Genomic DNA, 56,052 nt, shown 5'->3' with positions numbered 1-56,052 from the left:
ATCGTCCGCGCGACGGTGCTCTTTCCGGACCCGGACTCGCCGATGAGCGCGAGGGTTTCGCCGCGCTCGATGTCGAACGAGACGCCGTCGACCGCCTTCACGTAGTCTGACGTGCGCTTGATGATGCCGCTTTTGACGGGGAAGTACTTCTCGAGGTCGTCGACTTCGAGCAGGGGTTCGGACACGTCAGTCACCCCCCGTCTGCTTGCCCGGTCGCCGGGTCATGTGGCTCCGGGTCTCTTCGACGGTCGGCCGCTCGGACGCCGGGACGGCCTCGTCGTAGAGAACGCACTCGACGCCGGTCTGCGGGCCGCGCTCGTACATCTCCGGGCGGGCCTGCTCGCACTCGGCGGTGGCGTAGGGACACCGCGGCGCGAACCGACAGCCCGGCGGCGGGTCGAGGTACTCGGGAATCGAGCCGTCGATACCGGTCGCCATCTCGTCGCCCGTCAGGCGCGGAATCGACGCGATGAGCCCCTGCGTGTAGGGGTGTTTCGGATTCTCGAACAGCTCGTCTGTCGGCGCGGTTTCGACGATGCGGCCGCCGTACATGACGTACACGCGGTCGCTCACCTGTCGAGCGACGCCGAGGTTGTGGGTGATCATCAGGACGCTCAGGTCGTGGTTCTCGATGAGGTCCTTCAGCAGGTCGAGAATCTGGTCGTGAATCGTCACGTCCAGCGCGGTACCGATTTCGTCGGCGATGAGCAGGTCCGGCTCGTTCAGCAGGGCCTGCGCGATGAGCGCGCGCTGACGCATCCCGCCGGACAGCTGCGACGGGTACGAGTCCATGATGTTCTCGGGGTCCGGCATCTGAACCTCGCGGAGCATCTCCAAGACGCGCTCGCGCGCCTCGTCGCGCTCGCCGCTGAAGCGGCGGCGGAAGAACTCCACGACGCCCGTGTCGCTGTCGCCGCCGAACTGCGCGGTGTCGGTGAGCTGTTCCCCGATGGTGAACGTCGGGTTCAGGCTCGACATCGGGTCCTGGAAGACGAGGCTCATCCGCTGGCCCTTGACGCGCTCGAACTCGCGGTCCGAAAGCGACAGCAGCTCCGTCCCGTCGAACGTGATTTCGCCGCTGACGCGGGCGGGCGGCTGGTTGAGCAGGCGGAGGATGGACTTCATCGTCACCGACTTGCCGCAGCCGGTCTCGCCGGCGATGGTGACGACCTCGCCCTTGCCGATAGAGAGGTTGACGCCGTCGATGACCTCCGCGAAGCCGTCGAACGACTCGAAGCCGACTTCGAGGTCCTCGACGGTCAAAAGCGGGTTCTCGGCGACCGGCTCGTCGAGTTTCATCGGTTCACCTCCACGTCGAAGAGGTCACGCAGCCCGTCGCCGAGCATGTTGAACCCCATCACGAGGACGAAGATGGCGAGCCCGGCGAAGACGCTTACCCACCACGAGTCGGGCAGGTAGGACGTTCCTTGGCTGACCATCGTCCCGAGGCCGGGCTGGGGCGGCTGGACGCCGACGCCGATGAACGACAGGCCCGCGCCGATGAGGATGACGAAGCCCGCGTCGAGGGTCACCTTGACCAGAATCGGTGACAGCGTGTTCGGGAGAATCTCCCGGAAGAGTATGTGCGGGGTGCTCGCGCCGGCGAGCTTCGCGGCCTGCACGTACTCCTCGCCGCGCTCGCTGGCGACGATACTCTGGACGAGGCGGGCGTGCCACGTCCACCACAGCGCCGCGATAGCTATCATCGCGTTCGTCAGCGTCGGCTCTAAGGCCGAGGTGATGGCCAACGCCATCACGAGCGGCGGTAAGGCGAGCGCCGTGTCGGTCGCCCGCATGATAATCGTCTCAGTCCAGCCGCCGTAGTAGCCGGCGACGAGGCCGAGCAGCACGCCCACGGGGACGCCGAAGCCGAGGACGACGCCTACGAGCATGAGCGACAGCCGGTAGCCGAAGAGGATTCGCGAGAGCACGTCGCGGCCGACGTGGTCGGTCCCCAGCGGGTGGTCGAGGCTCGGCGGCTGGAGCGTGTTCGAGAAGTCGGTGAACTTCCCGGCGTGTTCGGGGTACGGCGCGACGACGGGCGCGAAGACGGCGAGCAAGATGATGGCGATGATGATTCCGAGACCGATGACGCTCATCGGCCTGCTCGTAAAGCGCTTCCACGACCGCTGCCAGAGTTCGCGGCGCTCGGCCGAGACGAACCGGTCGAGGACGCCCGCGGACTCGGCGCTCATGTCGCCTCCTCCATCGCCAGTCTGATGCGCGGGTCAACGCGACCCAGCAGCACGTCGACGAGGAAGTTGATGCTCACGAACGCGACGCCGATGGTCATCGTGACGCCGACGACGGCGTTGAAGTCGTTGTTCAGCACCGCGGTGACGCCGTAGGACGCGAGACCGGGCCACGAGTAGACGAGTTCGATGAGGAACGCGTTCCCCAGAAGCGAGGCGTACAACAGCCCCAGAATCGTGAGCGTCGGAATGAACGCGTTCTTGAGCGTGTACTTGTACGTGACGAGCCACGAGGGGAGGCCGAAGCCGCGTTCGGCCTCGACGTAGTCCTGGTCTTTCACGTCTATCATGCTCGACCGAGTGATGCGCATCACCTGTCCGATACCGGCGAGCGAGAGCGCGAGCGCCGGGAGGATGATGTGCGCCCACGCGTCGACGTGGGCCGCGAGGTTCCCGGACAGCAGGGTGTCCACGAGCAGGAAGCCCGTGAACCGCGAGACGCCCGAGCCGAACTCCGAGCCGAGCCGCCCCGTGATGGGGAGCCATTCGAGCAGGTAGCCGAACAGCAACTGGAACATGATTGCGATGAAGAAGCCGGGTACGCTCACGCTGAAGAACGCGACGAGCCGCGTCGCGTTGTCGGTGAGCCCGTCTTTGTTCTGCGCGGCGATGACGCCGAGCGGAATCCCGATGACGACGGTGAGGAACATCGACACCGTGATGAGTTCGAGCGTCGCCGGCAGGTAGTAGACGATGTCGGTGCTGACCGCGCGCTTGGTCTCGAGGCTCGTCCCGAGGTCGCCGACGAGCAGCCCTCGCATGTAGTCGAGGTACTGCAGGGGAATCGGCTTGTTCAGTCCCATCTCGGCGGCGAGCGCCTGCACCTGTTCTTCGGATGCGAGCGCGCCGAGGGCCATCCGCGCGGGGTTCCCGGGGAGCACTCGTGACGTGGTGAAGATGATTATCGACAGGCCGATGAGACTCACGAGGATGCCCGCGAGCCGGCGCACGAGGTACTGCCAGTACTTCATTCTTGGTAGAAGTCGGGGAACCAGTAGTCGAAACTCATCGACGGCCGGAACGTGTAGCCCTTCACGTCGTCCGCGAAGGCGTGCTTCTTCGACTGGACGAAGATGAACAGGGCGGGGAACTGGTTCGCGATGCGCTCTTGCACCTCGGCGTACAGTTCGGCGCGGGCGTCGGCGTCGACCGTCGAGCGCGCTTCGTCGATGAGGGAGTCGACCGCCTCGTCTTCGAGGTGTTCCATGCTCATCCACGTCGAGGCGGCTTCAGAGTGGTACTGGTTGTAGAACACCGTGTCCGGCGAGGGGTACACCGGACCGTAGAACACCTGGTTGATGTGCGGCGTCCCCTCGACGCTCGTCGCGAGTTCGGTCATCGTTCCCCACGTCTGGGGGTTCAACTCGACGTTGATGCCGATTTCGTCCATGTTCTGCTGGAAGAGCAGGCCCATCTTCTCTTCGAGGCCGTAGTCCTTCACGTAGGTGTTCTGGACGGTGATGTCGCCCTCCTCGTAGCCGGCGTCGGCGAGAATCTGCCGCGCCTTCTCGGGGTCGTAGGTCGGCTGGACGATGTCGTCGTTGTGGACGCCGAACGACGTCGGGAGCGGCCCCTGCGCGGGGAGCGACCCCGGCGCGATTTCGTTACGCGCCGTCTCGTAGTCGAAGCCGTAGGCCATCGCCTCGCGGACGGCGGGGTCGTCGGTCGGTGCCTTCTGGGTGTTGATTTTGAAGTAGAACGTCGTCACCGTCGGGACCGACTCGACGCGGATGTCGTCTTCGGCCGCGAGGGCCTCGTAGGTCTCCTCGCTTTGGTACTGGCTCGACATGTCGAGTTCGCCCGTCTTCATCAGCGAGCGAACCGTCGGGTCGTTGGTGATGATCTGGACGACGACGTTGTCGTACGCGCCGTCTTTGAACGAGCCCCAGTAGTCCGCGTAGCGGCTGAACGAGATCTGGGCCTGCCGCTCGAAGCCCGCGAGCTCGTACGGGCCGGAGCCGGCGTCGTTGTCGTTGAGGAACGACTGGGCGTAGTCGCCGCGGTCGCCGAAGTCGCCGTCCTCGGCGTTGTCGAGGACCTGCTGTTTGTCGACGACGAACAGTAACACGAGCGTCGCGAGGAACGGCGAGTGGACGCGGTCGAGCGTGAACGACACGGTCCGCTCGTCCTCGACGGTCACGTTCTCCTTCGAGAGCACGTTACCGAGCAGCGACGAGTAGCCCTGGTTGATATCGAGGAACCGCTCGGCAGAGAACTGCACGTCCTCCGCCGTGACGGGGTTGCCGCTGTGGAATGTCGCGCCCTCGCGGAGCGTGAACGTGTAGGTCCGGTTGTCGTCCGAGACGGTCCAGTCCTCGGCGAGGTGTCCCTGTAGGTTCCCCTCCGTGTCGGGGAACACGAGCGGGTCGTAGAGGTTGACCAACGCGAGCACCTGCGTGTAGTCCGTCCCCTTCGCGGGGTCGACGGTCCCGAAGCGCTGGGTCGCGCTCATGCGGAGTGTCGAACTACTCGAGTCACCGCCGGATGTCGTCTCCGTCCCCGTCCCCTCGCCGTCGCCGCCCGAGGCCGTCGTCTGCTCTTCACCGTTGTAGCTCTCACCGCCCCCGGAACAGCCGGCGAGACCGGCGATGCCGGCCGTCCCGAGAACCTTGAGGAAGTTCCGACGACTCGCCGCGTCTCCGAACCGAGCGCGGATTGACTCCGATTTCGACCCCACCTGCGACCGCGTCTGTGTGATGTTCTTTCTCGACATACGTTACTCATTCTCACAGAGTTGCAATGGCACATAAAGATACCGTATAGTAACCTAAAACGATATTCTAAGCTCAAAACGGAATACGAAGTGAACAATATGGAACAATATGGCTGCCTGTAGTCTGCCACACGACCGGTCACGTCTCTGCAATCGACAGACGGCGCAACCATCCGCAGCACTTCGCCGACTGTCGTGGACGACTGGAAGAGTAGTTTCCCACCCGCTGGCGCTCGTTCGCCGCTCGCGCCCGATCTCCCCCCGCTACTGCGACGAGAGTCCGTTCCCGGCTATACGGTTGTCGGTCGTTCAACCGTGAACTACTATCAGAAAGCAATTTTATATTGGTATTTGATTGCTCTCAGTCAGTCGCTTTTGGGGCCTCATCTATATGTTTATAAAAATTTAATACTCTAGGTTAGATAATATTTTTAGACATATAGGGTGGGAAACCGAGTTTATATTAGTTTCCTCGTCTATTATCTGGCGGACTCCACTGTCGGGAAATCTATCTTTTCTTAAAAGTATAACCTTTCCTACTGGCCTATTCTTCCTCTCTGGACGCTGCTCCGAACCGTGTCTCCGGCTTGGTTGCGACTGACCGGTTCGCCCCATTCCACCTCCCAGAAGTGGTTTTGAAATCGGGGATCCAGTTGACAAATATCGCATCTTCGACCCCTACGACCACGCGCACAACGCCAGAACCGATGCACAGCGCTTACAATCAGCGCTCGATGACCGAGACCGTGAACTCGGCTGTCAAGCGCTCGGCTTCGCCGTGTGAGCGCGTTCGTGGTTCCGTGAGTTCCGAGAAATCGCTCTGATGTGTGTTGTCTATAACATCATGCGGCCTGTAATACTGTAAATTCCACCCCTGTATGGCGATTCAACACAGTCGTTTCCCGCTTCACCTTCCAAGTTCTACCGGTCAAAACGACGCTGTCTAGTGATTCACGAGTGCCGCACAGTCCTAACAAACTATTCGCAGCAGAGGGTTTCAACGGAGCTGACCGACGATAATTGTCGCCGCCGCGCCGCTCATTTGCTCACCCTACTCACTTTTCCGACCACTCGTACACGTCCGGACGCGCGTGCTGGAGCGTCTGCATATCGCGGCGAATCTCGTCCAGATGCGACAGGTCGATAGTCGCCGTGACGACTTCCTCGCGGTCCCGCGCCTTCGAAATCACGTTCCCCCACGGGTCGACGACGAGCGTGCGGCCGTAGGTCTCGACCCACGACGGCTTGTCGCCGATTTGGCCGGGCGCGATGACGTACGCCTGATTCTCGATTGCTCGGGCGCGAAGCAGCGGCTCCCAGTGGTCTTTTCCGGTGTGCATCGTGAACGCCGACGGGACGAGAAGGACGTTCGCACCGGACTGCGCCATCGTCCGGTAGAGTCCTGGGAACCGGAGGTCGTAGCAGATAGAGAGGCCGAACGTCGCGAGATCGGTGTCGACCGTCACCGCTCGGTCGCCGGGGGCGACGTGGTCGGACTCGCGGTGTTCGACGCTCCCGTCGAGTTCGATGTCGAACAGGTGGACCTTCCGGTAGGTGTCGAGCACCTCGCCGCTCGGGCCGATGAGCGCCGACGTGTTGTACACCCGGTCGCTGTCCGGAATCCGCTCGAAGAAACTGCCCGTGTGGACGAAGACGCCGTGTTCGCGGGCCTTCTCCGAGAAGCGCCGCACCGTGGGCCCGTCGAGCGACTCCGCGACCTCGGCGAACCGCTCCTCCGGGCCGATGAAGGTTGTCATCTCCGGGAACGCCACGAAGTCAGCGCCGTCGGCCGCAGCCTCGTCGAGGAGGCCGAGCGCCTGCTCCACGTTCGCCGCCTTGTCGTCTTGCGAGTCTAGCTGGCACGCGACCGCCACGAATCGGGTCATCTCGTCGGGAAGCTACGCGGACCGACGGTATGGTAGTCACGGTTACTCGCTCGGGTCGAACTCCAGATAGACGAGTCGCTCGTCTCCGACCGTCAGCCCCGGTCCTCGGGGGATAGTCGCGGCACAGCCGGCAGCAATCTCCGTCCACGTCCCGTCGTCCAGTTCGAAGTCGAGTGCCCTGGAGACGACGTAGATGTCGTGGGCGTTCTGATAGCCGTCTGGCCCCGGGCTCCCGCGGTCGTCGTCCGTTCCCATTCCGTTCCAGCGTCGCTCGCGTGACCGCCACGTCGCGTAGTTCGACCGACTCCGTGCGACCGGCTTCGAACGCCGTGGATTTCGCGTCACTAAGCTTCGTGACGACTAGCTCGTCGGCCCCGGTACTGTCTGACATAAAATACGTTCCTCCAACGTGTTCGCATCTCTTTCGCCGGCACCGAATCCAGTTACAAACATATATGAAAATTTTGTGGACACGGTTTGTCTAACACTTGAGATAGCTATTGACTGCTGTCGGTTCGCCGGCCCGCCGGCCTCACAGTCTGCGAAGCGAACCACGGGCGGCCAGATGCCGGGTACGGCTCGCATCCCCCCACCAAACACCACCAAGATTATGATCTCTTAGCCGTCTCACATACGCGAGTATGGTCTCGACTCCCCGATTCAGGGCCCTCCCTCCGGTATGGAACGCCGCGCTCGCCGGAGTGATAGCCTCGCTCCCCGTCAGTACCGTGGTAAACTGGCTCCCGAACTCGGAGGCAACCGCCGGTGCCGGTATGATGATATTCGGGGCGTTCATCGCGGGAGCCGTCGCCGCGGTACGCTCGACGGATTCGGACGCCGCCGGACTCCGCGCCGGACTCCTCGGTGGCGTTCTCGAACTGTTTGTATTCGTCGTGACGGCAGGCACGACGGCGGCGTGGCCGCTGTCCAGAGTCGCGTTCTTCGCGTTCGCCGGCGGAGTCGTCTTGTGTCTCGCCCCGCTCTTCGGCCTGGGGTGCGGTCGAATCGGCGGGTGGGTGGTTCGAACCGTTGCCTCAGGGCGGAATTCTCCCGCGAGTACGTCTTAGCTTTCTCGCGGTAGCTCACATCGAGTTACCAATCCTTAACGATATATCTGGAACTGATATATTGGTCGGCGTGATGCTCGATTCCGGGTTCGAACATCACCTCGATTCTCCCAGCGACGAGAGTGCGAACCCGTCCAGCAACAATGGTGGTGTTCGCTCCTCAGCGGGAACGGTCTTCGCGGCGACGCGCGTCGCTTCGCTCACTCGTCGACGGGTTCGAGCGGGTCGGTCTTTCCCCACCGCGCCGACGCGCCCTCGGTCGGGGCCGCCCACTCGACGGCGTTGTCGATGACCAGTTTGCCCTCGTCTTGGTGGAAGATGGGATACTATTCGTGTCCCGGCCGGAAGGCGAAGATTCGCCCGCGGCCGCGCCGGTAGCAGACGCCCGAGCGGAACACGTCGTCGTGACCAACTGTACGGTCGAACATGGCCACGGCGGCGTCGTCATCGGGAGCGAGACTGCCGGCGACGTGCGGCACGTCACCGTCACAAACTGCACCTTCACCGACACCAACTGCGGCATCCGCATCAAGTCCAAGCGCGGCTGCGGCGGGACAGTCGAGGACCTCCGGTTCGACACCATCGTTATGCGCCGCGCCGCCTGCCTGTTCGTCATCAACGGTTACTACCAGACGGACATCGACAGCGACCCCAAGCCCGTCATCGACGACGCCAGCGAACACTACCTCGTTCCCCTGTCGCTGTCTCCGGGGTGCTACACGACGTACCGGAGAAGCTGAGACGGCGATTTGGGCGACGGTCCGACGCCCCGACACGAACGCCGGAACGAACCACCAACATATCGGGGATATAGAGAAAATACTACATCCAATACCTGTCTTCACGGCTGGACAATGGACGCACGTGTCTCGGAGTGCGTCGATGGATACCCAATCAAGGCGAGACTGCGCTATCCGAGAGTAAACGACTCTCACTCGCTGTGCTCGGTGAAACGCCCGTACTGACGCGACCGACTTGAACACCACATGATGTTCCCTCATTCGTGCCGCCGCCGCGGGAGTCGCGGACGAACACGTATCCGATACCGCGGTTCTCACGGGCTAGCGCACAGATTCAGGGTTCTGCTCTGTCTGCTGTTCTCTTCGGGCCGGACGTATCGAACAGACCGTTCACTCCTGTTTCAAGTGGGGAGATATGCCACCGGAAGTCAGAAATTATCAATATTCTATTATACACTGAATTCATAGATAAATCGCTTCTTTCGACTGTCGGTTCACCGTCTACTGGGCGCCGGTTGCCGGATACTCTTCGGTGTCGGTTCCGCGTACGCGGCCACCACCTTTTCGTCCGAGGAGTCGCTACCCCCGACGCCATGGGCGTGATGAGCAAGCTTCGACAGTTGCTCGGACTCGTAGAGGGCCACGAAGACGAAGTCGCCAAACAGATCGGCAAGCGGACGAAGGTGAGCGAGGAGAAGGCCAAGAAAGGCATCGAAAAGGCGACCGACACGGTCAAAAACGGCTCTGACTCCGGTTCGGGCGACCGGAGTAGCTACTGACTGGTGGTGGTGTAACGAGTCGTGACGGGCGGTCGAGCGGGGGACAGTCAGGCACCCCTGACCGCTCGACGGACGAGTTTTCAAGTCGGTCGCAAACGCCGAGGGCGGCGACGTCGGCGGCGACACCTACTTCTGGTTCGACCAGTTCGACGACCTGATTCACGCGACGTACCGTGGCGGAACCGTCAGGCTGGGCCACCTCGTCGGTCTCCGCCTCGACGACACGCTCGACTTCCGGTACTCCCACGTCACCGAGGGCGGGACGACCGCGACCGGCCACTCGACCGACCGCATCGAGCGACTGGGCGACGGTCGCCTCCGCCTCCACGAGGACTGGTCGTGGGACTCGAAACCGGGCTCCGGGACGAGCGTTCTCGAAGAGCTCACCGACGAGGAGCGGGCGGGGCTGGACCTGTCGCCTGACCCCTTCGACGGACAGTAGTGACGGGGCCCGTGCCCACCTCGCCCTCGTCAATCTGCTAGGGCGCTCTCGGTCTCCTGCTCGGGTACAGACGAGTGGTACACGGCGTCGCCGCCCGAATCGAACAGGTGGAGTCGGTCCGTATCGACGGCGAGTTCGACGGTGTCCCCGGCCGCAATTCGGCTCCGCGGCTCGACCTTGACTCGAATCTCCTCGTCGCCGAGGCGACAGTGCAAAAGCAGTAGCTCTCCGAGCGGTTCGGTGACCGTCACCTCGGCGGTGAACGACTCTGACACCCCGGCGCGGTTCGAGACGAGGGACACGTCTTCGGGCCTGACGCCGAGCGTGAGTCCGTCGTCGTCGATACCGTCGAGTCCCGAGCCGGCGGGAAGTGTGAGCGAAAGCCCCGGTGCCGTTGCGACGTGTTCATCCCCTCGCTGTCGGACCGACGCGGGGATGAAGTTCATCGCGGGCTCGCCGACGAACCCCGCGACGAACTGGTTCGTCGGGTAGTCGTACAGCTCCTGGGGCGCAGCGACCTGCTGGAGCCTCCCGTCTTCGAGTACGGCGACCCTGTCGCCGAGCGTCATCGCCTCCGTCTGGTCGTGGGTGACGTAGACGGTCGTCGTTTCGAGGTCGCGGTGGAGCTTGAGTAACTCGGCGCGCATCTGGACCCGCAGTTTCGCGTCGAGGTTCGAAAGCGGCTCGTCCATCAGGAACACGTCCGGCTCGCGGACGAGCGCGCGGCCGATAGCGACCCGCTGTCGCTCCCCGCCCGAGAGTTCCTTCGGTTTTCGGTCGCGGAGATGCGCGATGTCGAGCGTCTCGGTGGCATCTTCGACGCGTCGCTCGATTTCGTCGCGGGAGAACTCGCTCGCCGATTTCATGCCGAACTTCATGTTCTCGGCCGCCGTCATATGGGGGTACAGCGCGTAGTTCTGAAACACCATCGCAATGCGTCGGTCCTTCGGCGGCACCTCGTTGACGACGCGGTCGCCGATGGCGATAGAACCGTCCGTCACCGATTCGAGGCCGGCGAGCATCCGGAGCGTCGTGGATTTCCCGCATCCCGAGGGGCCGACGACGACGAGGAACTCGCCGTCGTCGATTTCGAGGTCGATACCCTTCACGGCGCGCACGTCGTCGTACGTCTTCCGTAGGTTCTGAATCGTGATGTCTGACATGGTGAGTTCGCTATTTCTGTTGGATGGTGAGTGTCCGCAGGAGCGGTCGGTGCAGCACGACGAGCACCACGAGCGGCGGGAGCAATGCGAGGACCGCACCGGCCATGATGAGCCCCCACTGCGTCAGCCCCGCCTGCGCGGAACCCTGGAGGTACCGAATCCCGACCTGGACGACTTGACTGCTCTTGTCGGTCACGACGACCAGCGGCCAGAGGAACTGGTTCCACGTGTAGATGAACGTGATAACGCACACCCCGGCTATCATCCCCCTCGACATCGGGATGAGCACCCTGAACAGGAAGGTGAGCGGGCCGACGCCGTCGAGGCGCGCGACCTCGACGAGTGAGGCCGAGATTCCCATGAACTGCTGGCGAAAGAGGAAGACGGCCGTCGCGCTCGCGATGTACGGCCCGGTCAACGCCAGGAGTGAGTTCGTCCAGCCGAGGTCGGCCATCAACTGGAACAGCGGGACGATTCGAACCGGCACCGGCAACAACAGCGTCAGCAGGATGAACATGAACACCGCCCGCTCGTACGGGAAGCGGTAGTAGACGAGCGCGAGCGCCGCGAAAAGCGAGAGCGTGACCTTCCCGACGACGACGATGACGCTCATCACGAACGAGTTCAGCATGTACGTGCTGAAGTCGTAGTTCACGAGTGCGTCCGAGTAGTTCGAAAGCCCCTTCGACCCGAGGCCGAGGTTCGTCACCTGATACACCTCCGTCGTCGACTGCGTGCTCATGATAACCGCGAGCAACAGCGGCGACGCCATCAGGAGAATCGAGAAGACGATGCCGCCGTGCAGCAGCACATCGTCGGGTAGTCGGTGGACGAGCCGTCTCGCGTCGATGTTCGTGGTGTCTGTTTCTGTTGCCATCTCGTTATCCTCCGTACCGCCCGTACCCCGACGCGAACCGAAGTTGGAGGTACATCAGAATCGACACGACGACGAACAGAATCACGGACTGCGCGGACGCCAGCCCGAGGCTGTTGAACTGGAAGGCGTCGCGGTAGAGCTTGAATATCAGAAAGTTCGTGGCGTCGCTGGGACCGCCGCTCGTCATCAGGTCCACGAGCGGGAACGTCGAGAAGAACGCGTATATCGTGTTCATGATGACGAGGAACGTCATGGTCGGTGCGATCATCGGCACGTACACCTTGTACAGCATCCTGAACCGACCGACACCGTCGATACGGGCGTTCTCAGTCAGTATCTCGGGGATGTTGTTCAGCGCGGCGACGATGAAGATGATGTTGTAGCCGAGCTGCTTCCAGACCGCGACGACCGCGAGTATCGCAAACGCCTGCGGGCCGTCGTTAAACCAGTCCAGCGTAAAGGGCGTCAGAAGCTCGAGGTAGTGGGTGAAGATGCCGAGGTTCGGGTGCAGGATGAAGTTCAGGAGAATCGCGGCGACCGCCGGCGGGAGCGCGTACGGCCAAATCGCGGCGACGAGATACACGGACGACCGGACGTCGACGGAGAATATCAGGTAGCCTATCAGCAGCGAGACGCCGAGCGTTCCGAAGACGACGACCGCCGCGAACGCGACCGTGACGAGGAAGCTGTACCGGTAGACGTCCGAGGTGAGCAGGCTGACGAAGTTCCCGAGCCCGGTCCACGTCTGTCGCTGTCCGAGGAACAGCGTCTCGTAGAGGCTGAGACGGAACGTCTCGAGCGCGGGGTAGTACAGGAACGCGACGAGGACCGCCGCCGTCGGGAGTAACAACAGCGCCGCCTGAAGCGTCGAATCGTACGGTTTTGTGGCAGTAGACATGTAAATAACGTGTCGGGGGAGCCTACTCGCTCCCGTCGTAGTTGCCGTTGTAGCCGGCGAGTGCCTCGCCGACCTGCGTGTCCATCCGCGACAGCCCCTCCTCGACGCCGAGTTGGTCGTTGATGATGCTGACCGATATCTCCTCGTTGATGGACCGGGTCTTGGGGAAGACGCCCATCACTGCGCCGCGCGTCGCGGGCGTATCCTCGGTGTCCTGTAGCTGGTCGAACGCCGTGCTGAAGTTGGGGTTGTTCTCGAACCAGCCGTCGTTCGTGAGTCGGTCGATGGCGCTCTGCCGAACCGGGAAATAGCCGCTGTTGCGATGCCAGCGCGCCTGTTGTTCGGGCTGTGTGACGTAGGCGATGAACTCGCCCGCGGCCTGCTTCTTCTCGTCGGCGAGGGCGTCGGGAACCCACAGCGACCCCCCGCCGATGACGACGCCGGTGTTCGCGCCGTCGGGCGTCGGCAGGTAGCCGGAGCCGAGTTCGAAGCCGTTCTCCTTCGCGCCGGACTGCATCGAGACGATGTTCGACGTGGAATCCCACAGCATCGGCACCTTCTGGGTGAGAAACGCCTGTCGCGCCTCTCCCCACGCCTCGATGCCGGGGTTGAGATAGAGGCCGTCTTGGGCCATCTGCTTCCACCAGGAGTAGACGCTGCGCCCCGCCTCGGAGTTGAAGAACGTCTGGTCGGGTCGACCGTCGCGGCCGTTTTCCTGGTTCACGAGCACTTGGTCCTGCTTCGCGAACTGCTGTTCGATCTGCATCCACGTGTGGTTCGGCCAGCTGATTCCGCTCTCCATGTCGGTCTGGTCGACGATGGTCTGTGCGGCCTGCCGGACTTCCGCGAGGCTCCGCGGCGGGCTTTCGGGGTCGAGGCCGGCCGCCTCGAACGCGCTCTTGTTGTAGAGCATGATGGTGTTCGAGGAGTTGAACGGCATCGAGTTCAGCGTCCCGTCCATGCGGTAGTAGTTCAAGACCGACGGCAGGAAGTCGTCGAGGTCGATTTTGTCTTCGGGCAGAATCTCCTCGACTGGCGTGAACGAACCGCTGTCGAGCGCGAGTCGCGTCCCGACCTCGAATATCTGGACGATTCCCGGCGGGTCGCCGGCCCGCGACGCTTGCAGCGACTGATTGAGATTCTGTCGGTAACCGCCGTTGTTGACCGCCTCGATGGTGATTCCGTCGTGCTGCTGTGAGAACTCGCTGGCCATGTCTTCTAGCGTCTGGCCGAGTTCTCCCCCGAAGATATGCCAGAACGAGACGCTTACGTCTTGAGCGCCCGACGAGCCGGCCGTCGTTCCCGACTGTTCGGCGCTCCCGCCCCCGGTCTGGGTGGGTGAATCGCCTCCGCCGGAACAGCCCGCGAGTCCCGCGACGCCGACGGCCCCCGCCGTTGCGAGGAATCCGCGCCGACTGGTTGTGCGTCCGATAGCTCGGTTCGTCATTTCGGCTCGTTCGCCGTCAGGGCCATTTTCAGGCATGTATCGGAACATATCCGAACACATAATTTAAATTTTACTATTATATCCCAAATAATTAGACATATGTTGTTCTCTGGTGTGACTCGTACCGCTCTGATTGGGGTATAAAAACCACGTCGGCATCGAGCGTCGAGTCGGAGTCACGGACACGGCCCCGTGGTGACGACGTCCCATCGGTCGACGGTGAGGGCGTCGACGCCGACCGACTGGAGGGTCGTCGCAGTCGATTCGTCGTCGACGGTCCACGCGTCGACGAGCAGGCCGGCGTCGTGCGCGCGCTCCACGAGGTCCGTGGAGGTGCACAGGCCGTGTTCGACGTGGACGAAATCACAGCCCCGTTCTGTCGCCCACGCCAACTCCGCGGAAACCTCGTCGCGGAACGAGTAGCCGACCTCGGCCGACGTCGGCGTCTCCAGCGCGATACTGACCGCTTCGCGCGACGGCGACGAGAAGACGACCCGCTCGTCGAGCGTCTCGACGGCCGCTAAGGCGTCTTCGACGAGCCCCGGGTCACGGGTATCGAGGTTCATGCCGGTGCCCGCGGGCCACTCGTCGACCACCCGCTCGAAGCGCGGAATCGTCGCTTCCGACCCGCCGACTCGAAGCGCTGTGAGGTCGTCGACGGCGGTTTCGGCGAGTTTCCCCGAGACCGTCGTCAGCCGCGACAGGTCGTCGTCGTGAAACGCCACCAGTTCCCCCGAGCCACAGCGCATCACGTCCACCTCGACGAGGTCGACGTGGGGGGCAGACTGCTTGACCGCGGGAATCGTGTTCTCTGGATACTGGCCCGCACAGCCTCGATGCCCGATAGTGAGCATACGATACGTCACCGGCAACGACTTATCAACCGTGCTATGATAGCAACGTACTGAACAGATTACTATTGAGACAACATAGCAGTCACAATATACGAGTCCCGGCCAAGCCGGTGTATGGTTGACGACCGTTACCTGTGGACCGCGATTCGGGCGGCCGAGGTCGCCGGCGACGAGTTACGGGCCCGCTTCCGGTCGGGGTCTCGCGGGCGGTCTCGCGACCGCCCGGCGGACGAGGCCGCCGAAGAGCGCATCATCGACGTGATAGCAACCGCGTTTCCGGACGACAACGTCGTCTCCGAGGAGTGCTCTCCGGAGTTCCGCCCGAAGCCGCGTTGGGTCATCGACCCGCTCGACGGAACGGTCAATTTCCACAACGGCGTGCCGCACTTCTCCGTCTCTGTCATGTACGAGGGTGCGACACGGCCCGACGTCGGCGTCGTCAACTACGTTCCGGCGGACCAGTTGTACGTCGCGATTGAGGGCGAAGGCGCGTTCGTCAACGGACGGAAGCTCTCGGTCTCGAACGCCGCGGAGCTATCGGACGCGCTTGTCGTGACCGGATTCGACTCGCTGGCCCGAGCGAACGGCGACGGCGCGTATCTCGAAGCGCTCTGCGAGTCGACGCGAGGCGTTCGACGGATGGGATCGGCCGCCGCGGAGTTGGCGCTCGTCGCCGCCGGCCGCTTCGACGTGTACTTCGAGCAGAACCTCGATATGTGGGACACGAGAACTGGCCCGCTCCTCGTCCGCGAGGCCGGCGGCGAGGTGACGCACGTCGAGGCGATAGACGACGTGACCGGCGACACCGTCGTCGCGTCCAATCAGGCCCTCCACCGGCAGGTCATCTCGCTCATGTCGCAGCACAGCGCCCTCGGGTGAGTGACGCGTCTCGGACTGGTGGTTTGGACGTTTGGCAGCCCGGCAGTTTGGCGGTTCGGCGGTTCGCCAGCACTCTCAGCCGTCTCTCGCTTCTCGGCGCTTGACGGCCTCCGGGTCGAAGTCGTTGACCGCGCGGTTCGGTTCGAGGCCCGCCCGCTCGACGACCTCGATGTCGGCCGCCGGCGACTGGCCGTCGGTCGTCAGGTAGTCGCCGGTGAGGACGCCGTCCGCGCCGGCCTCGAACGGCAGGTGTTGCTCGTCGGGCGCGAGATTCGCCTCCCGGCCGCCGGTCAAGCGGACGCGCGCGTCGGGGTGGAGCAGTCGGTAGACTGCGACGGTCTTGACGAGTTCCGTCGTCGTGATGTCGGCGTGGTCGGCGTCGCCGAGCGGCGTCCCGGGGACGGGGTTGAGCACGTTCACCGGGAGTGACTCGACGCCGATTCTCTGGAGTTCGATAGCGGCGTCGACGCGGTCGGCCGGCGTCTCGCCCATCCCGAGGATGACGCCGGCACAGAGGTCCATTCCCGCGTCTTTCGCCCGGCGGAGCGTCACGAGTCGGTCCTCGAAGTCGTGGGTTCCGACCACCTCGTCGAAGTACCGCGGCGAGGTCTCGATGTTGTGGTTGTAGTGGTTCACGCCCTCGTCGGCGAGGATTCGCGCTTCCTCCTCGGTGAGCAGGCCGAGCGAGGCGTCGATTTCGACGCTCGTCTCGTCGCGGACGAGTCGAATCGCCTCCAGCACGTCCGCCCACTCGTCGGGCCGGCGCTCCTTCGAGACGCCCTTCTCGGCGACGACGATGCCGAACCGCTGTGCGCCGTCGCGTTCGGCCCGCCGCGCGGCGTCCAACACCGCCTCCGGTCCGAGAAAGCTGTGCGTTTCGACGCCGGTGTCGAAGTGCGCCGACTGCGCGCAGAAGCCGCAGTCCTCGGCGCAGTCACCGGCCTTGGCGTTGACGATGGAACAGGCGTCGACGGTCCCGTCAGAGCGGACGGAACGGACGTAGTCGGCCCCCGCCGCGAGAGGCTCGACCGGCTGCGCGATGAGCGCTACCCCGTCGGTCCGGTCGAGTTCCTCGCCGCCGAGCACTCGCCGCACCGCGTCGTCGACAGTCGGGTTTCCAGTCTCGTAAACCATATCCCATCTCTAAGTTGACGAGTTCAAAAACCCGTTGCCTCGTCGACATTCACTGCCCCGGTCGTCGACTCTCCGACAAGGTGCCTTCCCTGCTGGCATCACAACACTATTCGAGCCACTGGCGAAACTCGTACTAGTTCTATGGCTCTCTCGGATACCGACGTCTCCGACGTGGTCGACTCGCTCTCCCTCGACGAGAAGTGCTCGCTCGTGCGCGGTGCGGCGGACCCCGAGGGGACGGCGACGGGCTACGTCCCCGGCGTCCCCCGACTCGACATCCCCGAGCTTCGTCTCGCCGACGGGCCGCTCGGGATTCGTATCCCCGGTCGCTCGTCGACCGCCTTTCCGGCTTCTATCGCCGTGGCGTCGACGTTCGACCCCGAACTCGCGCGGCGACAGGGCGTCGCGATGGCCCGCGAGGCCAAAGCCAGCGGCCAGCACGCGGTTCTCGGTCCCGGGCTGAACCTCGTTCGCGTCCCCAACTGCGGGCGCAACTTCGAGTACTACTCCGAGGACCCGGTCGTGACGGCCGATTTCGCCGCCGCGGCCGTGGAGGGCCTCCAGTCAGAGGACGTCATCGCTACGCCGAAGCACTACGTCGCCAACAACCAGGAGACGAAGCGACTCGTCGTCAGCGCCGAGGTCGGCGAGCGGGCGCTCCGAGAGCTCTATCTCCCCGGATTCGAGGCGGCCGTCGAGGCCGGCGCGGGGTCGGTCATGACCGCGTACAACCGCGTCAACGGGACGCACATGAGCGACCACCGGCGGCTCGTCACCGAGGTACTGAAAGACGAGTGGGGCTTCGACGGCTACGTCGTCTCCGACTGGTTCGGAACCGCGAGCGCCGTCGGTGCGGCCACCGCCGGCCTCGACCTCGAAATGCCGGGTATCTCGCTCGAAGCGCTCCACGAGGCGTTCGGGATCGACCCCGACGCCGAGATGCTGGCGGAGGGCGACGACGAGAGCATCCCGGCCGGCGAGACCACGACGCCCAAGTTCGCGACCGAACTGAAACCGGCGGTCGAGTCCGGTGCGGTCCCGGCCGACCGCCTCGACGATATGGTCGCGCGAATCCTCGGGCAGATGGCCCGTATCGGCCTCCTCGACGGCGAGTGGGGCGACGGCGGCGCGCTCGACACGGCCGAACACCGCGACCTCGCGGCGACGCTCGCCGCCCGCGGCACCGTTCTCCTGAAGAACGACGACGGGGCACTTCCGCTTTCCGACGACGCCGACGTCGCGCTCGTCGATCCCGGTGTCGCGGAGGCGATGCTCGGTGGCGGCGGCTCCTCCGAGGTCACCCCCGCCCGCGAGGTCTCGGCGCTCGAAGGAATCCGCGCCCGGACCGACGGCTCGGTCGCGTTCGAGCCCGGCGTCGAGCGCGTCGTCACGCCCTCGTTCTTCGACGGCGGGGACGCCGACTCCGATGGCGACGCCGAGGACTTCCCCGGCGGGAAGACGCCCGACGTTGACGCGGCGGCCGACTGCGCCCGCGAGGCCGACGTCGCGGTCGTCGTCGTCAGGGACGCGACCACGGAGGGCGCGGACCGCGAGACGCTCCGACTCCCCGGCGGACAGGACGAACTCGTCGCGGCCGTCGCCGACGCCGCCGACCGGACCGTCGTCGTCGTCCAGTCCGGCGGCCCGGTCGAACTGCCGTGGCGCGACTCGGTCGACGCCATCGTCGAGTCGTGGTACCCCGGACAGGCCGACGGCGACGCGCTCGCGTCTGTCCTCTACGGCGACGCCGACCCAGCGGGCCGCCTCCCGGTCACGTTCGCGCCCGAGGGGTCGTATCCCGCGGCCTCCGAGGTACGATACCCCGGCGTCGACGACGAGGCGCGGTACGACGAGGGCGTCTTCGTCGGTTACCGACACTTCGACGCCGCCGACGCGGACGACGAGCCGACCTACCCCTTCGGCCACGGGCTCTCGTATGCGACCTTCGAGTACGGCGAGGCGGAGGTGCGCGGCGACGACGCAGTCGCGGTCGAGGTGACGAACGCGTCCGACCGCGACGGGAGAGAGGTCGTCCAGGCGTACGTCCGGCCGCCGACCGTCGCGGGCGTCGAGCGCCCGACGCGAGAACTCGCCGGCTACGCGGCCGTCGAACTCGCCGCCGGCGCGACCGAGACGGTCGAACTCACCCTGTCCGAGCACGCGTTCCGAAGATACGACGACTCCGAGGGGTGGACTGTCGACGCCGGCGACTACGTCATCGAGGTCGGTCGCTCGTCTCGCGACGTTCGAGCCGAGACGACGGTGTCACGATAGACTGCCGAACGAGCTATTCGGTGCGCTTCAACCGTTCGCGCCGCCGTTCGAACTCGTCGTCCGAGAGTTCGCCCCGCGCGTAGCGGGTTCGGAGGACCGACAGCGGCCGTTCGTTGGGTTCGGTCTCCCGCCGCTTCCCGAGGGCGAAGACGAGGTACAGCGGAACCGCGAGCAGTAGCCCCATCCAGAGGAGTCCCCAGAGGCCCATCCCGCCGCCGAAGAGCCCCCAGCCGCCACCCATCATGCCGCCGCCGTACCCGCCGCCCATGGCGGCGGCCGTGCCGGTCGCCGCGACCAGTAGCGGGACCGCGAGCATCGCGAGTCGGCGAGCAGTACGTCCGTGGTGCGTGTCACATTGTGTCATATTTCGAATCGGTGAGTTGCGGTGTTCTGTCGAGGCGATTCAGCCGGTCAGAGCCGTCAGCAGTGGCCCTGTCCGTACATTCCGCCGTTCTGCCCGTACATTCCGCCGTTCTGTCCGTACCTTCCGTGGTCGTGGTCGCCGTCAGCCATGTCCCGGGCCATCTCGTCGACGGTCACGCCCATGTGCGACTCCATCCACTCGACGCTCTCCGGTCCCATGTGTTCGGTCATCTGCGACTCCATCCATGCCGCCCACTCGGCGGCGGTTCCGCCGGCCGGGGCCGCGTCGTCGACAGCCGTTTCGTCGCCGTGTGCGCTGACCGCGGGCGCGGCGACCGCGAGTCCGACGATTGCGAGCACCGCGAGCAGCCAGCGGCCGAGTTTGACGTTGGTCATTGTGTTTCTCCTCGGTTGGTCGTAGGGTCGCTCCGGGGTTATCGGGATGGGTGTGAACTCTGCGCTGAGAGCGTTCGAGAACGTTTATACTGCGCTCTAATCGTTTTTCAGAAACGAGACCGTTCATCCGCGCCGAATTCGTCGGTGTCGGGTTTCTCCGCGTACTCTCCCGTACCGGTTCGGGCACCCCGCGGGAGAAGAGACGCCGCGGCGGTCGGCTACGGCGCTTGGTTCTGCTGTAACTCGTCGCTCGGATAGATTCGATACGTCCGCCCCTGTCGCTCGCGGTACAGCAACCCGCGTTTTTCGAGGGCGCTCACCGTCTGGCTCACCTTGCTCTTCGAGAAGTCAGAGCGGTCCCGGAGTTCTATCTGCGTGATACCGGGCGAGGTGAGAACCGGTTCGAGCACCCGGCGCTCGTCCTCCGGCAGGAGGTCCAGCACGCGAGTTCGCGGGTGCGACGCCGAGGGACTCGTTTCCTCCGATTCCTCGGCTTCCGCCGGCGGTTCGGACCGCTCTCGCTCGGTCGGATTCACCGTCTGGTCCTGAACGCGCTCGCTCGCGTCCGCACCGTCGAGCGCGTCTCGAACCGCGAGATACCCGCCGCCGATGACGGTCGCGGCGAGGACTGTCCCGAGGACGTACCACAGCGGGTTCGTTCCGTGAACGGCCCCCATCGACGTTCCCATATCCATCATCGAGCCCATCTGCTCGAACGCTTGCTGTCGCTGGTACGCCTGCCAACTGAGCGCCCCACCGATGAGAACGGTGCCAGCGACGAGCGCGCCGACGACCGCGTCGGCCCGTCGCCGATTCATCCGTCCCACCTCGGTTCGCCGTGGTGCTCGTTCATGCACGGTGATTGGAGCGACACCGGTGTACCAGTTGTGATTGCCTCGTCCACTCCTGCGTGCGCTCGGTGGGGTCCGGGATGACCCGCGATGTTTTCGATTCCAAGATACCGACCGTCTCAGAGCCGATGTTTCGAAGGGAAAATCCGCATAAGGTCGGAGAGCGTACGTTTCTGTGTACGTCGGCGACTGTCTCCGTCGAGGGATACCCGCTGACCGTGAACAGAGAGCCGAAGTCGCGTGATACGATGCGCTTCTCGCGTCTGCGAGAACCTAGACGGTTCGAGGACCGCATGCCGCTCGACGACCGCCTCGCCGCCCGCTCCCGAATCTCCATCGCCTGACCGCGCCGCGCTGTTTCAGGCTCCGGACAAGATACGGGGAACGGCACCACCCACCAATCCATGAGCACCCACCCAGACCACGACCACGATGCTTCGTCGCACCACCATCGCCAGGCTCACACCGACCATTCGGGCCACGAACAGATGTTTCGGCGGCGGTTCTGGGTGTCGCTCGCGCTGTCGTTGCCGGTCGTCTACTTCAGCGAGTTCGTCCAAGGTGTCTTCGGCTACACCGCACCGACGTTCCCCGGAAGCGTCTGGATTACGCCCGTCCTCTCTATCGTCGTCTTCGCCTACGGCGGTGTGCCGTTCCTCTCGATGGCTCGGACCGAACTGGAAAGCCGCGAACCGGGGATGATGATGCTCATCTCGCTGGCGATTACCGTCGCGTTCGTCTACTCGATTGCGAGCCTGTTCATCGAGGGGACGACGCCGTTTTTCTGGGAACTCGTCACGCTCATCGACGTCATGCTCCTCGGTCACTGGATGGAGATGCGGTCGGTCCGGCAGGCTTCCGGGGCGCTCGACGAACTGGCCAAACTCATGCCCGACACCGCCGAGCGCGTCACCGAGCGTGGAGACACAGAGGAAGTCCCCGTCTCCGCGCTCTCGGAAGGCGACGTCGTGCTCGCCCGGCCCGGCGCGTCGGTTCCCGCCGACGGCGAAGTCGTCGAAGGCGAGTCGTCGGTCGACGAGTCGATGATTACGGGCGAGTCCCGCCCCGTCGACAAGGACGCCGGTTCGGAGGTCATCGCCGGCACGGTCAATCAGGACGGGAGCCTCCGCGTGAGGGTCACGAAGACGGGAGACGAGACGGCGCTGGCGGGCATCATGCGTCTGGTCGAGGACGCCCAGCAGTCCAAATCCCGCACGCAACTCCTTGCGGACCGCGCGGCGGGGTGGCTGTTCTACGCCGCGCTCGCCGTCGCGGGAGTCACGGCGGTCGCGTGGGTTCTCGCGGTCGGGTTCAGCGTCGGCGTCCTCGAACGCGTCGTGACGGTTCTCGTCATCGCGTGTCCGCACGCGCTCGGTCTGGCGGTCCCGCTCGTGGTCGCAATCAACACCTCGACGGCCGCCCGGAACGGGATGCTCGTCCGCGACCGAATCGCCATGGAAGAAGCCAGACGCCTCGACACCGTCGTCTTCGACAAGACGGGCACGCTCACGAAGGGCGAACAGGGGGTCGTCGGCGTCGAGACCGCGGGCGACTGGGACGAGACGCGGGCGTTCGAGGTCGCCGCGGGCGTCGAGGGCGACTCGGAGCACATGATCGCCCGCGCGATTCGGAACGCCGCCGCCGACCGCGACGTTCGACGGGCCACGGTGTCGGACTTCGAGAACCTCCGCGGACTCGGCGTCCGGGCGACCGTCGACGTTCGACAGAGCGGCGCTCCGTCGAGCCAACCAGAACCCGAATCGGGTTCTGGTGACGGTGAGACGGTGCACCTCGGCGGCCCCAACCTGATAGACCAACTCGGTGTCGAGCGCCCCGACGACATCGCGTCGTTCGCCGACGAGGCCGGCTCGAACGCGCGGACCGTCATCTATCTGATTCGCGACGAGTCGGAGGTCGTCGCGGCGTTCGCGCTCGCCGACGTCGTCCGCGAGGAGAGCCGGCGGGCCATCGAGGCGCTGCACGCGATGGGAATCGAGGTGGCGATGCTGACCGGCGACTCCGAGGACGTCGCGCGCGCCGTCTCTGCGGAACTCGGCATCGACCAGTATTTCGCGGAGGTCCTGCCCGAGGAGAAAGACACCAAAATAGCGCGGCTCCAGTCCGAGGGGAAACGGGTCGCGATGGTCGGTGACGGGGTCAACGACGCACCGGCGCTCGCGAGGGCGGACGTCGGCATCGCCATCGGCTCCGGCACCGACGTCGCCATCGAATCGGGCGATATCATCCTCGTCGACAACGACCCCGTAGACGTGGTTCGGCTCGTCAAGCTCTCGAAGGCGAGCTACCGAAAGATGCAGGAGAACCTCGTCTGGGCAACCGGCTACAACGTGTTCGCGCTCCCGCTCGCTGCCGGCGTCCTCGCGCCCGTCGGTATCCTCCTGTCGCCGGCGGTCGGCGCAGTGTTCATGTCCCTGTCGACGATTATCGTCGCTATCAACGCCCGCCGGCTCCGGGGCGTCGACCTCTCGGCCTGATGGGAGGCCGTCTGTGCTATAGCCTCCGGTTGACGGGTCGTACATATCTCCCATTCCGCGTGCTTTCACACGTAGGGTACACGTTCATTAGCCGCCGCGGCGAGTCACGATTGCCATGTTTTCACGTGACAATACTTCGCGGACCGCTGTGCCCCGGATGCCGGTGCTCGTCCTCATCGGAGGCCCCTAACGATGGTTGCCCGAACCGACCCGTACCGACAACTTCGGTTCGTGCTCGAAATCGAGGGACTCGTGACCGCCGGGTTCAGCCGCTGTGACCTCCCGTCTGCGACCTCGGCGGTCGTCGAGTACCGCGAAGGGGCAGACCAGCCGACGCCGCGGAAGCTTCCCGGACTGAACGAGTACGGGCCGCTCGTGCTCGAAGTCGGCGTGACCGACCGGTCGCTCGAACTGTCCGAGTGGCGGACGCTCGTCGAGCAGGGCAAGATGACCGAAGCCCGGCGCGACGCCGCGGTCGTGTTGCTGGACGCGACGGGCAACCCCGCCGCTCGCTGGGTCTTCCGCGAGGCGTGGCCTTCGCGGTACGACGCGCCCCGATTGGACGCGATGACCTCCGAAGTCGCCGTCGAACGCCTCGTCGTCGTCCACGAGGGATTCGCTCGCGTCGCGGTCGAAACCGGTGACGACGAGGACGACACCGAGAGCGACGGCGGCTCGACCCCGTCGCTCCCGGACCTCGACTTCCCGGTCGGCGAGGGACTGCCGCAGGGAATCGACGAACCGCGACTGAAGACGAGCCGCGCCGGCGACGAGGAGCCCGACGAGACGTGACCGCGGCTGAGTCGACTCCCTACGGTGCACACCGCTTTCGGGTTCGGTGCGACGCGCTCCCGAAACTGGGGTTCTCCGAGGTTCGCGGGCTCTCGGTGGCGGTCGAGTCCACGAACGGAGACGTGGCGCGGTCCGACTCGCCGCCGCCCGAGACCGACCGCCGCGACCGCCACGACCGCCGCGCGCGGAAGCGACCGGGTCCGCGACCGCGGCCTCCCTCGCCGTCGCGCCGAGCGACCAGTTCGCCGCCGCTCGAACTCCGCCGAGGCGTCACCAACGACCGGTCGCTGTGGGCGTGGTTCCGGTCGTGGGTCGACGGCGAGACGACCCCGCAGGACGTTCGCATCTGCCTGCTCGACGCGACCGGCGAACCGGTCCGCGGGTGGGTCTGCCGGGCGGCGACGCCGGTCAGGTGGACCGGGCCGCACCTCGTCGCCGACGCGGCCGCGGTGGCGACGGAGTCGCTCGAACTGAGCCACGAAGGAATCGACTCGCTCTCCGACCTCGACGAGTGCGCCGACTGAACTGGTGGTTGGCGCGCCGGCCTACCGGGCGGAGTCGCTCAACTGTCCTTTGGGGCCGCTGTCTTCCGGTTCCAGCACCGCCTCGTATTTACCGCGGTAGTACAGCCACCCGAAGACGAGCAGCGTCAGGGGAAAGAACACGAGGGCGACGAGCGCGGCCGGCGGGAACAGGACGAACAGCGCGAACGTCTGCCACGAAACGAGCGTGTCGCGTGCCATACTCGAAATTCAAACCACGTTGTCATGTGTCTTCGGGCGCGCCCGAGGTCCGTCACAAGTCGGGTCTCGGTGGGTTCCACTGGTCTCTGTCGCCCGAGACGAGTGTGGTATTTTCACCACCTTTTATTTGGTTTGACGCGAAGTAGGGGGAAGTGACTGATATCTCAGATTCTCTTCGGCTCCTTTTCGAGACTTCGGTCGAGCGAGACGGCGACCGTTACGTGGTGTCGATTCCGAGCGAACTCGTCGAAAGCGGGTCGATTTCGACGGAGGAACTGTACCGCGTCGCGCTGTTGACGAGTCCGGGCACCGCGTCGACGACCGAGGCTTCGGCCGAACCGACGGCAGCGAAGACGACCGACGGCCGCGGCATCAGTTCGGACGGCGAGCGGGAACCGGAGGCCTCGGCGTCGGATTCCCGCGAGGCGCGTTCACAGCCGCGAAAACCGCCCGTCGCGGAGGGCGACGTCCGAGCCGTCATCATCGACACGCTCGGCGACCAGGGCGACGGCATCGCGAAGGTCGAACGCGGCTTCGTCATCATCGTCCCCGGCACGGAGCCCGGCGACCGCGTCGAGGTCGAAATCACCGACGTGAAACAGACCGTCGCGTTCGCGGAACCGGTCGACGGCGCGGGCGCCAACTGACCCGTCGAGACCGACCGCGGCTTTCGCCCCGCGGTGTTGGCATATTCCAACCGGGGCCCCATTAGGTTCCGAGCCGTAGCCGTCGGTACCACCGCATGTCCGAACGAACGCTCCGTCACGCCTCTTCTCCACGCGACGACACACGAACCGAGTCCCCCCGAGCCGACCGCCCGGCGTTCGAATCGAGCGTCGACGTCGACGCCGCCGCCGACGCTGACGGCGGCCCAGGCGCGCGGGCGCAGTCGACGCCCGCGAACCAATGGCGCCCGACCGTCCGACAGGGCATCGCGCTGTGGGCGCTTATCGCGGTCGGCTGGGCGGTCGTTCCCGCCGACCATCCGCTACAGATTGCCGTCGCCGTCAGCGGCGTGTACGCCTCGCTTCTCCTGCCGACGGCGCTCTACTTCGACTTCCGGGAGCGACGCCCCGAATCGAGCCTCCGGCGGGCAGTCCGCGGGACTGCGAGCGCGTTCGCCGCCCGCGCCCGCGGCGCTCTGCCGGGACGCGGCGGTGCGACTCGCTCGTCGTGCACGTGCAATCGCTGACGGGTCCGAGAACGTTACTGCGTCCTCGCGGCCGAGCCCGAACGGTTTGAACGCCCGGCTGAAAACGAAACGGACCGAATCGAAGAGAAAAGCGGCTTTTAGCGCCCGAAATCCCGCGTTACGCGGTCGAACCCACGGTCATCTCGCCCGACTTCTGGGTCGCTTCGAGGAGTTCGCGGTAGCGGTTCCTGATTGTCACTTCGCTGATGTCGGTCACCTCGCTCACCTCGGACTGCGTCAGTTCCTCGTCGGCGAGCAGCCCGCCGGCGTAGATGGCCGCCGCCGCGAGGCCGACGGGGCTCTTGCCGCTGTGGATACCCTGTCGCTTCGCGTTGTCGAGGAGCGACCGAGCGCGGCGCTCCACGTCGTCCGTCACGTCGAGTTCGGAGACGAACCGCGGGAGGTACTGCGCCGGGTCGGCCGGCTTCATGTCCAAGCCCAGCTCGCGGGAGACGTAGCGGTACGTCCGGGTGAGTTCCATCTTGTCGACGCGGGAGACGCGTCGGACCTCGTCGAGCGAGCGCGGGACGCCGGCCTGTCGGGCCGCGGCGTAGATGGCGGCCGTGGCGACGCCTTCGATGGAGCGGCCGGGGAGCAGGTCGTCGTCGAGGGCGCGGCGGTAGATGACCGAGGCGGTCTCGCGGACGGTGTCCGGAAGCCCGAGCGCCGAGCCCATCCGCTCGACCTCGCCGAGCGCCTGCTTGAGGTTGCGCTCCTTGGAGTCGCGGGTGCGGAACCGCTCGTTCCACGTGCGGAGCCGCTGCATCTTCTGACGCTGTCCCGACGACAGGGAGTTGCCGTAGGCGTCTTTGTTCTGCCAGCCGATGTTGGTCGACAGCCCCTTGTCGTGCATCATGTTCGTTGTCGGCGACCCGACGCGGGACTTCTGATCGCGCTCCGCGGCGTCGAACGCGCGCCACTCGGGGCCGCGGTCGATTTCGTCCTCGCGGAGGATTTCGCCCGTCTCGGGGTCGACCCACTCGCCGTGTTGCTCGTCGTAGACGAGGTCGGTCCGGTCTGCGACCGCCGCCTCGGACGACTCGGCCTCGTCTTCGTCGCGCTCGTCGCCGGACCGTCGGGCCTCTGGCTCCGCCGTCGGTGCCGACTCGTCCCGCATCGAACGCCAGTCGACGTGTTTCGTATCCATTGAGTATCGGTTTATTCTCTATCGAGGGTAATGGGCCCTCGGTTGGAATATGCCAAATACCTTCGATTCGAGGGGTGACGGCCGGAGAGCGATTCCGACCACTCAGCCTCGGAGCGCGTCGATAGGCCGCTCGTTCGCCGCCCGCCACGCGGGGTACGCGCCGGCGAGCAGGCTGGTCAGGATACCGAACCCGACCGCCCCGGCCAAGTACAGGAGCGCCGACTGCGTGAAGGCGAAGGGGTCGCCGAGGAACAGCGCGTTCGCCACCATCGCCACGACAACGGCGATAGCGAGCCCCATCGCCGATCCGAGCGCGCCCAGGAGCACCGCCTCGACGAGGAGAATCCGGACGATATCGCCTTTCCCGTAGCCGACCGCCCGCAGGACGCCGATCTCCTCGCGGCGCTTGATGACGGCCATCAGCATCGTGTTCGCAATCGAGACGCCGGCGACGAGAAGCGAGATGGAGCCGAGGCCCGCGAGGAACGCGTTGATTCCGTTCACGAGCGTCTTGAGCAGGCGGACGAGCGAGGTGAGTTCGAACACCAACAGCCTGTCTTTCCGGTCGTTGAAGCGGTCTCGGAGCGCCTCGGCGACGGCTTCGGCCCTGTCAGTCGACTCTGTCATCACCTGCACGCGACTGTACTGTCGGTCCCCAGTCTCCTCGATGGGGAGGTACAGCCGACTCCCGCCGAACGACTGGGTCTCGGCCAGCACGGCGACGACGCGGTAGGTGTGTTCGGTCTCGATCGTCCCGGTGGCCGTCTCCGTCTCGGAGACGAACGTGAGGCGCTCACCGAGTTCGACGCCACGGTCGGCCGCGAACTCGTGGGAGACGACGACGCTCTGCCGCCAGTTCAGGGGAATCTCTCCCCGCGCTATCTCGTGTGTCTTCCGGGGGTCGTCGACGTAAGTGACAGTCACCCCCTCGCGGGTGCCGTCGTCCGTTATCAGCTCCATATTCCCGGTCTGCGTCGCCACGACCGCGGCCGCCCCGACCGTCTCGTCTATCGCTTTGACGTCCTCTCTGTCGAAGTGCGACGCCTCCATGTCGGCCCCCGGCGAGACGTAGACGTTCGTCGCGCCCTGGGCTTGGATGCTCTGCAGTTGGCTCTGCTTGAACGCCGCGCCGCCCGCGCCGATTGCGCCGATTGCGACGACGCCGATGAGTATCGAGGCCGCCGCGAGTATCGACCGGACCTTCGCCCGCGAGATGTTCCGCCGGGCGATGACGAGCCGCGGGAACCGCCCGGCGATTCGGTGGCGCAGGCTCATCGTCTCTCGCCCCTCGTTCGCGTCATTCTAACGCCTCCACGGGCCGCTTGTTCGCGGACTTCCACGCGGGGTACACGCCGGCGAACAGCGACGTGAGAACGCCGAACAGCGCCCCGAGACCGACGTATCGAAGCCCCGCGGCCGTGAACGCCAGCGGGTCGCCGACGAGGAACTGGTTGAGCCCCATTCCGATGCCGAGCGCGAGCGGGACGCCGATTGCGGCACCGACGAGCCCGAGGATGGTCGCCTCGGCGAGAAGCAGGCTCACGACCGCCCGCTTGGGATAGCCGACCGCCCGCATGACGCCGATTTCGCGCTCGCGCTCTATCGCCGTCATCAACATCGTGTTCGCGATGGTGACCGCGGCGACGAGGAGCGAAATCGAGCCGACGCCGATGAGGAACTGGTTTATCATCTCGAACGTCTGACTGAAGCGCTCCCGCTGTTCTTGGACCCCCGAGACGGCGATGGTTCGCCTTCGGGTGTTGAACTCCGTTTCGAGGCTCTCGGCCGCCTCGTCTATCGACCCCGTCTGCGGGTCGACCCTGACGATGACCGAGCCGTACTTCGAATCGGAGTCTTCGAGCTGGCTGAGGCGGTCGAACGGGAGGAACACCGAGCGGTCGGCCTGTAGCTGGTCGGCGAACCCCTGCGGTTCGAGCACCGCAGCGACGCGGAACGTCCGCTCGAAGCTCCCGTTTATCGTCACCGTCAGCTGGTCGCCCGTCTCCACGTCGTTGTTGTCGGCGAACCGGGAGCCGACGACGACCTGCTGTCGCCAGCTATCGGGTATCGACCCCGATTGCGCCTCGTAGAACGTCCCGAGGGCCGCCAGTCCCTTCACCTGCGCCGAGGGGGAGGTCTCTCCCGACGACGTGCGGACGACGGTGTCCCAGCGCTCGATGACGGGGTGTACCGTCGCGCCCGAGGTCACCTGTCGCATTCGACTGACGTCCTTGTCCGAGATGCCGCCGACGATGTCCCCGTCGTCGTTCTGGTAGTAGACGGGGCTGACGGTGGCGGTCCCGCCGAACCCCTCGTACGCCTCCATCTGGTCCTGTTTGAACGCCTCGCCGCCCGCGCCGATGGTCCCGATGGCGACGACGCCGATGACGATGGCGACGACGGCCAGCGTGGTCCGCGCGGTGGCGCGCGACAGGTTTCGGCGGGCCAACACGACCGTCGGGAACCGGGCGGTCACCCGGCGGAGCCAACTCACGGGGACGCACCTCGAACAAGAACGGCGCGCGGCCGCCGCTTCGAGACGCTCACGCTCCGTGCCCCCCGTCAGCAGCCGTCTCGCCCGTGTCCTCGATGGCGCCGTCGACGAGGTTCACCACGCGGTCGGCCTCCTCGGCGACGTAGGCGTCGTGGGTGACCGTGACGATGGCCACGTCCTCCTCGGCTCGGAGTTCGTCGAACAGGGCGAGGATTTCGTCGCCGGTATCGCGGTCGAGGTTCCCGGTCGGCTCGTCGGCCAACAGGAGCGCGGGGTCGTTGATGAGCGACCGCGCGATGGCGACGCGCTGTTTCTGTCCCCCCGACAGCTCGTCGGGGTAGTGGTCGAGCCGGTCGCCGAGGCCGACCCGCTGAAGCAGTGTTTTCGCTCGCTCGCGCGTCTTCACCGGTGTCTTGTCGAGCATCCGCGGCATCTCGACGTTCTCCAGCGCCGTCAGCGTCGGAATCAGGTAGAAACTCTGGAACACGAAGCCGATTGCGCGCTTCCGCTTTCGGGTTCGGTCCGCGTCGGAGAACGTCGACACGTCCTGTCCCCGAAGACTGACCGCGCCGTCGGTCGGCACGTCGAGTAGGCCCAGCAGGTTGAGGAGCGTGGACTTCCCGCTCCCCGAGGGGCCGACGATGGCGACGAAGTCGGACGGCGCGATGCCGAAATCGATGCCTTTCAGCGCCCGGACGGTCTGGGTCCCCGTCTGGTACTCCTTCGTGACGTCTTCGCCGCGGAGTATCAGGTCGCCGCCGCCCGCGGCGTCACCCGGTCGGTCCCCGCGGGCGGTCTCCGTCGGCTTCGCCCCCTCGGAGTCGGAGGTTTCCCATGTCATCTGTCGTCAGCTCCGCCAGCGATAGACGACCGCACCCACGAGGAGGACCGCGGCGGCACCGCCGACCGGGAGGAGCGGGAGCCCGCCCGCCCCCGAGTCCGGCACGGGGCGACGCATCGTCTGACGGTCGACGCTGACCGACGTGGTGACCGACTTCTCGACGCCGCCGACGCTGTACCGAACCTCGACGGGAACCGAAGAGACGTTGCCCTGTGCGGCGGTTCGGAGGGTGAACGACGAGAAGTCGCTCCCGTCGATGCTCCCGATGAAGTAGTTGCTTCGCTCGACGCTCGACGAGTCCGCGACGGAGACGACGACTCCCTCGACGGCGTCGGAGCCGACGTTCCCGGCGGTCGCCGAGATTTCGAGCGCGCTCCCGGCCTGCGTCGCCTGCACGTCGGTCAGGATGACCTGTCCGGGGTTCGTCGGAGAGCTAAACGCGGGGCGGTACGTGCGGGTGAGTTCGTGTTTCTCGCCGCGGTTCGAGTACTGGAGCGTCACGTTCACCGGGTACGACCCGGCCTCGTCGACCCGCGCGGGGAAGGTGAACGTCGTGGCGTTGCCCGCCTCCAGCCGCGGCTTCACGCGCTCGGTGACGCTGAAGTTCACCTCCGACGAGGAGGAGACGACCCGCAGTTGTCGAATGTCCTCGGTGAGTCCGTTCGAGACGGTGACGTTCACGGACCGAGTGGCACCGGGCACGGCCTCCTCGGTCGAGAGCTCTATCTGCGGGCGGGAGACCTCCTTCACGTCGACGGTCACCGGGTACCGAACCCGGACGTGCGAGCCGTCGTTCTGTCTGCCGACCAGTACGACGCGGAGGTTTTTCGACCCGGGCTCGTCGAACGAGACGGCGACCGGGATGGTGATGCTCGACCCGATGGTTATCGTTCCCACGTCTTCGATGCGCGCGATGTCGGTGGGGCTTCCCTGTCGGCGGACGTAGACGTCGGTGACGTCGACGACGCTCGGGCTGTTCTCGCCGTTCCGAATCGTCACTTCGAGGTCGGTCTGTTCGCCGGGCGTCGGCTCCGCCGGCGCGACTGTCACGTCGGAGATTCCGATGTGCGCCTCGGCCGCTTTCGCCGGCCCCGTCGCCAGCGGAACGGCGACCGTCGAGAGCACGATGACCGCGACGAAGAGCCACGAGAGAACCGAGCCGACGCCGTCGTTCGGTTCCCGCGGACTCATCCGTTTCTCCTCACGTGATAATGTTGTCTTGCTGCCATCATTGGCTAGTCGAACTAGCCAGCTCCACATAAGTTCCTTGGTTTACATGTCTGTTGCCGAACCAGTCTTCCTGCTGGGTTCGCACTCGGTCGCTTCCCGGGAAAAACGCGGTCGGGGTGGCGTGGGGCGAGGTGCAGTAAGGTCAGGTAAGATGGTGGCGACTTCGACGGGCGGCGCCCGGAATCAGGTCTCGACGCCGAAGCCTTCGTTGCGGAGCGCGGCTTCGAGGCGCTCGCCGTGTTCGCCCTGTAGCTCGATGCGCCCGTCGTCGGTCACGGTCCCGCCGACCGCGAGCCGTCGCTTCAGGGTCGACGCGAGGGCGTCCAGTTCGTCGGTCGGGAGGTCGAGGCCGTCGACCACCGTCACGGGCTTACCGTACCGTCGGGTGTCGACGCGAATCGACGCGCGCTGGTCCGCCCGCGCGAGGTCGTCGCCGATTCCGAGGTCGTCCGGCAGGCCGGTGATGTCGCTGAAAGTGTCCTTTCCCACGTATTCGGGTACGCGTCCGCGGCGTATCAGGGTGTGGTTGGAATATTCCAACTCTCCTGTGGGCGTGTCCCGCGGGACGTTCGACCCGAGTCGTCGGTCACGCGCTCGCTTCGAGCTTTTCCGGGTCGACGCGCTCTTCGACCTCGGTGCCGAGCGTGCCGGTGACGAACTGCCGGGCCAGCCACGCCTCGGCGCGTGTCAGACGGTACTGGAGCGTCGAGTTCGGGATGTCGAGTTCCTCGGAAATCTCTTGGACGGTGTGCTGGCGCGGCGTCTCGTAGTAGCCGAACTCGACGGCGGCTTCGAGCGCCGCCTGCTGTTCCGGCGGGAGGCCGTCGGCGGAGACGCCCTCTTCGAGCCAGCATTCGGGTTCGCTGATGCGCTGGACGCTCAGCGAGAGGCCGTCGCTGAGGCTGTCTTTGACCTCCTCGTAAATCTCGCTCACCGTGTCGTCGTCGGAGATGAGCAGTCGCCACTGGTTTTGGGCCCCTCGGCGCTCGGCCTGCATCAGGAGACCGTCGCCGATGTGCTTCGCGGCGACGTGCGGAATCGACTGAATCCCGTCGCCCTCCTCGCGGCAGGAGTAGACGATGCGCCCGTTGGGCGTCTCCGAGAGCACCTCGTAGTCCCACTCGACGACCGGCGCGCCGCACATCCCGAGGACGCCGTTGCACCGGGTGGCCTGTTCGATAACCTCGTCGAACGCTTCGAGCGCCTCCGTCGGCCCGGTGAGGCGGTCGAGTCGCCACATCGACTCGCTCGTGGCGTGTATCGCCATGGTCTTGGAGTGTAAGTCCGGGTTCTCGATGAAGAGGTCCATCACCTCGTCGGCACCCCGCTCGTACTCGACGGTGAAGACGAATTCGCGCATGGATTCGAGGTAGTCGCCGAAGACCTATAGCCTTGGTTGGTATGTTCCAACTTCGGCTCGCCGCCCGGGACCACGGGCTCGGGGCCCGAACTTCGGTCGCTCGCCCCGCTCAGGACTCGTCGAACGGCGACCGGGCGTGTTCGGGCACGTTCTCGGGGCGGGCGATGAGGTTCTCTCGGCCGAGGTTTATCTTGGCGACGCTGCCCTCGTCGGCCATCCGCGAGAGGACGCGGCTCACTTTCGACTTCGACCAGCCCGTTCCCTCGACGACCTTCGACTGCCGGAGTTGACCGCCGTTGTCGTCGAGGAGTTTGAGAATGCGCGTCTCGTCGTCGAGGAGTTCCTCCGGGCCGGGATAGGCGTCGGCGGTCGGCTCCGGGCGAACCGGGCCGTCGCTCCCGCCCGTTTGGACTGTGTCCGCCGCCGCCCCGTCGCGCCGGCCGGCGGTGCGGTCGGTCGCGCGAGAGCGAACGTCCGACAGCAGCGCCCGCACCTCGCTTCCGCGGACTCGCGCGCCGACGGCGACCAGGACGACCGCGACGGCCGCGACCGCGAGGACGAGTAGCCAGCCGTCGCCACCGAGCCCCAGCGACCCGACGACCGACCCCGGCGCGGCGTTCGGGTCCGACCCCGCTTCGACCTCCGCGCCGTCTCCGCGCCCGTCGCCGTCGGTGTCGCCGCGGTTCGGGTCGGTCCCGAGGACGTTGACCTCGCGGCCGTCGTCGAGACCGTCGCCGTCGGTGTCGGCGGCGGTCGGGTTCGTCTCGTATCGGTTGACTTCGGGGCCGTCTTCGAGGCCGTCGCCGTCGGTGTCGGCGGCGGTCGGGTCCGTCTCGTGGACGTTGACCTCGGGGCCGTCTTCGAGGCCGTCGCCGTCTGTGTCGGCCTCGGTCGGATTCGTCTCGTAATCGTTGACTTCCGCGCCGTCGTCGAGGCCGTCGCCGTCGGTGTCGGCGGTCGTCGGGTCCGTGCCGTGGGTCGTCACTTCCGCGCCGTCGTCGAGACCGTCGCTGTCGGTGTCGGTTTCGGTCGGGTTGCTCCCCTGCTCGTTGACCTCGACGCCGTCGCTGAGTTCGTCGCCGTCGGTGTCCGTGTTCGTCGGGTCGGTCTCGTAGCGGTTCACCTCCTCGCCGTCGGGCACGCCGTCGGTATCGGTGTCGGCGACGAGCACGTCCGTACCGCGGTCGAGTTCGTCCCGGTTGCCGAGGCCGTCGCCGTCGGCGTCCCCGGCCGGCGCGAGCACCGTGACGCCGTGGCTCGCCTGCGCGACCGGCTCGCCGCCCCCGCCGGGTCTGACGACGGCGGTCAGAGTTCGGTCGCCGGTCGCGTTCACCGGCCACGTCGTGAAGGCGAACTCGACGCGCCGCTCGTCGCTCGCGTTCGCCCCCGCGCTCCCGAGCGGTTCGCACGCCAACAGCATCGTCGAGCCGTCGTCGAGGTCGGTCTGTAGGCAGACCTCGTAGTCGTCGCTGTCGGATGCGACGGCCACCGAAACCGTCGACGGCTGCCACGAGGCGACGTACGTCCGGCCGTTCTCGGTCGCGACGACGCCCGCGCCGGCGTGGTCGACCGCACCCACCTCGACGCCGTCCGCCGCGACGACGGCGACCGGTGAGAGGCCTGCCGCGACGACGAGCAACGTCACGACGAGCGCCCACCCGACCCGCGAGACGCGTTTGACTGGCATGTGTTCGCTCCTTATCTGTCGACTCTGCTAGTGTATAATGTTTTGTTTATCTGTTCATTGGGTATTTTTGCAACTCTTTTGAAAGTCAATTTGCCAAGAATGTTTCCAAATCGTGAATTATGTGCCGGTCGTCGCGGTGCGGACGCGGCGTCGGTCTCGGCCGTCGTCGCTGAGATTCACGGGCGCGTCTCTCGCCTCTCGACGGGCCTCGGTCGCCGCTTGTCGCCGCTCGCGCTCGCCCCCTGTCGTCTCTCGCCCGGTCGCCCCTCTGACGTGAGGTAACCGACGTACAGAACCGCTTTCGTCGGCGCTCGCCGCGCCGGAAAACGTTCCGTTAATCCGACTGAAACGGTCGAAACGGTCAGGCGAAACGGTTGCTCGGGAGAGAACGGTCGGGACGACTCTTCCCCATTATCATCCGCCGAGCGATACTGCTGACTGCGATGCGCGAAACCCTCACTCGACGGCAGTTCGGTGCCGGAGTCGCCGCGGCGACCGTCGCCCTCGCCGGCTGTACGGACACGGGCGGGAGCGGCGGCCCGGTGAACGGGACGAACGGCACGGACGCCGAACCCGCGGTCGGCGGCACCGAGACGACCGCAGAGACTGGTGGTGTCGAAGCGACAACCGAAGACGAGACCACGACGGAAGAAACGACGATGGAAACCACCGAGACGACGACGATGGAGACGACCGACTCGTCGCTCGACAACTCGACGACGGCGAACGAGACGGCCGAAAACGAGACCACGGCGAACGAGACATCGACGAACGAGACGACCGAAAACGAAACGACGACCGAAAACGAAACGACGACCGACGACTCGGCGTGACGGCCGCGGTCGACCCGATGACCCGCTGACGCCCGCGCCGCGACCGAGGCACGGCACGCTCGACTGGTACACCCGACTGCTCGTGCCCGCACCGGCGCTCACCCTCTCCAGCCCTCCACGGCACACTCGGACCCGGTCCCCCCGCGGGACATCCGAATCCCCCTGACGCACCCCTCCAAATTCGGTCCCCCTGACGCAGCCCTTCGCCCGTGCCCTCCAGCACGCCTTCACCGCGCCCTCCAGCGCACCCACCCCAGTCGGAGTCACCCGATTTTCGGAACTTCCCCCGCACGTCGTACCGGCGGCGCGCACTCCGCGGAACATTTATCCGCCCGTTCGCTACTCGGGGTATGGACGCAGACGACAACCACCGCGGGTGGGCCGAGCGCTCCGGCGACTTCTCGCCGGAGTACTACGCCCAAATCGGCCCGAACGAGGTCAGCGAGACGCTCGCGACCGTGTTCGAGCACTACGCGGCGGAAGACGCGTCGGTTCTCGAACTCGGCTGTAGTTCCGGTCGCCACCTCGCACACCTGCGCGACCGCGGCTACGAGGACCTCACCGGCATCGACATCAACGACGACTCCTTCGAGGTGATGGCCGAGTACTTCCCCGAACTCGTCGACACCGGCACGTTCCTCACCGGCGCAATCGAGGACCTGCTTCCCGACTTCCCCGACGACAAATTCGACGTTATCTACTCCGTCGAGACGCTCCAGCACGTCCACCCCGACGACACGTGGGTGTTCGAGGAAATCGCCCGCGTCTCGTCGGACCTCGTGATAACCGCCGAGAACGAGGGTAACGGACCGACCCGCGGACGCTCCGGCTCAGAGGTGAGCTACGTCAACGACGACTTCCCGCTGTATCACCGCAACTGGAAGGACGAGTTCTCCGACCTCGGCCTCGCGCAACTCCTCTGCGAACCGGGCAAGCGCGACACGGTTCGCGTCTTTCGGGTTCTCTAACACTGGTCGCCGTCGGTCCCGTCTCAGCGGCCGATACCGCGCCATCGACAGGCCTCCTCTCGCTCGCTTGTCGCACTCACAAATTGTTTCAACCAAGCCGGCGAACTGAGCGTGCTGACCATGTACACGATGTCCAGCGACGACTTCAGCGTTCACCTGCGCGACTGCGACGAGGCCGGCTCCGGGATTCCCATCACCAGCCTCCCGGACGAAGTCACCTCTCTGGACGACCTGCCGTGTTCCTGCTGGGACGAGTTCGACTCGTTCGACGAACTCGAGTGACGGCCGGGGCGCGAGGGCATCGTTCGGTCGTGGTTTCGGACGCCGACGCACCGCGCGCTCGGCGGGGCTCGTTTCGACGGGTGTTTGACGGCGACAGCGTTGCCTTCCGTGACTTACTGGCTCGGCGAGAGCGCCCAGAGCGTCCCCTCGCCCGTCTGTGCAAACGCCTGCGTCCCGGCCGCGCCGAGGAGATAGCCGTCCGTCGAGAGCGTCGTCTCGAACGGGTGGAAAAACGACGCGCCGCGAGACCACCGAATCCGGCCCGCGCGGGTCCCGACGACGAACGCCTCGTCGGTCGAGGCGGTTCGCTCGACCGGGCTGTCGAAGCGGACTTCGTACCGCTCCGAGCCGTCCCGAACCGCGAGTTCGTACAGCGTCCCGAAGGTGTCCGACGGCGGTTCGTCCGTCCCCTCAGCGACCAGAACCGTCGAGCCCCGCTCGTGGACGCCGACCACCTGCGCGCCGGCCCCGAACGAGGTGCGCCACCGGAGCGACCCGTCGGCCGCGTCGAGCATGGCGATGTCGCCGCCGCCACCGGCGTAGACGCTATCGCCGGCCGGAATCGGCCCCACGTCGGCCCAGTCCCAGCGGTCCGGTCGCCACGCCCACCGGAGGCTCCCGTCCTCGGGCGACATGGCGAAGACGCCCCCGTCGTCGCCGTAGTAGACCGCTCGCTCGTCGGCGAACAGTTGGTCCTGCGGGGCGACGGCGATGGTAAACCCGACGCCATCGACCGCCGATTGTTCCCAGCGGACCGCGCCATCGTCGGTCGCAAGCGCCGCGAGCGTCCCGTTCGCCGCGTACAGCGTGTCGCCCGCGGCGGCCATCGCCGAGGCGATGTTCCCGACGGTCTGAGACCACCGATGGCTCCCGCTTTTGGCGTCGAACGCACGGACTCGCCCGCGCCCCGCTCCGAGTTTCTCGCCCGCGTACACCGACCCGCCAGCGGCGAGGAGCCCCGTCGGGCGGCCGAAGTCGTGGTCCCACAGGCGCTCGCCGCTCTCTCGGTCGAACGCGACGACCCGCCCCTCGTCGATGTCGCCGTCCCGATGGCCGATGACGGCGACGACCCCCTCAGTGACCGACGGTGGGGAGAGGACGCTCGGTTCGGGCACGGACGCGGACCAGTCCGTCCCGTCGGGCGACCGGAACTGTCGGAGCGACGAACAGCCGGCGAGTCCACTTGCGAGGGCGGTGCCAGCGGCGGCGAGAAACGCGCGACGCGACGAGGAGCCGGAATCGGAGGAAACACGAGATGGAGGTGACGAAGGCGAGGGCATACGTCGGCTTCTCGCAGGTCGCCGATAGGTATTGTGGGTCGGTGGGTGGGGCGACGACGCGGTGGCTCCCCAGCGAGCGTCGCTTTTAGAGTCGGTCGAGGTCGAGCGGCTCCGCCGCCTCCCAGTACCGCTCGAACAGTTCGTCGGCCCACGCGAGCACTTCAGGTTCGGTCACGTCGATAGAGGCTTGGAGGATGCCGTTATCATCGCGGAGGAACAGGTGGACGGTCGCGTCGGCGATGGTCGCCGCCATCGGAATCGGCTCGTCGGTGATGCGGACGGCGGCCGCGTCGGCGTCGAGGAGGTCGCGGAGCTGTTCGCGCAGTTGGGAGTCGTGGGCGAGCGCGTCGATGGCGTCCGCCGAGAAGACGCCCTCGAACCGCTGGTCGCCGGCGGCGGTCCGCTCTCTGACGATGTCGAGGTTCTGCTCGTTGAACGCGTAGGAGAAGATGCGCACGTCTTCGGCCTCGCTCAGGAGGGACACGGCGCGCTTGACGGGGGCGTTCGGCCGGACCTGACTCGGCGTGGTAATCGTGGCCTCGGTGAGGTGTTCGAGGTCGAACGTGATGGCGTCGGTCGGGAGCCACTCGACGACCGGCCGGAGTTTGGCGTCGGTGTCGAGGATGTCGACGAGGTCGTCGAACCCCCGCGAGACGAGTTCACCGGTCACCGTCGCCCGGTACGCGCCGTCCTCGCGGACGAGCCACGACCGGTCTTCGAAGTCGCTGAGAATCCGACCCATTGTCGGCTGCGACGCCCCGGTCCGCTCGACCAACTCGCGCCGGGAGTGCGGCCGCTCGGCGAGGTATCTGAGCGCGTCGACGCGGTTCTGCGAGAGCGCGAGAAACGCTATTTCGTCTAATGCCGACTCCATGCGGCGGGGTTGTGCGCGCTCGGATATACTTCTTTCGCGGCGCGAAATAATTTCACAGAATGAATCATCCTCGTCCGCCGCGGACTTTTCTTGCTATGAATTGATTTCTGAATCAAACTATACGTGGGGGAGTTGTATGACTCTCTAAGATGCGTTCACTTCACTCTGCGTTCGGTCTCTCGGTCGGTGGTGTCGAATGGTGACGGCGACGCGCCGGCGGTTCGTCCTGTTCGCGTTGACGGCGTTCTTCTTCGGCGGGACGTTCGTCGCCGCGAAGGCGGGCCTCGACTACCTCCCGCCGCTCCTGTTCGTCGCCCTCCGATTCGACATCGCGGCGGTATTGCTCGTCGGCTACGTCGTCGCGACCCGGCCGCGCGCCGAACTGCTCCCGCGGTCCGTCCGCGACGTGGTCGGCATCCTCGCCACCGGCGTGTTCGTCATCGGCCTCGCCAACGCTCTCCTGTTCGTGGGACAAGAGCACGTCTCCAGCGGCGTCGGGTCGATTATCTTCAGCCTCAACCCGATTCTGACGCCCGTGTTCGCCATGGCGCTTCTCGCCGACGAGCGACTCTCCACGCGGGGCGCGCTCGGGATGCTCATCGGCCTCCTCGGCGTCGGCCTCGTCGTCGGCGTCGACCCCGCGAACCTGCTCGGCGGCGAGGCGCTCTGGAAGGGCGTCGTCTTCCTCGGCGCGGTCAGCGGAGCGCTCGGGACCGTGCTCATCCGCTGGGCCGACACGTCGCTTTCGAGCACCGTCCGCACGGCGTGGGCGCTCCCCGTCAGCGCGGCGCTCACCCACGGCATGAGCGTCGCCTCCGGCGAGTCGTTCGCCGCGGCCACGTGGTCGCCGACGGCCCTCCTCGCGCTCGCCTACGTCGGCGTCTTCGCCGGCGCGGTGGCCTACCTCACCTACTTCGGCTTCCTCGACGACGTGGGTCCGATTCGCGGCAACCTCGTCTTCTACGCCGTGCCCATCGTCGCGACGCTCGGGGGGACGGTGCTCCTCGGCGAGTCGATTTCGACGCTCACCGTCGTCGGCTTCGCGACCATCTTCACCGGCTTCGCCGTCCTCGCGACGGAATCGCTCCTCGGCGAGGTCGCGCGCGTCTACGGGAAAATCGAGTCTCGCGTGGTCAGTCTCGCCGGGCACGGGGCTCCGGGACGCGACTGAGTCGCGGACGGGTCACTCGCGGAAGTAGAACTGAGAGGGGGTAGAGATGTAGGGGCGGACCCATCGAGCGGCGGTCCGAGGGGGCAGGGTCGGAGTACCGTTGGCACGGGATGGGCCGCCTGTCTGTGCTGTTATGTCACCGGTCCGCCGACCAGACAGCGTCGAACGGACACGTGAGAATTGCCTGCCACCTAAGTAGTCTTTCTGGCCCGGTTCTCAAAAACGGCCGACTGCGTCGGTTTTCGCTCGTCCGTCCGTGTTATCGATACGAGAGCGCGACCGCTCCGAGCGCGGAAATCAGACAGAAGTTCCCGACGCCGATGAGGAACAGTTCGTTCGAGCCAGACGTGTCGACGACGACGAACGCCGCAAACGCCGCGATAGCGAGGACGAACAGGACACCCCCGAGATAGCGGTCGTACCGCGGGTCGTAGTCGATTTCGGCCAGACGCAGGAGCGGTCCCGGCTCGGGCGACTCGTCGCTCCGAGCGTCGCGGACTTTCCCGCGAAGGTGCAGAAGCACCATGCCGGTCGCGCTGGTCCAGACGGCCCCGCCCGCGAGGTCGACCTGCGGGTCGTCGAAGGCGACGACGAGTCCCACGACGAGCGACGCGACGGCTATCGTCCCCGACACGGTCGTCTCGCTCAGCCTCGTCATTCGAAATCGAGCCGAAGATAGCTCGCTCCGTGTCGGTAGTTGTACGCCTCGACGACGACGCCGACCGCCGAGAGGATGGCGAGGACGCCCCACAGGAGATTCGACAGCGCGCCACTGGCGTACCCGCCGGCGAACAGCAGCGTCGTGTACACTGCGGAGGCGAGGGGGAACGCGGGATGCTCGCGGAAGGCATCGATTGCGCCCGTGGCCATGTAGACGAGGGTGAGCAGTCCCATGGCCGCGAGCGCCGGACTGACCGACTCGTCGGTGAGAGACAATAGACCGACGAGCACGACGGCGACGACCGCAAAAACGGCCAGTCGCCACCGGCTGACGTCGGTGTGGAGAACGGCGGAGGGCATCCCGTTCATATATTTCTGCTGACCTTTTGAGTGTTGGGACTGTGCAGTCGTCCCGCTCTCAGGCCCTCCGCAGGCGGACGACGAAAACCGCGCCGCGGGGGTCGTTGTCCTCGACCCACACGTCGCCGCCGTAGCCGCTCACGATGGTGTCGACGAGGTAGAGCCCGAGACCGGTTCCGGGGCTTTCGAGGCCCTTCTCGCCGCGGCCGAACACCTCCTCTTTTCGGTCGTCGGGGATGCCCGGTCCGTTGTCGGCGATTCGGACGAGCGCCTCGTCGTCCCGGACCTCGACCGACACGTCGATTTCGGCCGGATCGGCGTCGTTGTGCCGCACCGCGTTCGTGAGGAGGTTGCGGAAGACGGTCCCCAGCATGTCGTCGGCGACGACGGTCACGTCCGGCGGCTCGCCGGGGAGCGAGACCGCGGCCTCGGACGTTCCGTCGCGAACTGCGCTCGCCTCGGCCCACAGCGGCCCGGCGAGCGTCGTCGGCCGGTTCGTCTCCTCGTCGTCGAGCATCGTGGCCATGAGGTTCCGGACGTTCTCGGTGAGTTCGGTGGCGTGCTCGCCGCTCCTGATTATCGCGTCGAGGCGCTCGCGAACCACCTCGTCGTCGACCGACTCCTCGACCAACTGGGCGTTGCCGAGGATGACGGCCATGTCGTTGCGGATGTCGTGGCGGATTATCTGGTTGAGCAGGGTGAGCTTCTCGTTCTGGGAGAGAATCGTCTGCTTTTGGCGGTGTAACTCGGTCACGTCGCGGAGGACGATGACCCATCCGATGGTCTGGTCGCCCCGCTCGAGCCGCTGGGACCGGGCGCTGAGGTACACCGTCTCGCCGTCCGCTCGCGTGGTCCTGACGCTGTCGTTGCTCTCGGTCGTCAGGTCGAGGTCCGGCGAGACCCCCGTGAGCGGGTCGCCGACGGCCGCGCCGAAGCGCTCCAAGAGCGCCGCGCCGCGGTCGTTGACGTGGACGATTCGCTCGTCGGCGTCGAGGACGAACACCCCGTCGGGCGACTCCTCCATCGCGGTCGTGTAGGCGATGGGCGGCAGGTCGAGAAACCGGTAGCGGAAGAGCGCGACGCCGATAGCGGCCGACGTGACGGCCGCCGAAGTTGGCACGAGGTTCACGCCGTCGCTACTGAACGGGGGGATTCCGAACGTGGTGCAGGCCACGAAAACGAACGGGGCGGCGAGGCCGACGCTCACCAGCACCGCCTGCGGGATGTACGGCCGTCCGAGCCGAACCGCCTCGTAGAGGATGAGCGCGACGGCCAGCACGGAGAGCACCGCGTTGTAGAGCAACTGCAACACCACGTGGCCGAGGCCGACGTCGACCCGCATGACGACGACGCCGTTCGTCTCGACGAGGCGCGTCCCCTCGATGGCGAGGTCGTGGGGATTCGCGAACAGGAGCGCCAGAAAGACCACCGGAACGGCCATGAGCGCCGCGACCACTCCGGGCGTGACTCGGCGAATCCGGTCGGTGTGAAGGAGCGTAAAGAGGAGCGCGAGCGCGCCGAGCGGCGCGACGCCGAAGTAGAGGAACCGGTAGAAAAGCAGCTTCAGCGACGGGTCGGTCTGCAGGAGTTTGAGTGCCGAAAACCCGGTCCAGAGGACGAGCCCGACGTTCACGGCGAAGAACGCGCCGAGGTCGGACGACCGCCCGTGGAGCCGCATGTGCCGAAGGCTGTAGACACCTAGCAGCGCCGAGGTAATCATCGCAAAGAGGGTCGGCAGCGCGAAGACGGTGTATTGCCACCCCATCTCTCACCGCCCCCAACCGCCGCTCGCGTCCATCGGTGCGTGTTCTGTTCCCGCTCTGGTATTTAGAAGTACTTGTTCGGAAGCCGATTCCGCCTCGATATCGGCGTAAACCGTCCTAGGGTTCCCAGTTCCCCGATTCCCTCGGGTTCGTCACCCGAACAGTTTATCTCAGTCGCTGTGCCACGGACGGCCGAACCGCCGTGACCGAGACGACAGACGAGACGAGCGCGGACCCCGTCGCGGTCCTCCTCGTCGACGACAACCGCGACTGGCTGACGCTCGTGGTACAGCGACTCCACGAGGAGGCCCCCGACTTCGACGTTCGGGCGGCCAACAGCGTCGACGGGGCGCTCGACCGCCTCACCGACGACGTGGAGTGCGTCGTCAGCGACTACTACATGCCCGGACGAACGGGTATCGAACTGCTGGCGGCGGTCCGCGAAGACCGACCGGACCTCCCGTTTCTCCTCTTTACCGGCGCCGGAAACGAGGGGCTCGCCAGCAGCGCGCTGTCGGCCGGCGCGGACGACTACATCGTCAAGACGAGCGTCGACGACAGCGCCGCAGCGCTCGCCACGCGTGTCCGAACCGCGGTCGACAAGCACCGGACGGAGCGCGCGCTCGCGGAGAGCGAAGCGCGCTACCGGACGCTCGTCGAGAGCGTCCGCGACGCCATCTTCGTCGCTCGCGACGGCGGCGTCGTCCTCGTCAACGATGCGGCGACGACGCTCACCGGCTACGACCGCGCGGCGCTCCTCGCCGACGACATCGTCGAGACGGTTGTCCACCCGGACGACCGGGTCCGCGTCCGCGACGCGCTCGACCTGTCGGCCCCGCAGTCGCTCGACATCCGCATCCGCACCCGCGACGGCGAGACTCGCCACTGCATCCTCGACGTGGACCACGTCGTCGACGACGGCCTGCCCGGCAGTATCGGCGTCCTCCGCGACATCACGGCGCAGGTCCACCACCAGCGCCGACTCGAACGCGAGCGCGACACGAAGGAGGCGATTCGCGAGATTCTCGTCCGACAGTCCTCGCGGGTGGAGGTCGCGGAGGCGTTCTGCCGGTACATCGGGAGCGACCCCGACACCACCGTGGCGTGGGTTGGCGAGCGGACCGCGGGCGGCGGACTCGACCCGCTCGCGGTCGAAGGCGACGGGTCGTACCTCCGGGCCGCCGGCGTGCTCGACGCCGACGCGGCCGCGCGGCGCGACTCGACCGAACCGAGCCTGACCGCCTTCCGCGAGGGGGGAACAACCGTTCGCACAGTCGGTGCAGAAGCGTCACACCCCGGGAGCCCCGACGCTGATTCCGACCGGCGCTGGGTCGAGGCCGCGTCCGCGGCCGGAATCGAAACTGCGGTCGCAGTCTCGCTCCGATACGGCGGCGTCGACTACGGCGTCCTCGGCGTCTACCGCCGCGGTGCCGACGACGACCGCGAGCGCCGGCGGTTCGAAGAACTGGCGGAGACGCTCGGGTACGCCCTCAGCACCGCCGAGAGCCGGGAGGCGCTCGTGGCCGACGAGGTCGTCCGCGTCCGACTCAGCGTCCGCGACGGCGGTGCGGGGGTTCTGGCGGTCGGCGACGCCCTCGGTCGGGACGCGGAACTCGTCGTCCACACGGTGTTGCCCCGCGGCGACAGCGAGCGCTACTTCGTGACGGTTCGCGGGGCGACCGAGGCCGCGGTGACCGACGCGTTGGCGAGTCTCGACGGCGTGACGCCCGGGGGCGTGGTGGCCGAGGACGAAGTTGTCAGGGCGCAGTTCGACACGGCCGCGCCCTCTTTCGGGACGGCCATCGCCGACGCGGGCGGCGTCCTCCAGCGCGTCGTCGTGGCCGCTGGCGAGGCGATGGTCGTCGTCGACCTCCCCCGGCGGCGACCGGCCGGCCCGTTCGTCGAGGCGCTCGCAGCCGGGTTCGACAGCGTCGTCATGACCGCGCGGAACCACCGCTCCGTCGAGTCCGATATCGGGGCCAGCGTGTTGGCCGGACTCACAGACCGACAGCGCGAGTCGCTCGAAGTCGCGTACCGAACGGGCTACTTCGAGCGTCCGAAGCGCCGCAGCGCCGCCGAGGTCGCCGAGGCCATCGGCGTCTCGCGGTCGACGTTCACCCAACACCTCAGGGCGGCCCAGCGGAAGGTCTTCGCCGAGCTGTTCGACGGCGAGCCCGGCGACGTGTAATCCAGTCGAGCCGACACGCCCGGTCGGTCCTCGTCTCATCTCTCCCCTGACGAAGGCTATCACGTCACCCGGTTTTTGCCGGATACCGCATAGTGGTGGTATCGGATTATTGCCGTCTAATCGAGTAGCTATCTCTGAAGGTCACCCCACCCAGAACGTCACGGAAGGGAGTGGGTGTATGGTGGGCCGCACGGAGAAACCGATGCCAGAGAAAGTATTCAAACTCACACGACGCCGCGCCCTCGGGGGACTCCTCACGATCGGTGCGGGAAGCGCCGCAGCCGGGGTGGGCACGTTCGCCCTCTTCAACGACACCGAATCGAGCACCGAGAACACGCTCCAGGCGGGGACGCTGAGCCTCGCCGACGGAGCCAGTTCCGCGAGCTTCAGCGCCACGGGCCTCGCGCCCGGCGACGAGACCGACACCTTCGAAGTGGACCTCGAAAACGACGGGACGCTCGACGGGAGCCTCGACATCGACCTCGCGCTGACCGAAAACGACAGCGACGCCACGGCCGGCGACGACGGCGACGCGGACGCCTCGGTGGCGGACCTCGCGGGCGTCCTCGACGTGACGACGTTCGAAGTCGGGAGCCTCGACGTGCTCGCCGACCGCTTCGGTGGGTCGGCCACCCTCGCGGACGTGGTCGCCAACAACGCCGGCGAGGACGACGACTCCAACGTCCGAGACATCGCGCTCGCGTCCGGCGAGACCAAGACGTTCTCCTTCGCGCTGGAGATGCAGGAGAGCGCCGGCAACGAGTTCCAGGCCGACGGCCTCGACGTCGAGTTCGACTTCGAGCTGAACCAGCGGGACAGCCAGTAACCACACTCGCGTTCGCGGGCGACGCAGACGACGCACCCGGTCGCAGTCGACCGAGTTCACCTCTTTCGTCCCGACCCGCCGGACGCACTCACCGACGCCACTCGATGCCGAAACAGACACCAACGCTGACGCTCACTCGACGCCGATTCCTCGGCGGCCTCTTCACGATTAGCGCCGGGAGCGCCGCCGCGGGCGTTGGCACGTACTCGGCGTTTTCCGACACCGAGCGCGCCGACGCGTCGTTCGGCGTCGGCACGCTCGACCTGACGGTCGACGGCGACGACGAGCGACTCACGTTCCTCGAAGAGTCCGGCCTCGCGCCCGGCGACAGCGGCACCGCGTCGGTGACGCTCCGCAACCGCGGGTCGCTCCCGGGTTTTCTCGACATCGACGTACTCGGTGTCACCGACGACGAGAACGGCCAGTCGGAGCCCCCGTCGCAGAACGACCCCCGCGTCGGGGACGGCGAACTCGCGCAGGCGCTCGAAGTCCGCGCGTGGCTCGAAGCCCCGGACGGGTCGAAGACGTTCCTCTGCGGCAGTTCCGACTACGCGACCCTCGACTCGATGTTCGTCGCAGACGAGACGTTCGACCTCGACTACGAACTCGCCCCCGGCGAGTCCGTCGAGTTCGTCATCGCGTGGCGGCTCCCGTCGAGCGCCGGCAACGAGGTCGCCTCGGACGTCGCGGGCGTCGACCTCCGGTTCGCGCTCGACCAGCGGGCCAACGACGACGGCGACGCCACTTGCGAGGTCGACGACGACGGTGACGACGATGACGACAATGGCGACGGTGACGACGATTCGGCGTCCGGTTCCGGCGACGCCCGCGCCGCGATGGGCGGGTGGGACTGGGCGACGCTCGCTCGCTACGGCGACCCCGAAGACGGCTCCGCCCCCGGTAACTCGGAGCCGGAGAACTACGAAGTCGCGGTGCTGAAGCGCTCCGGACGCTCCGAGACCCGCGTCCACAAGCAGAACGACCACTGGCAGCACGCGTGGTCCTCGGGACGGACCGAGTCGTTCCGGGTCGACTTCGACGGCAGCAAGGTGACGATGACCATCGGCGGCACCGAGTACCCGGACAAGAACGGGCGGAAGGCGCAGGGCGTCGGCGCGGACGACGTGGTCGCGCTCGGCGTCACGGTCTCCGCCTCGGCCGCCGGGTCGTCGGTCACGGTCTCGGACCTCGAACTCTCCGCGGACGGGGAGACGAGCGCCCTCGCCGACGTCTCGGTCGACGCGACCGGCACGAGCCACGTCCGCATCGACCGCGAGATTGACGGGTCGTTCTCGCTCACGGGGACGCTCCGGTTCTCGTGGGATGCTGACGAAGATATCGACCCCGACGACCTCGTGGTTCGGGTCGACGTCAAGACGGGCGACGATGACGGCGACGACAGTCATCACGACGACAGAGATGGCGACGATGACGACCACGGCCACGACGGTGACGGTGGCTCGGACAGCGATGACGACGACGGTGAAGACGACGACGGTGAAGACGAGGACGGCAACGAGAACGACGACGAGGACGGCAACGAGAACGACGACGACGATGACGACGGAGACAGTGATGACGATGAAGCGGATGATGACGACGACGATGACGACGGAGACGACTGACCGATGCACTGGTCCCGTCTCGCCGCGGCGGCTCGCGTCCTTGGCGGCGTCGTCCTCCTCGTCGCCGTCGCCCTCGTCGTCGTGCTCGCTGCCCCGCAGGTATTCGGTGCCGAGGCCAGTTACACCGTCCTCTCGGGGAGCATGTCGCCGACGTTCGACGCCGGCGACGTGGTGGTCGTCCGCGACGTTCCGCCCACGGACATCTCGGAGGGAGATATCATCACCTACCGGGAAGCCGGCAGCGCCATCACCGACGAGCGGACCGACCGCGTGACCCACCGGGTCGTCGCGGTAGACCGAAGCGGCGACAGTCCGGTGTTCCGGACGAAGGGCGACGCCAACGAGGACGTCGACTCGGACCCCGTCGCGGCCGACCGCGTGGTCGGGAGCGTCTGGTTCCACGTGCCGTACCTCGGACTCGCCTCCCAGTTTGCCCAGTCGAAACTCGGCTTGGTCCTGTTCGTCATCCTCCCCGGCGCGCTCCTCGTCGTGACCGAACTCTACTCGCTGTACACTGACGCGCTCGTCGAGGTCGACGGCGACGAGGAGGACGGCCCCGGGGGGAGCGCCGAAAGCGCTGGAAGCGACGGCCGGCCCAACGGCGGAGCCGGTATCGACGCCGGTTACGTCAGCGCCTCGGACGGCGGCGTCACGCTCTACCCGGAGCGGACGGGGGTCCGCCTTTCGGACCCCGTCGCAGTCGTCGAATCGCCTCCCTCGTCTTCCGCCTCCGACACCTCCGCTTCGACCGACGATATCGAGTGGGTGACCGACCCTGCCGACCGCGATGCGGCGGCGACGGCGGCCGACGAGACGCCCGCATCCGAGGACGGGCGGTGATTCCCTCGTGAGCGGCCCGGACGACGCGGACGCGCTCGACTGGACTCCGGAGCAGTCGCCCGAACTGATTCTCGCCGACGCGACCCGGTGCCGCCGCCTCGTCGACGAGACGGAAGCCGACCGCGACGCGACCGACTTTGACACGGACGACTTCGACGAGGTCGACTTCGAGCGCCTCGAACGCGGCGACCGCGTCCTCTGTCTCCCCGGCGAGGGCCTGCCCGTCCACGGGGTCGTCCGAGAGGTTCGCCGTTGGAGCCCCCGCTCGTCGTCGTTTGTGCGCGACACAGCCGCCGACTCCACGACCGTCGAGCGCATCTCGACCGACGAGGACGACGGCCCGCGAACCGACGAGCGTCCGGTCGCCGTCGGCGACGAGGTCGAAGCCGGCGACCGCCCCACCGAGACGGCGCTGGTGGTCGAGTACCGCCCGTCGCGAGCGGGCCTGCTCCCGATTCCGCTGTCGCTCGCCTCGCTCTTTTCGGCGAAACTTCTCGGCACGCTCTCGCCGCGGCTCTCTCAAGTCCTCGGCCGGTTAGTCATCGTCTTCGTGGTTGTCGGCATCGTGCTGGTCGGAACCGGCTTGGCCGCCCCCGGAAGCATCGACCGCTTCCTCGACGACAGCGGCGTCAACGACGCGCTCTCCGACCTCCGAGGTGACGGTGACCCCGAGCCGTCGCCGCCGGAGGTCACCGTGACGCCGCCTCCGCAGACATCGGACGCCCCGTCCGACGAGACGAACCAGTCCGGCGACACGCCGACACCAACGCCCACGCCAACCACGAGTGCGACGTCTACGCCGGCCACGACGACGGACCCCAAGTCGACGGAGACGCCGGCGCAGACATCGACACCGGCTCCACCAACGCCGTCGCCGACGTCCGCGCCGACGAGCACTCCCGAGCCGACCACTACGGCGCGCTCTACGGGCAGCGGAGGTGGTGGCGGTGGTGGCTCCGGTGGCGACAGCCAAACGACGACCGCGACCACGGCCGCATCGTCGCCCGCGCCCGACCCGACGCTGACGGTCGAGGCCGCCGACCCACCGACGGTCCGAAGCGCCGACGGAACGGTCGGGACGCTCAGCGGCCCCGTGACCGGATCGCTCTCGTGGACCGGCGCGGTCGACAGCGTGGTTCTCGTGGTGAACACGTGGGCACCGGACGACGGCTGGCAGGAGGAGCGACGCGTCACCAGCCGGGGGTCGAGTCCCGTGGACGTCGCCGACGCGCTCGGCTCCGACGTGACCTACGCCGACGGCGACCGAACCGCGGGCTTCGCCGCCAGCGACGACGGCGAGACAGCCGTCACGACTGGCTACGTCTCCGTGACTGCGGTGTTCTTCCGCGGTTCGACCGAGGTCGCCCGAACCGAGGAGACCGCGTCGTTCGACGTAACCGTCGAAAACACCGCCGGGAGCGCCCCGGAGGGCGTCGACCTCGAACTCGGCTCCGGCGGGGCCGGCGTCTCGCTTCTCGACACGCAGTCGGTCGCGCCCGGCTCCGCGGGCAACTCGACGGGGACGCTCACCAACCGCGGGCGCGACCCCGGCGTGTTGACGCTGGATTCGATGCCGTTCGACTCCGCCGAAAACGGCCGCTCCGGACCTGAACTGTCGGTCGATTCGACGGGCGGAGCCGACGAGGGTGAACTCCACGAGGCGCTCGCCGTCCGACTTCGCGTCGAGCGGGCGAACGGGACGAGCGCCTACGTGCTTGGCGACGAGACGACGTATCTCGACTTCGCCGACGTGTGGAACGAGTCCGTCACGCTCGGCCGACTCGATGGCGGGGAATCCCTGTCGCTCGTCGTCGAGTGGCGGATTCGGGAGTCGGCAGGCAACGAGATACAGACCGACAGCGTCGACGTGGAGTTCGTCTTCACGCTCGAACAGGCGACCGACTGAGCGGGTTGCGACACGTTTTCTCCTGGCCCCCCTTCACCCGACGAAGAGTCTGAGGTTGAACGCCGTGGCGAACGCCCCGATGACGGAGAGCGTGACCGGCGGCAGGTAGTACAGCACCTTATCGCCCACGCGAGCGCCGTAGACGCAGATTCCGAGACAGAGGAAGAAGACCGCGAGCTTCGGGAGGACGAGCCCCCAATGGCCGAGGGCGTCCGTGCTCGCCACGAGCAGGGCGTTCGCCTCGTCGAACCGGCGCTCGTAGTAGAGGATAGTGAGCGTCGTGACGATGTCGCCGACGCCGTAGGTTGCGAGCGCGATGAGCCAGAGGAGCGAGAACTCCCGCGCCTCGAAGGGCGTGTCCTTGAGTCGGAGATACCGTACGCGTGACACACTCTCCATTTCGGGGACCGCAATATGAATTATCCGGGCCGACGGACTGTCGCGGAAGCTGACGCGTCAGACGAGCCCGACGCCCTCGGCGAGCAGTTCGTGCGAGCGGAGGCCGTCTTCGTGGTCGCCGACGACGTGCTGAATCATCATCTCGTCGGCTCCGACGCGTTCGGCGAGCTGGTCCAACAGCCCCGAAACCGTCTCGGGACTGCCGGAGATGGCTCGCGGCCACTCTTTCGCCCCGAGCGTCGCGGGCGTGGGTTCGGGGACGCCGCCGAGCTCGTCTATCGCCTCCTCGACGGTCGGTCTCGTCCCGACCTCGCCGCGACGCATCCGCTTGTACGTCGCCTCGGCCACCGCGCGGAGCCGCGCCGCCTCCTCGTCGGTCTCGGCGCAGACCGCGTTCACCGCGACCATCCCGTGGGGTTCGTCGATGCCGCCGGCCAGTGGCGACGCCCGGAAGCTCTCTCGGTACTCCTCGAAGGAGTGGACGGCGAACTGCGGTCTGATGAAGCCCGCGAAACAGTAGGGCAGCCCGAGTTCGCCCGCGATGGTCGCGCTCGACGGACTCGACCCGAGCACCCACGGAACTGGCGGATCGCCGTTGCCTCGCGGAATTTCGAGGTCGGCGTAGGGGTGTTCGTCGGGGTAGTCGTCGTAGAGGTGGTTGACGACGGCCTCGACCTTCTCGGCGTGGTCGCCGTCAGGGTCCTCGACGTGCCGGTCCGTCCCGAGCGCCTGGTCCGAGGCGGGCGACCCGTTCGCCCGGCCGAGCCCAGCGTCGATGCGACCGGGAGCGAGCCCGTCGAGCGCGCCGAACTGCTCTGCGACCTTGAACGGGCTGTAGTGGTTGAGCAGCACCGCGCCGGAGCCGAGCCGAATCGAGTCGGTCTCCGCGGCGAGGTGGCCGAGCAACACCTCGGGGGTCGTTCCCGCGAGGGTGCTCGCCATGCCGTGGTGTTCGGCGACCCAGAAGCGCGAGTAACCCAGTCGCTCGGCTTGCGCGGCGGCCTCGACGGTGTTCGCGTAGGCGTCGGTCGCGGTCCCGCCCCGCGGAACCGGGGAGAGGTCGACGATAGAGAGGTCCATACCCCGCCTCCGAGACTGCGAGGAATAACGATTGGGCTCCCAGCAGATGCGTACTGTTCTCGGTGGGTCGGAGGGACATTAGTATTGTTTATATAGTACCTTATTACATGTTTGAATATCTTGAAAAACTCGAATAATCTAGATTATTTAAGCAGTTATGCATTTTAAGGCATCCTACGTGGGATATATGGATAGAAGACATCTATAGTTATCTGGGTCGGACTGTGTTCTTGTACTATCTACCCATTATAATCATCTCCCGAGCCGTCGGCGTACACAGAATTCGTGACCATGGTCCACAAAAAATTTTTACGGGCCCTATCCGATGGTTCGATAGAGGTTCCCATGCCAAGAGCCGTATTCGACAGCGCCGAGTACGACAGACGCATCGCCCGGACCAAAGAGCGGATGGCCGAACGCGGGCTGGACGCGCTCTTCGTGAGCGACCCCGCGAACATGAACTATCTCACCGGCTACGACGGGTGGTCGTTCTACGTCCATCAGGGGGTCGTGGTCACGCGGGACCGCGACGAACCCGTGTGGGTCGGTCGCGACATGGACGCCAACGGCGCGCGCGCGACGACCACGCTGAGCGAGGAGAGCATCCGGCCGTACAGCGACGACCACGTGCAGTCGCCCCACGACCTCCACCCGATGGACTTCGTCGCGGCCGTGCTGGAGGACCTCGGCGTCGACGACGCGCGCGTCGGCCTCGAGATGGACGCCTACTACTTCACCGCGAAGTCCTACACGCGCCTGCAGAAGAATCTCCCCGAGGCGAGTTTCGAGGACACGACGCTCCTCGTGAACCGGGTGCGCATCAAGAAGTCCGACGCCGAACTCGACTACATGCGCGAGGCGGCCCGCATCTCCGAGAACGCGATGCAGGCCGGCCTCGACGTCATCGAGGAGGGCGTTCCCGAGTACGAGGCCGCCGAGGCCATCTACTCGGCGCTCATCGAGGGCACCGACGACTACGGCGGCGACTACCCGTCTATCGTCCCGCTGATGCCCTCGGGCGACCACACGGGGACGCCGCACCTCACGTGGACCGACCGCGAGTTCGAGGACGGCGACCCGGTCATCATCGAACTCTCCGGCTGTCGGCACCGCTACCACTCGCCGCTCGCCCGGACGACGTTCGTCGGCGACCCCCCGGAAGAGCTGTCCCGGCGGGCCGACATCGTCGTCGAGGGGATGGAAGCCGCCCTCGACGCGGTCGAACCCGGCGTGACCTGCGAGGCCGTCGAGAAGGCGTGGCGCGACACCATCGCCGAGTACGGCATCGAGAAGAAAGACCGCATCGGCTACTCGATGGGGCTCGGCTACCCGCCGGACTGGGGCGAGCACACCGCGAGCCTCCGCCCCGGCGACGAGACGGTGCTCGAAGAGAACATGACGTTCCACACCATCCCCGGCCTCTGGTTCGACGACTTCGGCGTCGAACTCAGCGAGACGTTCGTCGTCACGGCCACTGGGGCGGAACCGCTGGCCGACTTCCCCCGCCGGCTATTCACAACTTAATTATGACTCCGGGTCACAGCCCTCATATGATGACCGAAGATGGCAAAAATCGAAACGGCGAAGCGGTCGCCGACGGCGGCTCGGAGTCCGAACCCGAATCGGCGCTGGCGACGGCGCGCAGGCAGCTCGAACGCGCGGCGAGCCACGCCGACGTCGACGACGGCGTCGTCGCGCGCCTGAAGCACCCGACACGAGTCCAACAGGTGTCGGTCCCGCTCCGCCGCGACGACGGCTCCCTCGACGTGTTTACTGGCTTCCGCGCGCAGCACGACGACGTGCGCGGGCCGTACAAGGGCGGCCTCCGCTACCACCCGGAAGTGACCGCCGACGAGTGCATCGGGCTCTCGATGTGGATGACTTGGAAGTGCGCCGTGATGGACCTCCCGTTCGGCGGCGGCAAGGGCGGCGTCGCGGTCGACCCGAAGACGCTCTCTGACGAGGAGCGCGAGCGACTCACGCGACGGTTCGCCGAGGAGATTCGGAACGTCGTCGGGCCGAAGAAGGACGTTCCCGCGCCCGACATGGGAACCGGTCCGCAGGAGATGGCGTGGTTCATGGACGCCTACTCGATGCAGCAGGGCGAGACGACGCCCGGCGTCGTGACGGGCAAGCCGCCGGTCATCGGCGGCTCGTACGGTCGCGAGGAGGCACCCGGTCGCTCCGTCGCCATCGTCACCCGCGAAGCCATCGACTTCTACGACTGGGACATCCAAGACACCACCGTCGCAGTCCAAGGGTTCGGTTCCGTCGGCGCGAACGCCGCCCGCCTCCTCGACGAGTGGGGCGCGAAGGTGGTCGCCGTCTCCGACGTGGACGGGGCCATCTACGACCCCGACGGCCTCGACACGCAGGACGTCGAGGGTCACGACGAGCGCCCCGGCATGGTGTCGGGCTACGACGCCCCCGAGTCGCTCACGAACGAGGAACTGCTCGAACTCGACGTGGACGTGCTCATCCCGGCGGCCATCGGGAACGTCATCACGACCGAAAACGTCGACGCCATCTCGGCGGACATGGTCGTCGAGGGCGCGAACGGGCCGACGACGTTCGCGGCCGACGCCGTCCTCGAAGAGCGCGGGATTCCCGTCGTCCCCGACATCCTCGCCAACGCCGGTGGCGTCACCGTCTCGTACTTCGAGTGGCTGCAGGACATCAACCGCCGCCAGTGGTCGCTCGAACGCGTCCACGAGGAACTGGAAGCGGAGATGCTCAAGGCGTGGAACGCGGTCCGCGAACACGTCGACGAACGCGACCTGACGTGGCGCGACGCGGCGTACGTCGTCGCGCTCTCCCGCATCGGCGGCGCGAAGGAGACGCGGGGCCTCTGGCCCTGAGCGGCTGAGCGTCGAGCGAACCCCAATCGACCGACGACCCAAGGGCCGCGGTGCGGCCCGGTTTCTTTTTCGGCGCGCTTCTCAGTCAGCGACCGCTTCGGCGACCTTCTCTATCGGGTGCGGCGGGTCGTCGGCCGCGCCGTCCATGTCTTCGAGTTGGGTTCGACAGGACGCCCCGGGCGCGACGACGGTGTCGCCGCGGCTCTCGCCGATTTGGTCCGAGAGGATGCCGCCGATGGCCTTCGACAGTGAGTGGTGTTCGGCCTCGTAGCCGAAGCTCCCGGCCATGCCGCAACAGCCCGAATCGAGCGGGTCTACGTCGTAGCCGGCGCGCCGGAGGACGCCCACCGCGTGGTGGTCTTTGCGCGTCGCCTTCTGGTGACAGTGGCCGTGATACGTCAGCGTCTCGGCCGACGCTGAGGCGTCGATGTTTTCCACGAGGCGCTTCGCGTCGAGGTACTCCATGATGCCGTAGGTCTCGGCGGCGACGGTCTCAGCCGCATCGCTCGAAAGCAAGTCGAGGTAGTCCGACTGGAACATGACCGCGTCCGAGGGCTCGACGAGCACGACGCTCCAGCCGGCTTCGACGCGGGGCGCGAGCGCGTCGACGTTCGTCTCGGCGCGCGCCCGCGACCGGTCGAGGAAGCCCTTCGAGTGGGCCGGGCGGCCGGTGGCGGTCGCGTCGTCCGGAATCGAGACGTGGACGCCGGCGGCTTCGAGGACGCGGACCGCGGCCTTCCCCGCGTCGGGGTGGTTGTAGTTGGTGTAGCTGTCGGGGAACAGGAGCACCTTGTCGGTGGCTTCGGCCTCGGGGACGCGAGCGCCGCCCCGCGCCTCGAACCAGTCTTCCAGCGATTCGCGGTAGAACGTCGGGAGCGACCGCTCTCTGGCGATGCCGACGGTCTTCTCTATGACCGTCCGCGCGCCCGGTATCTTCGCCGCCCAGTTCGAAAGCGGGGCGAGCCGCGAGCCCAGCGCGTTCAGTCGGTCCACCTCGGCGAACAGGTGGTCTCGGAGGCTCGCGCCGTGAGACTGGTGGTGGGCGTGTTCGACCTCGGCTTTGAGCTTCGCCATGTCGACCTCGCTGGGGCAGTCACGGGCGCAACCCTTACAGCCGACACAGAGGTCCAGCACCTCGTGCAT

General features: G+C 66.5%; 53 protein-coding genes and 4 pseudogenes (2 of these 57 only partly in view). 23 read left to right on the top strand and 34 right to left on the bottom strand.

Annotated features, from left to right (window positions below; translation table 11 throughout):
* The 5 genes in view from C5C07_RS16490 to C5C07_RS16470 are tightly spaced (each overlapping or abutting the next) and all read right to left on the bottom strand, a layout consistent with a single transcriptional unit that may run on beyond the window.
* A protein-coding gene (locus C5C07_RS16490; RefSeq protein ID WP_008096977.1) for an ABC transporter ATP-binding protein crosses the window boundary here: on the bottom strand, positions 1-194 show its start. 880 nt of this gene lie to the left of the window's left edge; 194 of the gene's 1,074 nt are visible here — the first part of the coding sequence; its start codon is at positions 192-194; its stop codon lies beyond the left edge, outside the window.
* On the bottom strand, positions 187-1,299 hold the full coding sequence (locus tag C5C07_RS16485) for an ABC transporter ATP-binding protein (protein WP_115805586.1): 1,113 nt from the start codon (positions 1,297-1,299) through the stop codon (positions 187-189). Before C5C07_RS16485 ends, C5C07_RS16490 begins: the two co-directional genes overlap by 8 nt.
* A complete protein-coding gene (locus tag C5C07_RS16480) occupies positions 1,296-2,195 on the bottom strand; it encodes an ABC transporter permease (RefSeq protein ID WP_004972091.1) in 900 nt (299 codons plus the stop codon). Before C5C07_RS16480 ends, C5C07_RS16485 begins: the two co-directional genes overlap by 4 nt.
* Positions 2,192-3,223 carry an ABC transporter permease gene (locus C5C07_RS16475; protein WP_008096974.1) on the bottom strand — a complete coding sequence of 344 codons (1,032 nt, stop codon included), beginning with the start codon at positions 3,221-3,223 and terminating at the stop codon, positions 2,192-2,194. Before C5C07_RS16475 ends, C5C07_RS16480 begins: the two co-directional genes overlap by 4 nt.
* On the bottom strand, positions 3,220-4,965 hold the full coding sequence (locus C5C07_RS16470; RefSeq protein ID WP_115805585.1) for an ABC transporter substrate-binding protein: 1,746 nt from the start codon (positions 4,963-4,965) through the stop codon (positions 3,220-3,222). The genes C5C07_RS16475 and C5C07_RS16470 overlap by 4 nt, the downstream gene beginning before the upstream one ends.
* Positions 4,966-5,614: 649 nt before the next feature.
* Between C5C07_RS16470 and C5C07_RS16465 the strand changes: the two are divergent.
* A pseudogene (locus C5C07_RS16465) lies at positions 5,615-5,830 on the top strand (IS5/IS1182 family transposase); the annotation flags it as partial.
* Positions 5,831-6,020: 190 nt separating this feature from the next.
* Here the strand turns inward: C5C07_RS16465 and C5C07_RS16460 are convergent.
* Complete coding sequence (locus tag C5C07_RS16460; protein ID WP_115805584.1) at positions 6,021-6,851, bottom strand: carbon-nitrogen hydrolase family protein; 831 nt, start codon at positions 6,849-6,851, stop codon at positions 6,021-6,023.
* A 42-nt stretch (positions 6,852-6,893) separates the two neighbouring features.
* Positions 6,894-7,106 carry a hypothetical protein gene (locus C5C07_RS21920; RefSeq protein ID WP_233510423.1) on the bottom strand — a complete coding sequence of 71 codons (213 nt, stop codon included), beginning with the start codon at positions 7,104-7,106 and terminating at the stop codon, positions 6,894-6,896.
* A 386-nt stretch (positions 7,107-7,492) separates the two neighbouring features.
* Between C5C07_RS21920 and C5C07_RS16450 the strand changes: the two genes are divergently transcribed.
* Entirely contained in the window at positions 7,493-7,918 is a 426-nt protein-coding gene (locus tag C5C07_RS16450) for a DUF5518 domain-containing protein (RefSeq protein WP_115805583.1), read from the top strand.
* Positions 7,919-8,118: 200 nt separating this feature from the next.
* Here C5C07_RS16450 and C5C07_RS21915 read toward each other — a convergent pair.
* Positions 8,119-8,319: pseudogene (locus C5C07_RS21915) on the bottom strand (trehalose utilization protein ThuA); the annotation flags it as partial.
* Between C5C07_RS21915 and C5C07_RS16440 the strand changes: the two are divergent.
* The 3 genes and pseudogenes from C5C07_RS16440 to C5C07_RS22170 all read left to right on the top strand — a co-directional run.
* A pseudogene (locus C5C07_RS16440) lies at positions 8,311-8,586 on the top strand (glycosyl hydrolase family 28 protein); the annotation flags it as partial. The pseudogenes C5C07_RS21915 and C5C07_RS16440 overlap by 9 nt on opposite strands.
* Before the next feature lie 674 nt (positions 8,587-9,260).
* Positions 9,261-9,437 (top strand): hypothetical protein, encoded by a 177-nt coding sequence (locus tag C5C07_RS16435; RefSeq protein WP_233510419.1) that lies wholly within the window; start codon positions 9,261-9,263, stop codon positions 9,435-9,437.
* A 64-nt stretch (positions 9,438-9,501) separates the two neighbouring features.
* Positions 9,502-9,879, top strand: a pseudogene (locus tag C5C07_RS22170) (hypothetical protein); the annotation flags it as partial.
* A gap of 29 nt (positions 9,880-9,908) precedes the next feature.
* Here C5C07_RS22170 and C5C07_RS16425 read toward each other — a convergent pair.
* The 5 genes from C5C07_RS16425 to C5C07_RS16405 form a co-directional block, all read right to left on the bottom strand.
* Positions 9,909-11,042: an ABC transporter ATP-binding protein gene (locus C5C07_RS16425; RefSeq protein WP_115805581.1), complete on the bottom strand. Its 1,134-nt coding sequence runs from the start codon at positions 11,040-11,042 to the stop codon at positions 9,909-9,911.
* Between the two features lie 10 nt (positions 11,043-11,052).
* On the bottom strand, positions 11,053-11,919 hold the full coding sequence (locus tag C5C07_RS16420; RefSeq protein ID WP_008097192.1) for a carbohydrate ABC transporter permease: 867 nt from the start codon (positions 11,917-11,919) through the stop codon (positions 11,053-11,055).
* A gap of 4 nt (positions 11,920-11,923) precedes the next feature.
* Entirely contained in the window at positions 11,924-12,817 is an 894-nt protein-coding gene (locus C5C07_RS16415; RefSeq protein WP_115805580.1) for a carbohydrate ABC transporter permease, read from the bottom strand.
* A 22-nt stretch (positions 12,818-12,839) separates the two neighbouring features.
* Positions 12,840-14,312, bottom strand: coding sequence for an ABC transporter substrate-binding protein (locus C5C07_RS16410; protein WP_083864327.1), 1,473 nt, complete (start codon positions 14,310-14,312; stop codon positions 12,840-12,842).
* Between the two features lie 128 nt (positions 14,313-14,440).
* Positions 14,441-15,118, bottom strand: a complete 678-nt coding sequence (locus C5C07_RS16405; RefSeq protein ID WP_115805579.1) for a glycerophosphodiester phosphodiesterase — start codon at positions 15,116-15,118, stop codon at positions 14,441-14,443.
* A gap of 114 nt (positions 15,119-15,232) precedes the next feature.
* Here C5C07_RS16405 and C5C07_RS16400 point away from each other — a divergent pair, with 114 nt between their 5' ends.
* Positions 15,233-15,997 (top strand): inositol monophosphatase family protein, encoded by a 765-nt coding sequence (locus tag C5C07_RS16400; RefSeq protein WP_115805578.1) that lies wholly within the window; start codon positions 15,233-15,235, stop codon positions 15,995-15,997.
* Between the two features lie 75 nt (positions 15,998-16,072).
* Here the strand turns inward: C5C07_RS16400 and bioB are convergent, their stop codons facing one another.
* Complete coding sequence (bioB, locus tag C5C07_RS16395; RefSeq protein ID WP_115805577.1) at positions 16,073-17,131, bottom strand: biotin synthase BioB; 1,059 nt, start codon at positions 17,129-17,131, stop codon at positions 16,073-16,075.
* 141 nt (positions 17,132-17,272) lie between these two features.
* Here bioB and C5C07_RS16390 point away from each other — a divergent pair, with 141 nt between their 5' ends.
* Positions 17,273-19,405, top strand: a complete 2,133-nt coding sequence (locus C5C07_RS16390) for a glycoside hydrolase family 3 protein (protein WP_115805576.1) — start codon at positions 17,273-17,275, stop codon at positions 19,403-19,405.
* A gap of 13 nt (positions 19,406-19,418) precedes the next feature.
* On the opposite strand, the gene C5C07_RS16385 is transcribed toward C5C07_RS16390, so the two are convergent.
* The 3 genes from C5C07_RS16385 to C5C07_RS16375 form a co-directional block, all read right to left on the bottom strand.
* Positions 19,419-19,769 carry an SHOCT domain-containing protein gene (locus C5C07_RS16385; RefSeq protein WP_115805575.1) on the bottom strand — a complete coding sequence of 117 codons (351 nt, stop codon included), beginning with the start codon at positions 19,767-19,769 and terminating at the stop codon, positions 19,419-19,421.
* A 56-nt stretch (positions 19,770-19,825) separates the two neighbouring features.
* Complete coding sequence (locus C5C07_RS16380; RefSeq protein WP_049968786.1) at positions 19,826-20,164, bottom strand: hypothetical protein; 339 nt, start codon at positions 20,162-20,164, stop codon at positions 19,826-19,828.
* Between the two features lie 218 nt (positions 20,165-20,382).
* Positions 20,383-20,982 (bottom strand): MarR family transcriptional regulator, encoded by a 600-nt coding sequence (locus C5C07_RS16375; RefSeq protein ID WP_049968787.1) that lies wholly within the window; start codon positions 20,980-20,982, stop codon positions 20,383-20,385.
* A gap of 437 nt (positions 20,983-21,419) precedes the next feature.
* Here C5C07_RS16375 and C5C07_RS16365 point away from each other — a divergent pair, with 437 nt between their 5' ends.
* From C5C07_RS16365 to C5C07_RS16355, 3 genes are all read left to right on the top strand, one after another.
* Positions 21,420-23,510 (top strand): heavy metal translocating P-type ATPase, encoded by a 2,091-nt coding sequence (locus C5C07_RS16365; protein WP_394338706.1) that lies wholly within the window; start codon positions 21,420-21,422, stop codon positions 23,508-23,510.
* Between the two features lie 192 nt (positions 23,511-23,702).
* Positions 23,703-24,302 (top strand): phage tail protein, encoded by a 600-nt coding sequence (locus C5C07_RS16360; protein ID WP_008097214.1) that lies wholly within the window; start codon positions 23,703-23,705, stop codon positions 24,300-24,302.
* Complete coding sequence (locus C5C07_RS16355; RefSeq protein ID WP_115805573.1) at positions 24,299-24,826, top strand: phage tail protein; 528 nt, start codon at positions 24,299-24,301, stop codon at positions 24,824-24,826. Before C5C07_RS16360 ends, C5C07_RS16355 begins: the two co-directional genes overlap by 4 nt.
* A gap of 21 nt (positions 24,827-24,847) precedes the next feature.
* Here the strand turns inward: C5C07_RS16355 and C5C07_RS16350 are convergent, their stop codons facing one another.
* Positions 24,848-25,045: a hypothetical protein gene (locus tag C5C07_RS16350; RefSeq protein WP_008097216.1), complete on the bottom strand. Its 198-nt coding sequence runs from the start codon at positions 25,043-25,045 to the stop codon at positions 24,848-24,850.
* Positions 25,046-25,197: 152 nt separating this feature from the next.
* On the opposite strand from C5C07_RS16350, the gene C5C07_RS16345 reads away from it, so the two are divergent.
* Positions 25,198-25,692: a TRAM domain-containing protein gene (locus tag C5C07_RS16345; protein ID WP_115805572.1), complete on the top strand. Its 495-nt coding sequence runs from the start codon at positions 25,198-25,200 to the stop codon at positions 25,690-25,692.
* 95 nt (positions 25,693-25,787) lie between these two features.
* Positions 25,788-26,237 (top strand): hypothetical protein, encoded by a 450-nt coding sequence (locus tag C5C07_RS16340; protein WP_008097218.1) that lies wholly within the window; start codon positions 25,788-25,790, stop codon positions 26,235-26,237.
* A 118-nt stretch (positions 26,238-26,355) separates the two neighbouring features.
* Here C5C07_RS16340 and C5C07_RS16335 read toward each other — a convergent pair whose 3' ends face one another.
* From C5C07_RS16335 to C5C07_RS16300, 8 genes are all read right to left on the bottom strand, one after another.
* A complete protein-coding gene (locus C5C07_RS16335) occupies positions 26,356-27,384 on the bottom strand; it encodes a transcription initiation factor IIB family protein (RefSeq protein ID WP_008097219.1) in 1,029 nt (342 codons plus the stop codon).
* Between the two features lie 102 nt (positions 27,385-27,486).
* A complete protein-coding gene (locus C5C07_RS16330) occupies positions 27,487-28,659 on the bottom strand; it encodes an ABC transporter permease (protein ID WP_049968791.1) in 1,173 nt (390 codons plus the stop codon).
* A gap of 22 nt (positions 28,660-28,681) precedes the next feature.
* Positions 28,682-29,878, bottom strand: coding sequence for an ABC transporter permease (locus tag C5C07_RS16325; protein WP_049968792.1), 1,197 nt, complete (start codon positions 29,876-29,878; stop codon positions 28,682-28,684).
* Positions 29,879-29,927: 49 nt separating this feature from the next.
* Positions 29,928-30,719, bottom strand: coding sequence for an ABC transporter ATP-binding protein (locus tag C5C07_RS16320; RefSeq protein ID WP_199522753.1), 792 nt, complete (start codon positions 30,717-30,719; stop codon positions 29,928-29,930).
* Between the two features lie 6 nt (positions 30,720-30,725).
* On the bottom strand, positions 30,726-31,910 hold the full coding sequence (locus C5C07_RS16315; RefSeq protein WP_115805571.1) for a hypothetical protein: 1,185 nt from the start codon (positions 31,908-31,910) through the stop codon (positions 30,726-30,728).
* A 222-nt stretch (positions 31,911-32,132) separates the two neighbouring features.
* A complete protein-coding gene (locus C5C07_RS16310; protein ID WP_008097228.1) occupies positions 32,133-32,438 on the bottom strand; it encodes a translation initiation factor in 306 nt (101 codons plus the stop codon).
* Between the two features lie 97 nt (positions 32,439-32,535).
* On the bottom strand, positions 32,536-33,309 hold the full coding sequence (locus C5C07_RS16305; protein WP_004971611.1) for a helix-turn-helix domain-containing protein: 774 nt from the start codon (positions 33,307-33,309) through the stop codon (positions 32,536-32,538).
* A 109-nt stretch (positions 33,310-33,418) separates the two neighbouring features.
* On the bottom strand, positions 33,419-34,996 hold the full coding sequence (locus C5C07_RS16300) for a helix-turn-helix domain-containing protein (protein ID WP_115805570.1): 1,578 nt from the start codon (positions 34,994-34,996) through the stop codon (positions 33,419-33,421).
* 443 nt (positions 34,997-35,439) lie between these two features.
* On the opposite strand from C5C07_RS16300, the gene C5C07_RS16295 reads away from it, so the two are divergent.
* The 3 genes from C5C07_RS16295 (at position 35,440) to C5C07_RS21785 (ending at position 37,079) form a co-directional block, all read left to right on the top strand.
* On the top strand, positions 35,440-35,829 hold the full coding sequence (locus C5C07_RS16295) for a hypothetical protein (protein ID WP_008097233.1): 390 nt from the start codon (positions 35,440-35,442) through the stop codon (positions 35,827-35,829).
* Positions 35,830-36,179: 350 nt separating this feature from the next.
* Positions 36,180-36,797: a class I SAM-dependent methyltransferase gene (locus C5C07_RS16290; protein WP_004971616.1), complete on the top strand. Its 618-nt coding sequence runs from the start codon at positions 36,180-36,182 to the stop codon at positions 36,795-36,797.
* Between the two features lie 120 nt (positions 36,798-36,917).
* Positions 36,918-37,079 (top strand): hypothetical protein, encoded by a 162-nt coding sequence (locus C5C07_RS21785; protein WP_004971617.1) that lies wholly within the window; start codon positions 36,918-36,920, stop codon positions 37,077-37,079.
* Positions 37,080-37,192: 113 nt separating this feature from the next.
* Here C5C07_RS21785 and C5C07_RS16285 read toward each other — a convergent pair whose 3' ends face one another.
* Together C5C07_RS16285 and C5C07_RS16280 are read right to left on the bottom strand one after the other, a co-directional pair.
* Entirely contained in the window at positions 37,193-38,194 is a 1,002-nt protein-coding gene (locus C5C07_RS16285; RefSeq protein ID WP_115805569.1) for a PQQ-binding-like beta-propeller repeat protein, read from the bottom strand.
* Between the two features lie 250 nt (positions 38,195-38,444).
* Positions 38,445-39,233, bottom strand: a complete 789-nt coding sequence (locus C5C07_RS16280; protein ID WP_115805568.1) for a winged helix-turn-helix domain-containing protein — start codon at positions 39,231-39,233, stop codon at positions 38,445-38,447.
* A 196-nt stretch (positions 39,234-39,429) separates the two neighbouring features.
* Between C5C07_RS16280 and C5C07_RS16275 the strand changes: the two genes are divergently transcribed.
* Positions 39,430-40,404 carry a DMT family transporter gene (locus tag C5C07_RS16275; RefSeq protein ID WP_008097238.1) on the top strand — a complete coding sequence of 325 codons (975 nt, stop codon included), beginning with the start codon at positions 39,430-39,432 and terminating at the stop codon, positions 40,402-40,404.
* 259 nt (positions 40,405-40,663) lie between these two features.
* Here C5C07_RS16275 and C5C07_RS16270 read toward each other — a convergent pair whose 3' ends face one another.
* Genes C5C07_RS16270 through C5C07_RS16260 form a run of 3 tightly spaced genes read right to left on the bottom strand, consistent with a single transcriptional unit; the run spans position 40,664 to position 43,189 of the window.
* A complete protein-coding gene (locus C5C07_RS16270; RefSeq protein WP_115805567.1) occupies positions 40,664-41,062 on the bottom strand; it encodes a hypothetical protein in 399 nt (132 codons plus the stop codon).
* A complete protein-coding gene (locus C5C07_RS16265; protein ID WP_199522752.1) occupies positions 41,059-41,424 on the bottom strand; it encodes a phosphatidate cytidylyltransferase in 366 nt (121 codons plus the stop codon). Before C5C07_RS16265 ends, C5C07_RS16270 begins: the two co-directional genes overlap by 4 nt.
* A gap of 58 nt (positions 41,425-41,482) precedes the next feature.
* Entirely contained in the window at positions 41,483-43,189 is a 1,707-nt protein-coding gene (locus C5C07_RS16260; RefSeq protein ID WP_115805566.1) for a histidine kinase N-terminal 7TM domain-containing protein, read from the bottom strand.
* A gap of 200 nt (positions 43,190-43,389) precedes the next feature.
* Between C5C07_RS16260 and C5C07_RS16255 the strand changes: the two genes are divergently transcribed.
* From C5C07_RS16255 to C5C07_RS16235, 5 genes are all read left to right on the top strand, one after another.
* A complete protein-coding gene (locus C5C07_RS16255; RefSeq protein WP_115805565.1) occupies positions 43,390-45,375 on the top strand; it encodes a helix-turn-helix domain-containing protein in 1,986 nt (661 codons plus the stop codon).
* Positions 45,376-45,577: 202 nt separating this feature from the next.
* Positions 45,578-46,201: a TasA family protein gene (locus C5C07_RS16250; RefSeq protein WP_115805710.1), complete on the top strand. Its 624-nt coding sequence runs from the start codon at positions 45,578-45,580 to the stop codon at positions 46,199-46,201.
* A gap of 104 nt (positions 46,202-46,305) precedes the next feature.
* The gene (locus C5C07_RS16245; RefSeq protein WP_115805564.1) at positions 46,306-47,826 is read left to right on the top strand and encodes a TasA family protein; all 1,521 of its coding nucleotides are present in this window, start codon (positions 46,306-46,308) and stop codon (positions 47,824-47,826) included.
* 3 nt (positions 47,827-47,829) lie between these two features.
* Positions 47,830-48,666, top strand: coding sequence for a signal peptidase I (locus tag C5C07_RS16240; RefSeq protein WP_008097249.1), 837 nt, complete (start codon positions 47,830-47,832; stop codon positions 48,664-48,666).
* 7 nt (positions 48,667-48,673) lie between these two features.
* Complete coding sequence (locus tag C5C07_RS16235) at positions 48,674-50,572, top strand: hypothetical protein (protein ID WP_115805563.1); 1,899 nt, start codon at positions 48,674-48,676, stop codon at positions 50,570-50,572.
* A 33-nt stretch (positions 50,573-50,605) separates the two neighbouring features.
* Here C5C07_RS16235 and C5C07_RS16230 read toward each other — a convergent pair whose 3' ends face one another.
* Both C5C07_RS16230 and C5C07_RS16225 read right to left on the bottom strand, forming a co-directional pair.
* Complete coding sequence (locus tag C5C07_RS16230) at positions 50,606-50,962, bottom strand: hypothetical protein (RefSeq protein WP_008097251.1); 357 nt, start codon at positions 50,960-50,962, stop codon at positions 50,606-50,608.
* A gap of 66 nt (positions 50,963-51,028) precedes the next feature.
* Positions 51,029-52,051, bottom strand: coding sequence for an LLM class flavin-dependent oxidoreductase (locus C5C07_RS16225; RefSeq protein WP_008097253.1), 1,023 nt, complete (start codon positions 52,049-52,051; stop codon positions 51,029-51,031).
* Positions 52,052-52,396: 345 nt separating this feature from the next.
* Here C5C07_RS16225 and C5C07_RS16220 point away from each other — a divergent pair, with 345 nt between their 5' ends.
* Together C5C07_RS16220 and gdhB are read left to right on the top strand one after the other, a co-directional pair.
* Positions 52,397-53,575: a M24 family metallopeptidase gene (locus C5C07_RS16220; RefSeq protein ID WP_008097255.1), complete on the top strand. Its 1,179-nt coding sequence runs from the start codon at positions 52,397-52,399 to the stop codon at positions 53,573-53,575.
* Positions 53,576-53,601: 26 nt separating this feature from the next.
* Positions 53,602-54,909, top strand: a complete 1,308-nt coding sequence (gene gdhB, locus C5C07_RS16215) for a glutamate dehydrogenase GdhB (protein WP_199514459.1) — start codon at positions 53,602-53,604, stop codon at positions 54,907-54,909.
* 81 nt (positions 54,910-54,990) lie between these two features.
* Here the strand turns inward: gdhB and C5C07_RS16210 are convergent, their stop codons facing one another.
* Positions 54,991-56,052 carry the end of an FAD-binding and (Fe-S)-binding domain-containing protein gene (locus tag C5C07_RS16210; RefSeq protein ID WP_115805562.1) on the bottom strand. The gene runs 2,073 nt beyond the window's last position, so only the last 1,062 of its 3,135 coding nucleotides appear in the window; its start codon lies beyond the right edge, outside the window — the gene reads right to left on this strand; it ends in the stop codon at positions 54,991-54,993.

Origin of the sequence: Haloferax sp. Atlit-4N (assembly GCF_003383025.1) — an archaeon.
GTDB classification, from domain to species: domain Archaea; phylum Halobacteriota; class Halobacteria; order Halobacteriales; family Haloferacaceae; genus Haloferax; species Haloferax gibbonsii.
The sequence above is the reverse complement of the archived record's forward strand: the minus strand, read 5'-3'. Positions and strand labels throughout refer to the sequence as shown.

Excerpts from the sequence above, each read along its gene's own strand:
- C5C07_RS16485 (WP_115805586.1), bottom strand. The coding sequence starts at position 1,299 with ATGAAACTCGACGAGCCGGTCGCCGAGAACCCGCTTTTGACCGTCGAG.
- C5C07_RS16480 (WP_004972091.1), bottom strand. The coding sequence starts at position 2,195 with ATGAGCGCCGAGTCCGCGGGCGTCCTCGACCGGTTCGTCTCGGCCGAG.
- C5C07_RS16475 (WP_008096974.1), bottom strand. The coding sequence starts at position 3,223 with ATGAAGTACTGGCAGTACCTCGTGCGCCGGCTCGCGGGCATCCTCGTG.
- C5C07_RS16470 (WP_115805585.1), bottom strand. The coding sequence starts at position 4,965 with ATGTCGAGAAAGAACATCACACAGACGCGGTCGCAGGTGGGGTCGAAA.
- C5C07_RS16460 (WP_115805584.1), bottom strand. The coding sequence starts at position 6,851 with ATGACCCGATTCGTGGCGGTCGCGTGCCAGCTAGACTCGCAAGACGAC.
- C5C07_RS21920 (WP_233510423.1), bottom strand. The coding sequence starts at position 7,106 with ATGGGAACGGACGACGACCGCGGGAGCCCGGGGCCAGACGGCTATCAG.
- C5C07_RS16450 (WP_115805583.1), top strand. The coding sequence starts at position 7,493 with ATGGTCTCGACTCCCCGATTCAGGGCCCTCCCTCCGGTATGGAACGCC.
- C5C07_RS16435 (WP_233510419.1), top strand. The coding sequence starts at position 9,261 with ATGAGCAAGCTTCGACAGTTGCTCGGACTCGTAGAGGGCCACGAAGAC.
- C5C07_RS16425 (WP_115805581.1), bottom strand. The coding sequence starts at position 11,042 with ATGTCAGACATCACGATTCAGAACCTACGGAAGACGTACGACGACGTG.
- C5C07_RS16420 (WP_008097192.1), bottom strand. The coding sequence starts at position 11,919 with ATGGCAACAGAAACAGACACCACGAACATCGACGCGAGACGGCTCGTC.
- C5C07_RS16415 (WP_115805580.1), bottom strand. The coding sequence starts at position 12,817 with ATGTCTACTGCCACAAAACCGTACGATTCGACGCTTCAGGCGGCGCTG.
- C5C07_RS16410 (WP_083864327.1), bottom strand. The coding sequence starts at position 14,312 with ATGTTCCGATACATGCCTGAAAATGGCCCTGACGGCGAACGAGCCGAA.
- C5C07_RS16405 (WP_115805579.1), bottom strand. The coding sequence starts at position 15,118 with ATGCTCACTATCGGGCATCGAGGCTGTGCGGGCCAGTATCCAGAGAAC.
- C5C07_RS16400 (WP_115805578.1), top strand. The coding sequence starts at position 15,233 with ATGGTTGACGACCGTTACCTGTGGACCGCGATTCGGGCGGCCGAGGTC.
- bioB (WP_115805577.1), bottom strand. The coding sequence starts at position 17,131 with ATGGTTTACGAGACTGGAAACCCGACTGTCGACGACGCGGTGCGGCGA.
- C5C07_RS16390 (WP_115805576.1), top strand. The coding sequence starts at position 17,273 with ATGGCTCTCTCGGATACCGACGTCTCCGACGTGGTCGACTCGCTCTCC.
- C5C07_RS16385 (WP_115805575.1), bottom strand. The coding sequence starts at position 19,769 with ATGACACAATGTGACACGCACCACGGACGTACTGCTCGCCGACTCGCG.
- C5C07_RS16380 (WP_049968786.1), bottom strand. The coding sequence starts at position 20,164 with ATGACCAACGTCAAACTCGGCCGCTGGCTGCTCGCGGTGCTCGCAATC.
- C5C07_RS16375 (WP_049968787.1), bottom strand. The coding sequence starts at position 20,982 with ATGAATCGGCGACGGGCCGACGCGGTCGTCGGCGCGCTCGTCGCTGGC.
- C5C07_RS16365 (WP_394338706.1), top strand. The coding sequence starts at position 21,420 with ATGAGCACCCACCCAGACCACGACCACGATGCTTCGTCGCACCACCAT.
- C5C07_RS16360 (WP_008097214.1), top strand. The coding sequence starts at position 23,703 with ATGGTTGCCCGAACCGACCCGTACCGACAACTTCGGTTCGTGCTCGAA.
- C5C07_RS16350 (WP_008097216.1), bottom strand. The coding sequence starts at position 25,045 with ATGGCACGCGACACGCTCGTTTCGTGGCAGACGTTCGCGCTGTTCGTC.
- C5C07_RS16340 (WP_008097218.1), top strand. The coding sequence starts at position 25,788 with ATGTCCGAACGAACGCTCCGTCACGCCTCTTCTCCACGCGACGACACA.
- C5C07_RS16335 (WP_008097219.1), bottom strand. The coding sequence starts at position 27,384 with ATGGATACGAAACACGTCGACTGGCGTTCGATGCGGGACGAGTCGGCA.
- C5C07_RS16330 (WP_049968791.1), bottom strand. The coding sequence starts at position 28,659 with ATGAGCCTGCGCCACCGAATCGCCGGGCGGTTCCCGCGGCTCGTCATC.
- C5C07_RS16320 (WP_199522753.1), bottom strand. The coding sequence starts at position 30,719 with ATGACATGGGAAACCTCCGACTCCGAGGGGGCGAAGCCGACGGAGACC.
- C5C07_RS16315 (WP_115805571.1), bottom strand. The coding sequence starts at position 31,910 with ATGAGTCCGCGGGAACCGAACGACGGCGTCGGCTCGGTTCTCTCGTGG.
- C5C07_RS16305 (WP_004971611.1), bottom strand. The coding sequence starts at position 33,309 with ATGCGCGAATTCGTCTTCACCGTCGAGTACGAGCGGGGTGCCGACGAG.
- C5C07_RS16300 (WP_115805570.1), bottom strand. The coding sequence starts at position 34,996 with ATGCCAGTCAAACGCGTCTCGCGGGTCGGGTGGGCGCTCGTCGTGACG.
- C5C07_RS16295 (WP_008097233.1), top strand. The coding sequence starts at position 35,440 with ATGCGCGAAACCCTCACTCGACGGCAGTTCGGTGCCGGAGTCGCCGCG.
- C5C07_RS16290 (WP_004971616.1), top strand. The coding sequence starts at position 36,180 with ATGGACGCAGACGACAACCACCGCGGGTGGGCCGAGCGCTCCGGCGAC.
- C5C07_RS21785 (WP_004971617.1), top strand. The coding sequence starts at position 36,918 with ATGTACACGATGTCCAGCGACGACTTCAGCGTTCACCTGCGCGACTGC.
- C5C07_RS16280 (WP_115805568.1), bottom strand. The coding sequence starts at position 39,233 with ATGGAGTCGGCATTAGACGAAATAGCGTTTCTCGCGCTCTCGCAGAAC.
- C5C07_RS16275 (WP_008097238.1), top strand. The coding sequence starts at position 39,430 with ATGGTGACGGCGACGCGCCGGCGGTTCGTCCTGTTCGCGTTGACGGCG.
- C5C07_RS16270 (WP_115805567.1), bottom strand. The coding sequence starts at position 41,062 with ATGACGAGGCTGAGCGAGACGACCGTGTCGGGGACGATAGCCGTCGCG.
- C5C07_RS16265 (WP_199522752.1), bottom strand. The coding sequence starts at position 41,424 with ATGCCCTCCGCCGTTCTCCACACCGACGTCAGCCGGTGGCGACTGGCC.
- C5C07_RS16260 (WP_115805566.1), bottom strand. The coding sequence starts at position 43,189 with ATGGGGTGGCAATACACCGTCTTCGCGCTGCCGACCCTCTTTGCGATG.
- C5C07_RS16250 (WP_115805710.1), top strand. The coding sequence starts at position 45,578 with ATGCCAGAGAAAGTATTCAAACTCACACGACGCCGCGCCCTCGGGGGA.
- C5C07_RS16245 (WP_115805564.1), top strand. The coding sequence starts at position 46,306 with ATGCCGAAACAGACACCAACGCTGACGCTCACTCGACGCCGATTCCTC.
- C5C07_RS16240 (WP_008097249.1), top strand. The coding sequence starts at position 47,830 with ATGCACTGGTCCCGTCTCGCCGCGGCGGCTCGCGTCCTTGGCGGCGTC.
- C5C07_RS16225 (WP_008097253.1), bottom strand. The coding sequence starts at position 52,051 with ATGGACCTCTCTATCGTCGACCTCTCCCCGGTTCCGCGGGGCGGGACC.
- C5C07_RS16220 (WP_008097255.1), top strand. The coding sequence starts at position 52,397 with ATGCCAAGAGCCGTATTCGACAGCGCCGAGTACGACAGACGCATCGCC.
- gdhB (WP_199514459.1), top strand. The coding sequence starts at position 53,602 with ATGATGACCGAAGATGGCAAAAATCGAAACGGCGAAGCGGTCGCCGAC.